Origin of the sequence: Bacillus cereus group sp. RP43 (assembly GCF_040459645.1) — a bacterium.
In the GTDB taxonomy this organism is placed as follows: domain Bacteria; phylum Bacillota; class Bacilli; order Bacillales; family Bacillaceae_G; genus Bacillus_A; species Bacillus_A mycoides_C.
Genome location: NZ_JARVHQ010000002.1, coordinates 346,030 through 403,700 on the forward strand (window position 1 = coordinate 346,030; position 57,671 = coordinate 403,700).

Genomic DNA, 57,671 nt, shown 5'->3' on the forward strand with positions numbered 1-57,671 from the left:
AGTTTTTGATGTAACAATACCTAGCTTTAATTTACTAAGGGATAACTCTTTAATAACGTCCTCTAATTCTTCAAACACCGAAACTTCATGGGAAAAATTTAGTACAGATTTGCACCATTTCGGATGGACAACGTCTATATTTTGTATATCTAATTTTTTTAAGGTTTCTTTTCCAGGAATTCCTAATGCAAATCGTAAATCCTGTAACGCATAATCTTCCTTTAGTTCTTCTTTTAAAACTTTTTGTAAGGATTTTAATATTGCTTTTTCTGTGTCTAAAATTGTGCCATCTACGTCAAAAACAAGAGATGTAATCAAAATAAAGCCTCCCTATTTTTTAATCTTCACTTGTAATTACTACTTCAACACCGTTTTCTTTCAAAGTATTATATAAATCATTAGACATAACTCTATTTGTAATGAATGTGTCTATAGATTCAAGCGTTAAACCCTTATAATTTCGTCGCTGATTCCATTTAGTGTGATCTGCCACTAAAATAACTTGATCAGCATGTTTTATTAATTCACGCTTGAAATAAATATCTTCTTCAAAACCATAGTATATCCCGTCTTCTGTAATACCTGCGGTTCCAATGAACACCTTGTCAAAGTGATAATCTTTGAGTTTTTCAGTGGTCGAAGTCCCCGTAGTATGTCGAGAAACCTTATTTAAAGTTCCTCCCAAAAGGTGAATAGTCGTATCTTCAGATTGAGCTAACATATAAGCAGTATCAATCGAATTCGTCACAATAGTTACGTTCTTTGATTGCAAATGTTGCGCTACAAAGTTGACTGTTGTTGAAACGTCTAAATAAATCATGTCATTGTTTGCAATTATATTTGCAGCTTTCATTCCAATCAATTTTTTCGTTTCTAATTCAGTCTGTGACCGTTTTTGATAAGTATCAATTTTCTTATGAAAAGTAGCTAAAGCCACTCCACCATAGGTTCTAACTATTGCTTTATTTCTTGAAAGTTTTACTATATCTCTTCTTGCAGTATCTCGTGAAATATGAAACATTTCACACATTTGTTTTATATTCATGGTTTTTTGTGTTTCTAAATAATTAAGGACTCGTATCAATCGTTCTTCTTGATTCATAAGTAACCTCCATAAGGATATCTTAAGTTAAAATAAGCTTTTTCACAAGTAAGTTTAAGTTATAAGATGCATGAACACTCCTGTAATTAAGTGGTTTTAAGTGATTTTAGTAAAATCTTATTTTTAACGCCTGCCTTTCGAGTTCGTCTAACTTTTTTAGGAATGTCAATTCCGCTTCTAAAAACGCAATACGTGCTTCCTTTCCCACGGCGTTCTGTATAAAAGCCTTCCTCACCAATCACAGCTAAGTTAAACCCATTCTCTAAAAAGATTTGGATAGGGCCTTTTCCTTGTTGATTTTCTTTTACCGCTCTTACTTTAAAATCTGAACAATAGCTAATCGAACATTCCGACACTTTTAATACATTTTTTTCTAGCTGTTTCATTTGAATTTCGTTAAAAATAATCTTACTCATTCTCCGTACCTCATTTCTATCGTTGGTTCCGGTTTTTTGATAAGAAAAAATCGAAATACATATAGATTTTGGTTCATAAACAACTATCTGGTCTCACTATATCATTTCGGGGGAATTGTATGTTTAGATACATCTAAACTGGTTCCCTGTACGTTAAGGAATTAGTTTGTATATTTGAGGAGATGTACGAGACAGGTGTAAATTTAGGGGAATCCAATATTTCCTATTCAAATATGATAGAATGGAAATATATCCAAAACGGAGGAACAACAAATGAACTCAAACACACAACAGTTTATTTATGATATCCAGCAAAGAAAGAAAAATTATATAGAAAATGTATTAAAGGCAATACAACACCCTAAAAAAGAGCAATCTGAACAAGTCATTCAAAATATAGTAGAGAAGATGGATATGATGATCAGTTTAGTTACTACTTACATGACTATTGAATCAGAATCTATGAAAGAATTAAAAGAGCTTCAGGAAGAAATTATTCATGCTCAAGCATATATTCAAAAACGAAAATTTGAAGAAACACAGAGTTGAACTACTCATCACTTAACGTCCTAAGTACGGAAACCTAGCGGTTTCTAATTGATTAGGATATCTACCGGCACTTCTGTACTTTGTAAAGCAGAAACTAATGCTTTACCTTGATCTTCGAATGATGCAGTATTTCCATCTGTGATAAATGCTGGTGGATAATCTTTTGTAACATATTTAAAAATAGAAGCTATCTCTACTTCAGGTAATTTTTCAAAGTCTTTCTCCCCTAAGTAAGCCCAACCAAAGATACGCATAAAATCTTGTACTTCTTTAGTTGTTTTCCATCTTAGCTAAAGCTGGCACATTATATGGACCACAAAATAGCAACACACCTACTATTGTAGAAGGATCTACAATAACGCTAATTTTGGTTAATTTCGCATATTCGGGAGAGATTTGAATATTAACGAGTTGACCAGATATTTGTGCTCCAGCAGAATCTCCTGCAAAATAAACGCGATCTAGTTTTAGGTCATATTCCTTTGCATTTTCTTTTATATATTCATAAGCCTCACCTAGTTGGAGTACTGGTGTAGGATATTCTCTTTTAGGAGCAAGAGCATAGTTTATATTCACCAATGTATAACCATAGGCAGCTAACTCTACTGCATCCCCAGTGATATCTGATTTATCACCACCTACAAATCCACCGCCATGTACCCAAAAAATAACAGGAGTTTTTTCTGTATAATCTTTCGGATAAACGATGTCTAATGTGCCATCTGGAAACTTAGATTTATAATTTATATCCTTAACGATTTTTGTTTCTTGTAGGGCTTTTTCATAACCCAGTGACGGAATGAACGTTCCCCCCTTCGAATGCTTTTTTAATTAAAGAAGCATTTAGAACTAGTAAAAGATTCCAATAACTAAATCCCACAAGAACTAATCCAAAAACTATGAGGAAAGATATAAGAATTTTTTCCATGCTCCTCTAGGTTTTTGTTTTTTTATTTTCATAATAAAATCTTCTCCATTTCTTATTTGGTTACTACCTTAATTTAGGCCTAGATTAGAATATGAATTAAATTTGTTTCCCCCTCCTTGACCTGGTGATAATGGTTCACCGTTGAATATATTGTTTATTGGTAGATCAGCTGTTACTCCGGTTCTGGTGCAAAAATAAAGTAAAAGAGAATAAAGCATATATATTCCTAACGGAATCGTATCTTATGCTACAAGTCCAAACAATTGATGGACGAATTCGTTTGTCCAATTCCGGGCCATACTGATGAACCCAACGCATAATCGTGGTATGAGAAATAGATAAGCCCCGTTCCTTCATCATTTCCACCAAATCACGAAAACTGAGATTATACCGTAAGTACCATCTTACCGTTAACAAAATTATATCAGATTGATAATGCTTCCATTTGAACAAATTTTCCTTTTTCATACTGATCACACACCATTTCTAGAGTAGTAATATCAGTATGTTCAAGTTTTATAGATTTTTTGCACCAGAACCCTTACTGCCCACGAATAGCGGGATAAAGTCATGACAAAAATCCGATAATAAAAAAGAGGTGATTTTGATGAGAAAATGGAATGAACAGGCAGCACCGAATAATAATTTGCCATCCAGCACAATTCGGTCATCTGAACTCCTGTTAGAAAAGAAAGCAGACCATGAATTTTCAGAGGAACTTTCTGATGGTGGAGAAAGAGATAAAAACATTCAAATACTCAAAAATAGTTCTAAATAGAAAAAACTGATGCAGCGGTGGCGATGAAAAAATCGCCACTATTTTTTTCTTTGTACACCATATTCTCTCGAAAATACGTTTCAAAATTATATGCCCAAATCAAATAGATTATTGTATAGTTTAAATATTAGATCGCCTAAGAAGAACTATGCAGCAGTTAGTGATGTTCCTCAATCACTTTCGAGAAAAAGATATTAACTTTGTTTCATTACTTATTATAAGGGGGGGATTAGACATGGCACAACAAAGCCTGAAGCGTGAGCTGCAACCACGCCACATTAGACTTATGGCGATAGGCGGGATGATTGGGACAGGAATTTTCAAAGGAAGTGCAGATACGATTTCAGCTGCAGGACCTGGTATCGTTTTTTCTTATTTATTTGCAGGGTTTCTCCTTCTCATTGTTATGAGCGCAATAGCCGAAATGGCTATTGCTTATCCGGGTTTAAATATTCAAGGGATGATTCAAAAAGCTTTCGGTTCTCGTTTCGCCTTTGTTGTTGGTTGGCTCTACTGGATCGACTGGATTTTAGTTATTATTGTTGAAGTTTTGGCAGGGGGTAGCTTTTTACAATACTGGATTCCATCCGCTCCCTTATGGCTGCTTAGTTTAGCATGTACGGTGCTTCTTCTATTTATCAACTTGATTAGCGTCAAACTTTACGGTGAAATAGAGTTTTGGCTTGCAAGTGTCAAAATTATTACTCTGGTTTTATTTATTTTGCTTGGTTTTGCTTTATTATTTGGCTTCATTCCAAATCATGAAGCAGCGTATTTCACAAACTATACAAGTCACGGCGGATTCTTTCCAAAAGGATGGGGAAGTATTGTCACAGCACTCTTAATAGTTGTCTTTTCTTTTGGAGGCTCAGAATTAATCGGATTAACTGTAACAGAAACGAAAAACGTGGAACAGACGCTTCCTAAAGTAGTAAAAGGGGTCATGTTCCGAGTAGTTTTATTTTACACATTACCTATTCTCATCATCACTGGACTTATCCCTTGGGACGAAGTAGGAAAGCAAGGCAGTCCTTTCGTGCAGGTTTTCTCTGCAACCGGATTACAAGGTGTAGCACATATTATGAACTTCATTTTATTGACCGCTGTGCTGTCCGCTGCTAATTCAGGAATGTATGCTACTTCTCGCATTTTGTACTCTCTGGCACAAAATAACGAGGCTCCGGCTTTATTCTCGCGTCTTACTAAGCGCGGTGTTCCTGTCTGGGGAGTTCTTGTCAGTTGCACTGGTTTATTAATTGGATCTTTTATCGCGTTCCTTACACCAGAGCATGTCTTTGGCTATTTGATGTCTATCCCGGGCTTTACTGTTTTGCTCATTTGGACTAGCATTTGCCTTGCACAATTTAAGTTGCGTAAACAGTATTCTAAAATGCCGTATTTTCGCGTGTGGTTATTTCCTTACAGTACCTTGTTTGCTGCAGCTGCCTTGGCAATTATTTTCATTTTCTTCTTGTTCAATGCAGGCAATATAATTAACTCTATTGTATGCGCAAGTATTCTTATCCTTTTATCCGTCCTATCCATTTTGGTTGGTAGAAAGGAATCGAAATAAAAATCTTCAGCTAAAAAGGGGTGCTATCGCACCGTAGTGGGCTTTCCAGTTCGGAAAATCTGTAATTGTTTTTCGAAGTGAACGATATGGCATCCCTTCTTGCATTTGGGATGTATAAAGTTTACTCCAATAATATAAAAAATTGGTGGTTCTGAGCAAAAACGATTGCAAGTAACATCGTTTTTGCTCCAGAACCTTTATTTTCATCTACTCCTTTTCTGGCCAAATTTTCGCGTTTGGTTCTAATAACCACTTGTGGTCTTCCTCCATGATACGATCATTCCATGGATGATTCTCAAGATGTCGAATCATCCAACAAAAATACATTGCATATCCAGGCGCAGTTGCTTGCGGGTGGTCTAGCTCACCTGGAATCGTAATAAAGCTATTATGTACGACGCGATAAGCATCCTCACCAACCATTGCACACCCAAATCCCTGTGGCTTGTTAAATCGATAATAATATACCTCCGGTTGATCATGTTGATGCGGTGGATAACTGGACCATCGACCTGGATAAGAAATAACTTCTCCTACTACCATATTAGAGTATGCCGCATTGTTATAGTCAAAAATTGTACGAATAACACGCTGCGCCGTTCCCTCCCATACCCCTTCTCCAGCTACAACACTTTGGCAATCATTTGGAGTATACAACTTGGATGCAAATTCTTCTTCATTATCCGTTTTTTGAACAAGTACTTCACTGTCTGAAAGAGCAGTAATTGTAACCTTTACATTTTTCGCCACATGCAAACACCAAGGGTTTTCTTCAAAAACAGACTCTCTTTGAATAACTTCTACATTTCCTTCCCACTCTAAACGTATTGTCCCTTCTAATAAAAGAACTGCTGTTTCATTCTTATTATCTAATAACAGCTCTTCTTTTCCATTAGACATCTTATATATGCCTATATCCATTAACATATCACTGCATTGACCGTTCATTTCTGTTAATACATTATACCCTTCTTTTAATTCACCTAATTTTCCTAACATGACTTCTCCCCCTTTTTATTTAATGACTACTATATAATTTTCGAGCTTTGTCAGTTAACTAAATTACGAGTTTCCTCTATCTATTAATGAAGAAAACTTTTCTGGTTATGCTCTGTTTTCACTTCCGAATATTCGCATATGATTTTTAACGTTTTCGTATGCAGCCTCAATTACATCCTGATGATACGTAAAGTAATCTGAATAAGGAGTATTTAGGGCAGCAGTGTTAACCGCAGCAATTACATTCTGAAACGTGGCTGTTGCTACATTAATTTTACGAACACCATGTTGAATACATTGCTTGAAATCCTCTGGACTAATGCCAGAACCACCATGTAATACTAGTGGAATACGAACTACCTCATTAATTTCTTGTAGGCGGTCTAATCGTAAATCAGGATCTCCATTGTACATACCATGCGCATTTCCAATCGCAACAGCTAGCGCATCTACGTCTGTTTCTTCTGCAAATCGTTTTGCTTCTTTAGTGCTTGTCAGCAACATTTCAATATCTTCTGAGCCGTCCTCACTACCACCTACTCTGCCAATCTCAGCTTCTACTGTCGCTCCGTACTGTTTCGCAAGCGCTACAATTTCTATTGTCTTTTGGATATTCTCCTCTAACGGATAGTGAGAGCCATCAAACATAACCGAACTAAAACCAATTTCTAATGTCTCTTTAATCTTTTCAAACGTCATCCCGTGATCAAAGTGAACTGCTACTGGGACGGTCGCTTTTTTCGCCGCAGCTACCATCAAAGGACCTATCAGATGAATTGGCGAATGATTCAAACGAACTTCCGCAATTTGTAGAATAAGCGGAGAACGCAACTCTTCTGCTGCTTTAATAGCTCCCATTACCATTTCCATATTAGCGACACTGAAAGCTCCGATCCCATAATTCTCTTGATTTGCCTTTATTAAAATATCTTTCATTTGAACTAATGGCATTACACATTCACCTTTTTCAATATTATTTATTACATGAATAAACAAACGTCTCGTCTTTTTACTCCTTATGCAATCTCACACTGGGGAAACTAAAGACCTGCTTTCTCTTGTATAAATCTCCGGGCTTTTAATGCGTATTCAAAAGGATTCGCTAAAGCCGGGTCTTGCTCTGCTTCTACCACAAACCAACCCTTATAATCAGAGTTTGCAAGGATAGTAAACACTTCATCAAATACAATTACGCCATCTCCTGGAACTGTAAATGCCCCATTCTTCACTGCCTGTAAGAAGCTTAAATCGTTATCCTTTACAGCATCTACTACTTCTTGGCGAATATCTTTTAAATGTACGTGTTTAATACGAGGTAAATATTTTTTCAAAATATAAAGCGGCTCTTCTCCTGAAAAAACAAGATGACCTGTATCAAAAAGCAGGGATACAAGCTCTGGATCCGTCATTTCCATTAACTTTTCAATTTCTGCTGTTGTTTGAACGCCCGTACCCATATGATGATGGTATACAATATGTAGACCCTTTTCCTGAGCTAATTTACCGAGGTGATGTAACCCATCCGCAAGCTTATCCCACTCTTCCTCTGTAAAAACAGGCTTGTTTTGAAATAGCGGTACATCCATTAAACCTTGAATACTATGCCCTTGCTCTGATACAACGATGACTTTTGCACCCATATCATGCAAGAAATCTCTATGTTTAATAAATGCTTGTACCGTCTCTTCAAGCGGCTTCGTTGTCAAGAACGCACTAAACCATGCGCTAGCAATCTCCAGGTTTCGTAATTCCAAAGATTTTTTCAATACAACTGTATTTCTCGGATATTTATTACCTACTTCACTTCCATTAAATCCAGCTAGTGCCATCTCACTAATACATTGTTCAAACGTATTTTCTGCTCCTAACTCCGGCATATCATCATTTGTCCATGCAATTGGTGCAATTCCAAGCTTAATCTTATTTTCTTTAAACATCCCCTTGTCTCTCCTCTTCGCAAAATGTTATAGAATTTCGCCAACTTCTCTTATCTGTTCGTTAAAAAGAGAGCTTTCTATAAATATGTATATAGATAAAATGCTCCCTTTGTGCCCTAACCTAATAAGACCTTGCCTTTTGCAAGTTACTTACTTTACTCTCATACGCAGCTTGTACACTTTGACTATTAGATACTTCTGCAACACCTACATGCCACCATGAATCGTATCCATTTGTCATTGTTTTTGGTAATACTTTAATATCAATCAATGTAGAAACTGTTTGTTTTTTTGCATCTTTAAGTGCTTCCTGTAGTTGTTCTATCGATGTAACACGATACGTTTTTACGCCATATCCAGCCGCGCTAGCTGCAAAATCAATTTTCATAATAGCACCGTTTAACATACTAGTTTCTTGGTTCCGGTAGCGAAACTCTGTTCCAAGGCTCCTCATTCCGTTACCCATTTGTAAGTTATTAATACAACCAAATCCGGAGTTATCAAACAATAAAACGTTAATTTTTTTGTTTTCTTGAAGACTTGTTACGAGCTCAGAATGAAGCATTTGGTAACTGCCATCCCCTACCATTGCATATACTTCTTTCGATGGTTCAGCTAGCTTTGCACCAAGTGCACCTGCAACTTCATAGCCCATGCAAGAGTATCCATACTCCATGTGATATGTATTTGGTTTTCTTATTGCCCACATTCTTTGTAAATCACCTGGAAGACTTCCTGCCGCACCAACAATAATTGCATCTTCATCAAGTAATGTATTTATTTGTCCAATGACTGCAGTCTGTGTTAATTGTGTACCAAGTGCGTCTACATACTCATTTAAATTCTCATCGAAATGACCTTCGACTTCTGGCGTGAAATCCTGACCTGAAAATCGAATATTATGTAGACGTGCTAATTCTGTTTTCCAAGCCTCTTTTGCATCATCAATTTCTGATGTATAACTAGATTGATAATCAATTGTTTGTAGTTCATCTATTAGAGCAAGAAGCGCTTCTTTTGCATCTGCTATCATCTTCAACGCATCGAGCTTGTTCGCATGGAATTCTGAAATGTTAATATTTAAAAACTCAACCTCTTCATTCTGAAACAATTGCTTAGATGCCGTTGTAAAATCAGTAAATCTCGTCCCGATTCCAATAACAAGATCCGCTTCCTTTGCAATTGTATTAGCTGCTAAATTTCCAGTTACTCCGATGCCGCCAAGATTATATGGATGGCTGCTTTCAATCGCACTTTTCCCAGCTTGCGTTTCTCCAAATGGAATGCGGAATGCTTCAACAAACTGTTTCAGTTCCTCTGCTGCCTCTGCGTACCTTACACCACCACCACAAATCATAATTGGCTTTTTCTTTTTCTTAATCATTTCCACCGCATCCGCTAAACTGGCTTTTGTAGGTAGACGACGTTCAATACGATGAACACGCTTTTGGAAGAAGTAACTTGGAAAATCCCACGCTTCCCCTTGGACATCTTGTGGTAAACAAATTGTTACAGCTCCTGTATCTGCTGGATTCGTTAAAACACGCATGGCTTGAATCATAGCTGTCATCAATTGTTCAGGACGGTTCACCCGGTCCCAATACTTACTTACCGCACGAAAAGCATCATTCGTAGAAATAGATAAGTCATGTGTTTGTTCAATTTGTTGAAGAACAGGATCAGGTTGCCTCGTTGCAAATACATCACCTGGAAGTAGTAAAACGGGAATATTATTTGCAGAAGCAGTTGCAGCAGAGGTAATCATATTTGCTGATCCAGGACCAACAGAAGAAGTACATGCCATAATTTGTTTTCTATGTTTTTGTTTTGCAAAGGCCATCGCAGCATTTGCCATCCCTTGTTCATTTCTCCCTTGATATACTTCTAATTCCCCTGCATCTTCTTCTAAAGCTTGACCTAGGCCTACTACATTTCCATGACCAAAAATCGTAAAGATTCCCTTAATAAATTTTTGTTGTTCTCCATCAAACTCTACGTATTGCTGATTCAAAAATTTCACCAAAGCTTGTGCCGTCGTCATTCTAACAGTTTGCATATTGTTTGCTCCTTTCTATCTCTATCATTCATTCTGCATATGAAAAAGGAGTATTAGGAATTTGATAGACTCCTAATACTTCCTTCTTATGTTTTACTACTTTCGTTACTTTCGCTTACGAACAACTAGAGAGATTCTACTTCTCTCTTAATGATTACTTTTCCCAGCGAGATGTAAGCATTTTCTTTCTAGTATAAAACTCAACGCCGTCCGTACCATTCGCATGAAGATCACCATAGAAAGAATCTTTCCAGCCAGAGAACGGGAAGAATGCCATTGGTGCTGGTACCCCAACATTGACACCTAACATACCTGATTCAATTGTTTCACGGAATTGACGTACACCTGCTCCGCTATCTGTATAAATACAAGCTCCATTTGCAAAGCGAGACTCATTCGCAATTTCAATTGCTTCATCTAATGATTTCACACGAACAATGGATAAAACAGGAGCAAAAATCTCATCTTGCCAGATTTTCATTTCTTTTGTAACATGGTCAAAAATTGTTGGGCCAACGAAGTAACCAGCTCCTTTTACAGCTGTATCTTCGCGTCCATCACGAACTAATGTAGCGCCCTGTTCTACACCTGAATCGATGTAACCAATTGTGCGCTCTTTATGGTTATCACGAATAACTGGTCCTAAAAATACATCTTTGTCAAGACCATTTCCGATCACAATTTTGTTTGCTTCTTCTACTAGTCTTTCAACTAATTGATCTGCAATTTCTTCTTCTACTGTAACAACAGAAGCAGCCATACAACGCTCACCAGCTGAACCGAACGCAGCACTAATAATTTGCTTTGTTGCTAGTTCAAGATTCGCATCATTTAATACAATGGAATGGTTTTTCGCACCCGCTAATGCTTGAACACGTTTTAAGTTTTCTGTTCCTTTTTTGTAAACGTATTCTGCGACAGGTTGAGAACCTACAAATGAAATTGCCTTCACTAATTTATGTTCCAGAAGACCGTTTACTACATCGTGAGCGCCATTTACGATATTTAATACACCTTTTGGTAAGCCTGCTTCTTCAGCTAATTCTGCTAATCTTGCTGCTAGAAGAGGTGTACGCTCTGAAGGTTTTAACACAAATGTATTACCGCAAGCAATCGCAAGTGGGAACATCCAGCATGGAACCATCATTGGGAAATTAAAAGGTGTAATCCCGCCTATAACACCAATTGGGTAACGATACATACCAGACTCAATACCTGTCGCAATATCAGGAAGCTGTTTTCCCATCATTAATGTAGGTGCACCTGCAGCAAATTCCACGCACTCAATACCACGAAGAACTTCACCGTAGGCTTCGTTATAGCTTTTTCCATTTTCAATCGTAATAAGTTTCGCTAACTCTTCCCAGTTCTCTACTAGTAATTGTTGATATTTAAATAGAATACGAGCACGTTTTGGCACAGCTGTTTTGGACCAAGATTTGAACGCTTCATTTGCTGCTAGTACGGCTAGTTCAACATCTACTTTTGTTGAAAGCGGTACTTGAGCGATTACTTCCCCCGTTGCAGGATTATATACGGCTTCGATCTTCGTTGAAGAGGATTCTACCCATTCGCCGCCAATGTAGTTTTTTACAATTTGTGCTGTTTGTACTATCATATTCATTCTCTCCCTTTTATGTAATGTAGAAGCGTACATAAAATACGCTCTTACTTGATTACTCATTTATGATGTTTCTATACAATTTCCTCAGCCGTTTCCATGAATGCAGAAATCTCTGTCCTTGTTGGCATTGCATCCGAACAGCTATGTTTAGAAATAACGATAGAAGCAGAAGCGCCACCTAATCGCATCGCTTGAGGAATCTCAAGCCCTTGCATTAGGCCATAAATAAACGCAGAAGCATACGAGTCACCAGCGCCAAACGTCTTTAATACCTTTGTTTTAAAGATACCGCCTCGGTGTGATTGACCGTCTCTCGTATAAGCGATTGAACCATCCCCGCCGTGCTTAATTACGACGATTTTCGCATGATGAGAAAACCATCTTTCAGCCGTAACTTGGTCATTAGTTTGTTCATAGTTTAATAGTTTTTCCATCATATCGAACTCTTCACGCGTTCCAATAATGACATCAGATTTTTCAGCCGCTAGATTGTAATACACAGCCGTTTCAGCTTCTGACTGCCATGTATACGGGCGGTAATCAACATCAAAAAATACGACTACATCATGCTTACGCGCATATTCTAGCGCTAAAAATACCGCCTCGCGAGAAGGACTTTTCGCTAAAGCTGTTCCTGAAATTAAGAGAGCTTTTGATTGTTTAATATAGTCCTCAGAAACTTCTGTTGGATCAAGATTTAAATCTGCGACATTGTCGCGGTACATTAAAATACTGCAATCTTCAGGGCTTTTAATTTCTGTGAAAGCTAAACCTGTCACTGCACCAGTGCAATCAATACATATCTGATCCGTATTAATATTGTTATCCTTTAAGTATCCTGTAATAAAGCGGCCCATTTGATCATCGGACACTTTACCGATAAATCCTGTTTGTAAGCCAAGACGCGCCGCACCAATCGCAATATTCGCAGGAGATCCCCCCACATACTTAGTAAATGTTCTTGTTTCTTCCATAGGACGTTGTGTTTCATTGGCATTTAAATCAACGCATAAACGTCCAACTGCAATTAGATCTAATGGACAATCTTCTTTAAAAATAAGTGGATTCATTGTTACTACCTCCCGTGCTTTATGTAAAGGTAAATGATATGGTTCAGAAATTTTTATAACCATACGATTCACTGCTCTTTAAATTTCTAGAAGTAAGCGCTCTCTTTATTGATTTAATGCAGGCTGTTTATGTTCAATTTGAACAGGTTTTCCTGTTAGTAAAGATTCCTTCGCAGCTTTCGCAATTCGTTCTGCTTGTAGCCCATCATTACCACTGCAAATAACAGCTTGTCCTTCTATAATTGACTTTGTAAATTGTGTTACTTCTTCAATGTAAGCCTGTGTATAGCGCTCTAAGAAGAAATAAAGCGGCTTATCTTTTACAACACCTTCTGTTTTTGACACTTGCACAGTTGTTGGGCAACAATTATCAGCAGCGACCGCTCCTTTTTCACCAAACACCTCAAGACGCTGGTCATATCCATAAACAGCTTGGCGGCTATTATCAATTACCCCTAAAGCTCCATTCGCAAATTTCAATGTGACAATTGCTGTATCAACATCATTTACTTCCTGAATGGATGGATCAATTAATGTTGTACCATATGCAAATACTTCAACAACTTCACTATTCATCACATACCTAGCCATATCAAAATCATGAATCATCATATCCATAAACAATCCACCTGAAGAACGAACATATTCTATACTTGGCGGTTGTGGATCTCTAGACGTAATTTTTAAAATATGTGGGTGTCCCACTTCTCCTTGTTGAATAAGATCATAGACTTTTCTGAAGTTAGGATCGAAACGGCGGTTAAAACCTACTTGAAGAGATACTCCTTGTTCTTTTACTACTTCTAATGCATCTAATGTTTCTTCTACCGAGAAACTAACTGGCTTTTCGCAGAAAATATGTTTTTTCGCAAGAGCCGCTTCTTTAATAATTTGCGCATGTGTATTTGTTGGTGAACATATAAAGACAGCATCAATTTCTGGATCTGCTAATAAATCCTGATAGTTAGTTGTCAGAGTGGAAATCCCTTTATCCTCAGCCCACTTTTCTAAATGACTAATCACTACATCTGAAACCGCTTTAATTTTTACTTGTGGCATAAGCTGCAAATTATCAACATGCAGTTTCCCAATTCGTCCAGCACCAATAATCCCAATCGTTACAACATTCATATGATTTCTCCCTCTTTATTTAAATTTAAGAAACAAAATGGAAGTCTATAAGGTTTAGCACATCAAATTTAGTTAAGCGCTTTCCCTATTTTTCTTCATTATACACACTTGATTCTAAATTGAAAACATTTTTATTTTTTTGAATACTTTTCTTTTCATCCGAATTTCAAATTTCATAAGTAAACGTACTACATCCATATACAAAGTAATAATTAGAAACAAATAATCAAAAATCTACAAATATATTCTTTTAAAATACTGATATAACAAAGAAAATTGAACTTTATATATAATAATATCCTATTCTTACGTTATTTATTTCTATTCATGCTCACGATTATTTTAGTGTCCAATACGTAAATAGATTGCACCCTATGAAAGAAAGTTGTAAATTGTCAAAAAATTTCATTGACGACCTCATAATGTAAGCGTATACTTTTTTTATCAAAAAGAATTAAGCGCTTAACCAAAAAAATATCGGTGGTGGGAGAATGAACGCAATTGGTTCAAACAAAACATTTATGGACAAGATTGGTATCCCTTCTAATTTAACTTGGGGATACATAGGGATTATTGTTTTTATGATTGGGGATGGTTTAGAACAAGGATGGTTATCCCCTTATCTCGTTGAGAATGGCTTAACGCTAGAACACGCTGCTTTTCTGTTTACTATTTACGGAATTACTGTATCTGCTTCTTCCTGGTTTTCGGGGGTATTTGTACAAATGTGGGGACCAAGAAAAGTAATGACGTTTGGTTTAATATCATTCATTTTAGGTTCCATTGGATTCATCGGTATAGGAATTCAACATATGAATTATCCCGTAATATTACTTTGCTACGCTCTACGAGGATTTGGTTATCCCTTATTTGCTTATTCTTTCCTAGTTTGGGTAACTTACAGTACTCCTCAGCAAATGCTTTCAAGAGCAGTCGGATGGTTCTGGTTCGTATTCCAGCTTGGCTTAAGTGTTATAGGGGCCTTTTATTCTAGCTATATGGTTCCTAAAATCGGGGAAATCGCTACTTTATGGAGTGCTTTAATTTTTGTTGTCGTCGGGGGACTATTCTCAATTGTTGTAAATAAGGACAAATTTAAGGCACAACCCGTAAGCGCTAACAAATCAAGTGAATTACTAAAAGGCATAACCATCGCATTTGAAAATCCCAAAGTTGGTATAGGTGGTATTGTTAAAATTATAAACTCGGCCGCTCAGTTTGGATTTGTTGTTTTCCTGCCTACCTATATGATGAAATATAATTTTACGATGACTGAATGGCTTCAAATTTGGGGTACTCTCTTCTTTGTAAATATGGTGTTTAATATTATTTTTGGTATTGTTGGAGACAAGTTTGGCTGGGTAAATACGATTAAATGGTTCGGAGGAGTGGGTTGCGGAATTGTAACCCTTGCACTCTATTATGTACCACAAATGGTAGGACATAATTATTGGGCTATATTATTTGTTGCATGTTGCTACGGAGCAACACTTGCCGGTTATGTACCTCTTACAGCTTTAGTACCATCTTTAGCTCCTGAAAATAAAGGAGCTGCAATGTCTGTCTTAAATTTAGGTTCAGGATTATCAGCATTCGTTGGTCCATTAGTAGTAACAGCTTTCATCGGTCCATTAGGTGTTGGCGGCGTAATGTGGATCTTTGCTGGTTTGTACTTCTTTGGTGCATTTTTAACTCATTTCCTTACTATTCCAAAGGAAAATGAGATGAAGCAGGATTTAAATACTAAAAGCGGTGAGCAATTCTCAATATAAATTTCAATAAAAAAGAAGGTCATCATAACTGCACATAGTTACGATGACCTTCTTTTTTGTTATATTCAAGTAAGCTACAAAAATTATCATGTAATGTCCTTTACTGAGGATCGCTCTACTAATTGAGGAATAATTGTAATCTTTTGCTTAGCATGCGCCTTCATTTCCATCGTTTTTAAGAGTTGTTCAAACGTACAGTCTGCCATTTGTTTAATTGGCTGTTCAATCGTTGTTAACCCTGGATCTGCAATCTCAGCGTAGATTGTATTATCAAATCCGATAATTGATAAATCTTCCGGAATCGAAAGTCCTTGTTTTCTTGCTTCATTCATAAGGCATATCGCAATTAAATCTGTACAAGCAAAAACCGCAGTAGGCCTATTAGGCAAACTAAGTAATTCTTTACTTGCACGTTTGCTATCTTCCACTGTCGAATAGCAACTAATGATAGCATCATCATCTAACGAAACCCCTGAATCCGTAAGAGCTTGTTTAAAACCATTCAGCCTCCCTAAGCTACTTTTTCTATCCTTCTCCATCATAATCATTAAAGATGTATGGCCTTTCTGCATCAGATAATTCCCAGCTAAATAGCCTCCCCTCATATCATCAGTTGTCACAACATGAGTCGTGATGGACGGATGATCTACAGTGAATAAAACAAGCGGCAAATCTCGATTCACGATTTTTTTAACTAGTTTATAATCATTTAGCTCCGTTGCAATAATAATGCCATCAACTTGCTTTTTAAATAATAAATCAATATATTCGTGCTCACGTTTTGTTTGATGATCTGTACTACATAAAATAAGTGTATACCCTGATTCTCGTGCACTATTTTCAAAAGCTCTTGCTACTTCTGCAAAAAATGGGTTTGAGATATCTGGGACAAGTACCCCAATCGTATATGTTTTTTTACCTGTTAACGCTGCTGCTACACTACTTGGCTGGTAATCTAATTCATCCATTACCTGATTTACTTTGTTTATTGTTTTTTCACTAATACGACCTGTTTGATTAATTACCTTGGATACAGTTGCTATTGATACACCTGCTTTTTCAGCAACATCATAAATTGTTGGTTTCACTTTGATTATCCCTTCTTAATCATCTTTTTCTATATTTTATCATAAATATATTTTGCTTCTTGGTATACAAAAGGAAATCTTTTAAAATTTGTAAGTACTTCTATCTTCAGGCGTAGTTCCTCTCATTTACATAACAACTTGTTCCAAGTGGATATTTTAACTGATAAACATGCCTCTGTATGAAAGGTTTTTACGAGTAGCATGCTTCGATGAAAATAGAAAAAAGGACCATATTCCGTTCCTTTTCTCTATTTATATATTATCAATTCAAAATCCTTTAGCCTACTCTTTCTCGCTTTAGGCTGACGCTTTCTTGTTAGTTTATTAGGCATGGAGCCTTTTTCTCTTATCCTATATTTCTTATCTCTGAACCTGTCTATTTCTACAAATCACATATTCTGGACACATTTATGAATTGGCTTTACAAATAAAAAAGAATAAGAAGATCCATACGTGTAAACACTTAAGAATCTTCTTATTCCTCCATTGACACTCTTTACTATAGTTGTCTTATAACCTTTTATTATATAATCCCCTTTTTCATTAAACTTACATCGCTGTTATCTCCGATGATGACATGATCTAAAAGGCGTATGCCAATAATGTCTCCACATTCTTTTAATCTTCTGGTCACTTCAACATCTTCATGAGATTCTACACTACTGCCGCTGGGATGGTTATGAAAACACAGAATTGAAGTTGCATTGTTTAAGATTTCTGTGCGGAAGGTCTCGCGCGGGTGAACAAGCGATGAATCAACAGTTCCTTCGAACACAATGCTACAGCCAATAATTTCATTCTTTATATTTAAGTTAAATACACCAAAAATTTCACTTGGTCTTGATTCTACATCAAATATAATCTGTGCAAAACGTACAGCATCCGCTGGACAAGTAATTTTCTTTTTCTCAATATCATAAATACGATTACTGTCTTTTACCAACTTTACAGATTGAACCATAATTTTCTTACCCATGCCCTTCTCCTTTCGAAATAAAAAGACGAGACTGCTTCTCTCACCTTTTTTCATCTTCTTTTATATTTTGAATTTCAAAATTCTTACTTCTTTATTACATTTCTTAAAAAGTTAAGACATCCTATCACTCCCTTGTTAGTTCAATACTTGTCCTATTCCTAAAACACAAAAAACCTCCCAGGAATACATTCGTATTACAAATTAGCGTATATGTTTTATACACTTTCTTGTAATGAATCGTAAACCCGAAAGGTTTGTGGTTATTTAGGAATGATTAAAAAGGAAATGTTTTCTTAGGTCTATTATATAACTTAATTAGCATTCTTTCCATTCTAAAATTTCGAACATTAAACTCTTTTTATTTTGAAAGAAAACTCTTGGTTTTAAACTTAAAAACACCCACATTCAATTAAGTGCCTTTGCTAAATCATTTAAATTTTTCTTAAATAATTTCTTTCAATAGATTAATTACAAAATCTATAAGCACTTACGAATTATTATCTTTAATAAATTTATAAATTTTCTCACATAGCTTTATAGCTTCAGAAGATAAATCCTCTATGCTATTAATTTTAGATATTGCCTTCTTACAGAATGATTGCTTTTCGTTTATCGTCCCAGGGCCATAACTATAACTTCCTTTCCTGTTCTTTTTAGGCAATTTGTCCTCTATAAATTCCCCTAAGTATTCGTTTCGATAATTTTCTTCAGTGAATACCTTCTTAAATTCTAAGTCCAATTCCTCTTCTTCAACTTTTTCATAATCAGCAATTACTTTTAATAAAACCTGCTTTGATAATATATTCTCTATCTCTCTACACTCCAAACAATAGAATCGGTCTTTCAACTTTTCACGTAGCTTTTCTTGCCTTGGTAACTTCCCTTCGCTATCTTTATCCGATATTAAAAACAGCCGACTACAAAGTCTATCAACATTTATTGAGCTATAACTAGACTCAACATCTGATCCTTCTTCATCTAAAAAAGACCAATGCGTGATGTTATTACCACTATACTCTACAAAGGAATAATGAAAATCCTCCTTAAATTCCAAGCCTTTGTTCAAAGAGTTAATATATACTTTGAGAAAATGCCTTAAATAATATCTATCTGTAATTCCCTCGACCCATATTGTACAGTTAGAAAGAAAGACCGAAGAATTCCGTACACCGAGTATTTCTAGTACATTATTATCTTCATTACTAACATTCTCAACAATGAATTTTGCCTCCTTCTCTTTTTTTTGTGAATTCTCTAGTTCTTTACTAAATAAATATATGGAAATCCGATCAATATCCAATGTCAAATCCAGAAAGTGATTAGAATGCGTAGTTATAAAATATTGAACGGAACTATTACTTTCATTCGCCATGGCCTCCAACAATTTTCTTTGTAGACCCGGATGTAAAAATAATTCAGGTTCTTCAATAAACATTAATAATTTTTCATCTTTATATTTGAATATCGGGAAGGTCATTATAATAATTGACTGTATACCGTCTCCTACCATATGAATAGGGTACTCTTTCTCTTCCCCTATTTTTACAAATAAAACCTTAGAATCTTTTTTGGGAACAAGGGTTACCCGTTGACCATCAAAAAATGTACTTCCTAAAAACTTTTGAAAATCAGCAATCTTTTCCCTTTCTTCAAAACTACCTAGTAATAGATCCCTCACCTCTTCATATAAATTCAGGCCAGTAAAAATGTCTATTTGTTCTTTCTCTTCAAAATAGTCTTCTTTTGTTCTTTTAAAATATAAATCATCGTTCTTTTCTAATATTCTTAGTCCACGCAGTGTAGGGATATACACTTTTTTAAAAATAAAATTTTCTGGTATTGGATAACCTAATTTCTCTTTAATCTCCTCTGCCAATTTTTTTAACTCATTATTTATACTTGTATAGTCAAATTCATTAACAATTTTCTTATCATCTATGATATAAGAATCTCCAACCTTCTCACTTATAATCCTTCCTTGATTATAAGATTTTATTAAATCATCTATCATATAATAAAATTTAGGAATATGCTCTTGTCCTTCAGTTATATAAGATAAATCTTCAAACTCTTTAGTATCGGAAAGTATATCTTTATAATCAAGAATATCTCTCGAGTTTATAATAACTTCTGCTCTTTGTTTAAATTCATCTTTATAATGCTTAATTTTTTCTAAATCAATATTATTTATTTTAAATAATAAAGGCTTCTCAATAAATAAATTTCTTAACATCTTGCTCTTTCCAGAATTATTTGATCCTACAAAGATATTTATTTTTGATAAATTAGAAATTCCATTACTATCTTCATCAAAACTATAAATGTAATATTTCTTATCATATAAAATGATATCTCTTATATAATCGCTCATAACTGCCTCCAATAGGATATATCACCTGATGTAGAACATCTTTATTATTTATGTAACTCTCATTAATTTAAAGTTACTTCTCCTAATTCTCCATATCAAATTGAGTATTTAAAGAAACATGATTACCCTTTATAATTCCATTTAATTCTCGCACAGTCTCGGAAAATTCATCAATTCTTATCGTGCACATTTCGATAGTTTTTTCAGTATCGATAACTTCCCACACAGGATGAACAGCTTCTACCTCCTGCTTCGGGTACAGCAATATACACCTTTTAACTTCCTTATAAGACGTGACATACGCATACATTTGATAAATGTCACTCTGTACATAACTACTTCTTCCATTATTTGTTGCACCTTTCCACTTTGTATCCATGATTATCATATTATCAATCACAAAATCTGGTTTTAATAAAATATTTTGGCGTCCACTCTTCTTGTTACGTAATAGCCTCTTCTCTGCATGCTGACTGATTATTTTATTATTACCAAAAGCCTCTTGTAGTGCTACTTCAATATATTTTTCAAACAACATATTCATTTGAAATAAGAAAGAGAACGATGACGCTCCTCGTCCTTTACTATAAATCGTTGCCCGCTCAACAATTAGCTTAGCAAATAAAGCAGCTTGACGAAAACGTTCATTCTGTCGGTTAAATGTAATGCTCTTTAATTCCTTTTCTGTGAAATGCACTAAATCCACAGGTTCTAAGTAGCCTAAACAGCGCTCAAGATAAAGTTTTAAAGTATGTATTTTTGTATGCTTTTTTACAATGAGCAATGCACATTTAAATAGCTGGTTTAAAGAGTTATTTTCCGTATATTCATCAAATGCACAATATGCTTTTGTTTTTTGAAATACATTCTTATACATGTGTTTACTAAACTCGAGTTTGCCACGCAGTGTATTTAAATTTTCTTCATGACATTCGTATGTTTTATAAGTCCCTTTTCTGAGTTCATTCAGCAAACGGGTAAGAAATGTAGCAAGAAATGCCGTAAGCAGTTCCCCTCTATCTTCACCATTTAGTACTTCCTCATAAAATGAAACCGGCAAAAAGCCTGTAATTGAAAGCATTCCTAGCAATTCCTTTCGATCGTCATTAGATGTGAGTTTTATTTTGGGAATAATTTCGTACCTCACATCAGAACATTGGATCACGCCAACATAATTAATAAAGCGAAGTCGTTTATACTTTTGATCAATCACCTGTTCATTTGGATATTTTTCTTCAATATACCGTATAAGCTCACCAAATTGTTCTGCTGTAACGTCGTTTTCAGTAATCCAGTCATATGCCTCACGCACTATAATTGTCTTATTCATAAATCGCTATTAGCTCTTGCGCTGTTAATTTTCGTTTTACTCGGTACAGTGCAGGAATATAAATAGATGGCTTTTGTTTAAACAGTTCATTTACATTAACTTCTTCTTTATAAACAATATATTGATCTTCCTTTGAGCTCCCGATTCCACCCAAAACAAGGCCGATTTTTTCCCAATCATCATAAAAATACTCTTGTAAAAGTGGAATGATTTTCGTTTGAAAAATAGCTATAACTTCATTATCAGTTTTCGCGTTTATAAAATACGCATGCCCAATCATATGATCGCGATCATACAGCACCTCAATCCGCTTATTAATAACAGAAAGCATTTCAGCAAGATCAATTTCATCACCAATCGATTCAAGAAGATCAGTATTTGGCATGATTTCTTCAAACACAAAGCGACGGCGTAACGCTGTATCAAGCAAAGCTATGGAGCGGTCAGCCGTATTCATTGTCCCAATTACATATAGATTGGGAGGTAACGTAAACTTCTCTTTTGAATAAGGTAGTTCAACAATCAATTCATTACTTTGTGTTAAACGCTTATCCTCTTCCAGTAACGTTAACAGCTCACCAAAAATTTTAGAAATATTACCTCGGTTCATTTCATCAATAATTACAACATGTTTTTTCACATTCGAATAATCAAAGGAACCGTTTTCCAGCAATACCTTTTGAATAATTGTCTTTTTCGATTCTCCCTCAACTTCAATTTTTTCTTCGCCTTCTACTGTATCTTCCATTTTTTCTAATATCCAATTTAGTACAGACCAATATCTCGTCTGATTACACCCGCCAATCGCCTCACGAACAAACATAATATTATTCTTCCAATCAATATCATGCTCCTGAACATAGCGATACAAACTTAGTAAACGATTCTTTGAAACTATTGAACTAGTTTTTACATCCTCACTCGTTACAACGATATTATTTTGCTCTGAAATGTATGAAATGAAATTTGTCGTTCCTGTTTTTGATTCGAATTGAATATTATTCTTCAAACCATTATCAACCAGATAATCATAAAGTTGCTCAAAACGAACTTCATTAGAAAAGTCCTGATTAGTGCTTTGAATTCCTTCATACATCGCTTCAAGGGCTGCTTTTTTCAAAATACCATCTGTTGGCACAAAGTTCCCTTTCCCATCAGATTTCAACCCTTCTATAAAATCTTCATATCCATAGGACTGATGGAACGTTACGAGATGAATTTGTCCTGCCTTAGTTAAACGTGAAAACTCTTGTTGTAATGCTTCTCGTCTATCTGCTTTCAGTTCCTCATATGTTCTTTTATCGATTAATTCAAGAGCACGTTCAACAATTTGATATGTTTTCCCAGTTCCAGGTGGACCGAAAAACACATGGTTTCTTGGATCTGTATCTAATACTCCACTAAATTCTTGAGGCGTATTGCTTGTTTCCTTCCCCTGCATAAATACTAAGTTAATGACATTTTTATTTTTCACTTCATTTAATGTACTACGATATCCTCCGTAACCTATGAACTCTCTCTCTTCAGTATTAATCCACTCAACAGGAAGTAGATGTCCGTACTCTTCAGAGAATTCATAACTATCAATAGTATCTTTGGTAATTTTTCCAACAGCACTAACTCGTAACACCGATCTTGTCTTCCCATCAATCTTACGAGTAAATGATGTTTTTAAAGCAACAAGGTCTCCTTCTTTCATTTTTAAAAATTGCTTTAATGCTTTTTGTCCAGCTGATGTTTCTTCTTTCTCATCAATGATATCCTCAATATTTTCTTCTTCTAAAAGAGGTGATAAATCCTCATGTAAAAATCCTATCGCTATGCAATTGTTCTTAAGCAAGTAATCTTGGATGGAGCGATCTTTTCCATATGTATGTCCAGCTAGCCAATAGTTTGTATTCTTATCTAGCGATTTATCCCGTTCGGAAAATGTATCCCAGATAAATCTTGAAATTTTTTCATTAGACCAATCAAAAAAAACATTTTCTTTCTTAATAGCATGTAACACTTCATGATTCAACTCAATTGCATTCTGAGGGGTAAGCAATTCATCTTTTATATGTAATTCCTTTCCAAGCTCAATCAAAATTGGTGGTGAATAAATATTAAAAAACTTCTCTGGAACATAAATATTTAAAATTTTTAGCAGCACCATATTATAAATTGATAAATTCAATTTAAGAATTTCAGAAATGCGGCCTTCCTTTGCAAGTCGAATTGCTTCACAAATCCCTTCATTTAAGACTCTAAATTCCTCTTGTAACTGTTCATCTTTTAATACCACTTTTTGTTTACCGTAACTTTTACAGTACTCACCATTTTTAGCAAGATAAATACCGAATTTAGCAGAATTGGCTCCGCCAATACCGCCTAAAATATTTTTTCGCTCGAGCCAGTAATTGAAACAATCTTTCGTTTTAGTATTGGCATATTCTTCTATGGTTAGATTTCTTAAGGATTCTAATGGAAAACGTTTTACGAATTCTTTGCGCCCTGATTCTTTTTCAGCAAGCAATGAAATATCGGGTTCAAATTGAGTAGCTTTTTGGGTCACGATTTGAAGCTTCATTTTGGAAGTTACCCCCATTTAATTTTATAGATTAATTATAGAATATGAGGAGAAAAGAAGGAAGTAATTGGGTGCAGATTATAAAATTGAAAAGAAGTTATATTGAACTCATTGTCAATTGAATGTTTGGGATTAATTTTTGGTTTTTTAACGCAATTTAACTAATGGTATAAACCATTCATTTTTTCTACCTATAAAGAGATGACGCATTATAAAAGTTTAATGAAGATATATTTAAATGTTAAAATACCTTCTGCATATTCAAAAAATCTTAAAAATCCTATAAAATAAATATATAGCTTGAAACATTATCCAAAAAATAAAAAGGAAGTGATTATGTATGAGAAGTACGATTTGAGCATGAGACTTTTATTGGTAATACCCACACATTTACGAGTTCTTCGAGCCTTTGTCTTTTAGAAGATGGAAAAACTGAGTTCCAAATGTGATTTTCTAAAAAGAGTGGAACGACATGGGCATACATATCCATTCTCATTCCTTTTCACTTATTGATTGTTTTAACTACATATACTTTAATATGTCTTACAGCTGTATGAGCATCATTACTATCATAGGACGCGTCTCCGATAACAAAATCGTAGTACATTCTTTATTACAAAGGGGAATTTGTATAACTTGTACCACAAAAATCGCGTAAATTTCCCTTCAGCATTTTGTAAATCATACAAGCTACTTCGAAAAGTAGTATCGTCAAAAACGGTAACACGCTCAAAAGGAATTATTAATACAACTAACTTATTAACAACATAATATACAAAACTTAAAATGGATTTATTGACAGGTTCATAAATTCTTAAATAACTAGAGGTGAAAGTATGGAAAGAAAACGTTCAGCTGAGTCAACTATTGCGGGTTATTTATATCAATTCGATAAAACCATCATAGAATTACTTAGTCAAGAAAGTGATGATTCCTTAATCGGTGTGGAAGGTATCGAAGACATTGATGTTGAGGATTTAAATAATATTAATAATGTATCTATTCAAGTTAAATATTATGCCAAATCTATATATAAGACGTCAGAAATAAAAGAACCTATCCAAGAAATGTTTAACCACTTCAAAAATGATTTAAAAAATGATCGTATAACACGGGAATATTATTTATATGCACATTTTAAAGAGGGTACTGAAAAGCTAAAACTTAATGAGAATAGAAATCTTATTAATCAAGATGACGTAGATGTCTTAGATTTTTTGAAGGAACATATACTTACTACAAAAGATAAGCACGGAGTTATAAAGACACAACTTTATATCGACGAAGATTTTGGTATAACTGACGAACACTTACAAGCATTTATAAAAGCATTAAAAATAGATTTAGATGCAAAGGATATAAATGATCAATACAATGAAGTATTAACTTTATTACAGCAAAATATAGATAATTGTAAAGATACAGGGGATGCTGAGAATTACTATTACAATAATGCTCTTAAAGTTATATTTAATAAAGCCATTCAAACTTGCGAAATTGGGGAAAGTTTAGAAAATGAATACAAAGAGGTAAAAAATAAAATTTCAACATTACAACAAAGTATAAAATATAGACAGCAACGAATAAAACTTAAACAAGGAGATTTTTCAAAATACACAGATGAAATAGAAAGTTATAAAGTAGAATTGCATGCTTTACACGAAAACCTATTAAGTGAAAACTACTTGAGACGAGCTCAAGAAAAGCATAATGAAAAACGAAGAATTACCAAGAAAGAATTTATTGATGGAATCGATAGAAAACTTATATTATTTAATAAATGGTTCGCTTGGCATAGAGGTAAAAATAATTATTACGATTATATAACTGATCAGCTAAAGACTGCTAAAGCATTGAGTAAAACAAAAAATAAATATCTTTATATCGGAAAAGAATATTTTTCTAGCGAAGAAAGCTCAATTACGTTTAGCGATTTAATTTTTAACATCATAGAAGATTCCTTTGCTTTAAATGAAGCACTTAATAAACATAAAGTATGGACAGTTATACTAGATTTAAGGAATGATGAAATCACTAGGTTAAAGAGTGATCTTATTAAAAGAAACATTAAATTTAATGACGCTCATGAAAGTTGGAACATATTTGACATTAATACATTTAACCAAGAACCACTCGTATATAGTAATCAAAATAGTGTTATAGTACAAGCTGATTATCAAATAAAACTTATCTCATCGAGAAACTTTATAAACAATGTAAATGACATTAATGGGATTGATGTTATTATTAGTTTTGGCAAGAATGATTACCATGATTCCATTTGTAAAATTGATAATGCTTCTATATTTGTTATAGAAGATACAAAGGATATAAAAGGATTAAACGATATAAGTAAAATTTTTACCACAAAAAACAAAAGTAATAAGTTCTTTCGAATTCTTTCTGTTTCTCCAAATTGTATACAAGTAGAAGTAACAGATGCCGATAAGTTTAAAAATTCAAACGAAAAATTTTCTATAGGTAGTTATGTGAAAATTACAGATGAATTTGATGAATCTGTAATCGGTATTTTAAAGAATTATAAAATTAAAGATATGAATGAATACTTAGAAGGAATAAATATAAAGAAGAAAAAGCCTTCATTTATACTGGACATCCATCCTATTGGTTATATTAAAAAAGGAGAATTTTATAGAGGTAGTAATAACATTACAATTCCTCCTAACCATGTAGAAATTGTTGATAGCGAATTATTAAAGAATATTTTTCAACACGATATCAAAGAGAAAGAATTTTGTTTTAGTTCACTTCCTCAAGCTCTTTCATTAAATAGTAAATCTATTGATGTGGTATTGGATGGAGATAAATTTTTTAATAAACACTTGGCGGTAATAGGTTCTACTGGTAGCGGGAAATCTTGTACAGTAGCAAAAATTTTACATGAAGGTAGGAAACCTTTTACAGGTGAACAAAAAGAAGGCTTACTAAATAATTCACATATCATCATTTTTGATATTCATGGGGAATATGAACACTCATTCAATGATAAATGTAGGGTACTGACAGTAGAGGATATGAAACTTCCTTATTGGCTAATGAACTCTCAAGAACTTGAGGCTTTCTTTTTAGATGTAGAAGGTTCAGACCACAACCAAAGAAATATTTTTAAAAGAGCTGTTATATTAAACAAAAAATTCCATAATAAAGATGACGATGGAAACTTTAAAGACGAAATCACATATGATACGCCCGTGTACTTTAGTATTGAAGAAGTGCTTCAATATATAAAAAACTATAATATCTCAAAAGAAGCGAATGGTAATATAATCTTTAAATTAGGAACTGTAACAATTCATGATAATGAAGAAAACCGAAATAACGGAACCTTATTCCAAACACTTGAGGAAGCTGATAAAGCCACTGGCGTAACCAAATCGAAATTAAATGGTAATTTCACTGGATTCATCAATCGATTAGAGACCAAATTACATGATGATAGATTAAAATTTTTATTGAATAAAGGTAATGAATATAAATGTAGTTTATCTGATATTATTAGACAATTCATTGGATATGATTATCAAGAAGCCGGTGTAATTAAAGAAAAGAAAAATGTTGTAATTATTGACTTAAGCGGTATGCCCTTTGAAGTAATTAACAATATTGTTTCTTTAATTAGTCGATTAATCTTCAATTTTGCATTTCATAGAAAGAAAATAAAAAAAAGCGAAGATGTGAAAATACCGTTCCTATTGGTTTACGAGGAGGCTCATAATTATATTCCTAGAAGTACAGAAGCAAAATACAAATCTGTGAAGGAATCTGTCGAAAGAATTGCTAAAGAAGGTAGAAAGTATGGTGTATCAGCAATGATTGTAAGCCAACGTCCTTCAGAAATATCAGAAACCATATTCTCACAATGTAATAGCTTTGTAGTGATGAGAGTAACAAACCCTAGTGATCAAGAGTATATTAAAAAATTATTACCTGATGATGTAAGCTCTTTGACTGATAGTTTATCCTCCTTTAAACAGCGGGAGGCTCTTGTTATCGGAGAGGCTATACCTATGCCAGCAGTTGTTGAAATTCATAAATTAGAAAGTAATCAACTACCCAAATCCAACGATGTACAATTCATTCAACAATGGAGAAAAGATTGGGATCCTTTTGATGAATTCGACGAAATAATTAATTCCTTGGAAGGACAATAAAACTTTTTCTATGATGAGTTTATTACCACTATTAATAACTATTTAAGTAGATATTCACCCTCTAATCGTAACTGCATTAATCTTTTAATTTATATGGACAATAAAAGAGAGGCTATAATTACTTATAAGTAATTATAGCCTCTCTTTTCCAATACTTAATGTGGATATTAGTTAGAAATTCTTCTGATGATTATAACAGTAAATACGGCCACTAAATCTTTCACTATTTTTTTCACAGAATGCAATAACATTTGAAGGAACCTTATTACCACATTAATTACATACTTTACTATTTTGTATTTTCATCTCCTGTTGATGATTGTAACAATAGTAATTTCCTCCAAACAAACTTTATATTATGGTGAAATCGTTTTATTTATTAAATACCCTCATCACGTCGTACTACTTCTTCCTTGCTAATTCAGCACCTTCTCGCTTCATTTCTTTTAATACATCAACGTACACGTGAATCGTAATAGCCACTTCTTTCTCAACATCTGTAGAATGTTTAGTATAAAATGTTCTTATTCCTTGTTTATTAATCTTTGGATATAAATTTTCTGTTTCTCCATGTTCAATTACTGCATAAATACCATCTTGCCGAGAAATTACTAGTTCTTTATACTCATTCCAAATTAAATCAGGCTTTTCACTAAAACCCCAATTAATAATTAAGTGGAAGTTACAATTTCCTACATCATACCCAAAGATTTTCTGAGTATGAGTTTTTATGCTCGCAGTATCTTTTCCTCTTAATATTAGAGCTTCCCCCATTAATAAGTCTTTATTTTGATGAGAGCGAATAACTATATCCCTTTCTCCTATTCCCCCTCTATCTCCCATCTCTTTACGTGTGTAACCCCCTCTGCTTTGAGTGTGAGTAATCCAACCAAAGGTATCTACTAAATTGGAATCCATAAGTGATTTAAACAAATCTGTATATCTATCTTCTTCAGCAGCTTTATTCTCAGATGGCGTAACAATTGGTGATAAATTCTCAATTGTCTTCAAAGTATCAAATACCTTTCCTACCAGGAAACTCCATACAGTTTCTTCCTCATTATCAGTATACAGTTTGACTTGTTCTTCTGGTCTTCGCGTTTTAAGCTTGTTAATGCTACTAGCCCTCAGCTCTACACTCTGCTTTAACAAGCTAATTTGCTCCTTATACTCACTTACTTTTCCCTCATTTTGTTTTCTACCAACAATTATTCCTTTAGTCATTGCAATATTTGTACTTTTAAGATCCAATTCTAGAGCCCGATTAATATATAATTCAGCTAACGTTAAATTTTCCTTTTCTAAGAAACTTAATGCCATTAATTCATATATAGTAGCGCATGCAAAAAAACCACCAAAACCTATATAGTTTTTTTCACCCGTTCTTTGCTCACGAGCCATTTCTACTAAAGTATCCCAACTATATTGGAATTCTAAAAACTTTTCTGCTGATTTTATTACTTCATCATGCTGATTTAACTTAGAATATACTATTGCTAAACCGAGATAGGTGTATTCTAGAAAATCATCATTTGGTCTACTATATTCATCTATATCAAAATGCTCAATGGCTAGATTAAAGTAATATGCGCTATTTATAAGACTATTGTCTGCTTGATATACCTCTCCTAATATACGATAAGTTTCCGCATGATCCTCATTTATTTTTAAAGACTTTAATAAACACTCCTTAGCAGCCTCTAAGTTATCCGAATGAAAATATACCTTCCCTAGCAGTAACAACACTTCACTATAAGCATCCCTACCCTCTGAATCTTCTAACAATTTTCTCGCTTTTTCATATTCTCCTGAGAAGTAATATGCTTCCGCTAGATCATATACTCCTTGAATATCCAGTGAATTCATGGACTCTAGTAATATAATTTTTTTCTTATGAAAAAAATTATGTGCATAGGAATCCCTAAAACCATTAAAAACATATTTACCATTGTACTCATAATTCATAATTCCTCCAGGCCCTTTTAAGTCAACCTTTTGATTTCTTATTAATCCCTCACATTTTAGGCATGATTCACTAATATAATAAAATTTCATTTCATCTTTTCCTACATTTACAAAATTGCTCCAGTTACCTCTAATTTTTTTCAACTGAAAGTCATTGCAACAGCTTTCACAAACAGCACCCCCTGTTATGCTACATTGGAATTCTTTATTTTTTTCCTCACAAATGCCACAATTACACAAATCGGTTCCCTCTTTTCCGTTATCTTTACTCTCTGTTTATATATTATCTACTTTACTATGTAAAACCAAAACTTCTTTTTAAGCAACGCTCTAATTTCTATTAAATCTTCTTTCTATATAAAATTTGCATGTGAAAAAGACCTAACCATTACTTTGGATAAATCCTTTTGTACATGTATATTTATTTTAAAATAAAGTTTACAGTAGATAAACTACCTCTTGCCTCTCAATTCACTTATCAAATTTATTACGTGTTTCCTCGCTTAACCTTTTCCTTTTACCTGTTAACAACTTCGAAAGATTAGAAGGTGATATCTCTATTCCCTTTGCAATATCTCTTAAACTACATTTATTTTCCTCTTTATAATGAAGGATCTTCTGCTGATACCAATTAATATCCTTATTTATCTGTTGCTGATTCAATTGAGGTGGTTGAAATTCTTCTGTCTCCATATCCTGTGATTCTACTGCTGGCTCTTTTACCAATGTTCCCATCAATTTATTTTTAGGGGCTATTTTTTCTTTTGTAAAAGCACTTGTTGTAACGATACTAACTCATCAGTAGGTGTAACCGTTACTTTAAGTTTAAGGTTTAACCAATAATTCTCAAGCCAGTTACGCCCAGAACACTTAAAAGAAATTTTATTTATGATATTTCTGTTCTCTTTATTTTTATAACATACCAGTACTTGTTAAAATGTTGTAAAAATTAATTTCTTATCTCTTAATTTAGTAATCTGCTCATCTCTTGATTAGGTCTTTATTGATTTGTTTCTTGATAGTCCTTAATATCTTGTTTAATCGTTCTTGAAATTTTTTCGATTTCCTTAGGGTTATTCATCTGCTCTAGATAATCTAGTTTTAATTTTGTTAAAGCAGATTTTCTTTTATCTTCAATTAACCTCTCAACTTCTCTTTTATACTTATCAGTAATCTTTAATTTTATATCTTCTAATGTTACTTCGCTATTTTTCAATTCATGATAAACATCTTTTCGAATATTTCTGTAAAAATCCCTTAATTTCTTTACCATTCCATTTTCATTAAAACGCATTTTAATTTTAAATAGGGATTTGATGTTATTAATAAATATGGTGAGCGTTACAGTATTAAAGCAACGATCATCAATCAAACAAGTGTATTCAATTGATTAAATGACAATGGTTCAACTTTGCCATAAAAGTAATTGTTTGAATATATTATTATTGTAATATTAGATGACGATATGTCTTCAAAAGTTATATATGAACTCAATTGGGATGATTTCTTGTCACTTAAAAAATGGCACAATGGGAAACGTTCTTGGTATTTAAGTATTACTAACGCAATTGAAACGTAAGGCGAAAATATTGTATAGCATTGATAAAGCAGTATAAAACAATTGCCAACACGAATCGAATTAACGGAACATGACTGTTACAAGTCAAAGGTACTTGATAAATTATGAAGACATGAAAAATAGAACGTTTGTTCACATTCTTTCACGTCTTTCCATAATATTATTATATTGTGTTTATTTTCAATGTAAGGAAAGAAATCAAAAAATAACGCTCATCAATCAATTAAGATAATGAGCGTTATTTAATAAAATTGATATTTTATTATTTATCTTTACTTACATACAACTCAAATAAATGTTCTACTCTTTCAATGTCATTTTTAAACTTCTTTTTATAAGCATTCTCTACTGCTTTATCTAATTGCTGATGTGCTTTTAATAAATCCGGCGGCATTGTTAATGGGTGGTATAAATCAGATAAAGTGCTATCCTCATATCTCAAGCGAATATCAAGTATTGATTGAGCACTTTTTTCTATTGCTTTTAGTTGTTTTGCATTCGGTTCTGGAAAAACAAAATTATTGTAAACTATTGTATTTGAGTAATTATAGTCACTTTTTAATCTCCCAGCAACAGTCCTCATCCATGCCATATGCATAGCAGATGTAATTACTCCAAATAAGTATAAATTCGCATCACTTAAGATAAACACCCTATCACTTGTAATAGTTGGGGGGCAAGCAAAAGCAATAGGAATATACCTTCTATTTTCTGAACTTACACGAGGAATTATTAAAAACGGCGCAGTAGGTATTCTAGGCTCTCCAAATAGCATAGGTGTTTCGGCTGATTTGTTTGTCGCAGCCTTTTTACTCTCCAATCGGATTCTACGCACATTTTTGATTCTCTCCATAACTAAAGGCATTTTTTTAAGCTCTTTAGGTGGACAATTTGCGAGATATAAACAAAAACGTTTTTTTCCTTTAATTAATTCCTCTGCGCCAATCCAAGGACGAAAATACGCTTCTGATAAAGGCTCTTTTTGAATAAATTCTTTCATACTATCTTCATCAAAAAGATAATTACCTCCGTCAACTGCTTTTGTGCCAAACAACATTTTTGGCACATCAGAAATTGGTTTTCTTCTAACCTCAATAAAATTCACAGGCGCTTCAATTAAATATTGATTAATCATCTTCACCTTTTTTACAACCGGATCTCCTTTAATATCAGGATATTCATAGACAATTTTATCCGAAATTTTAAAATTACTAAAGCCAATTATTACACAATAAACTGCTGCTCTTCCACGAGCTTCATTTGACCATTTAAATGTCTGATGAGCAAAGAATATCTCTATTCCTTTCTTTGCGAAAAGGTACTTCCATAATATAATAGCTTGTTCTCCTTGCACTATTGAATTTGTTGAAACAAGCCCTACTTTAATTGAAGTATCCTGAATATACTCAGCCGCTTTAACAAACCAACATGCTACAGAATCAAGCTGACCAGTTTTACCTAGATCTTTTGTAACTTTGGAAAAGTCCTCTTTTTGCTTATCGTTTCTTAACCACGCTCCTATAAAAGGAGGATTTCCTAAAATATAATTTAGCTCTGTATTTCTAATAATATTATGCCAATCCAATTCTAGAGCATTGCCATTAACGATATTTGCTTTTTTATTTAATGGAAGTCTCACAAAGTATTGACCAAATTCATAACTAGCTTTCATGTTCATTTGGTGATCCATAAGCCAAAGAGCTACCTGAGCAATTTGAGCAGGAAATTCATCAATCTCAATTCCATAAAATTGGTCTACATTTACCTTTAGTAAAAATTCTAAATGTAAAGACATCTGTCCCTTAGTTAGTTCTCTCAATAATTCCATTTCTAACAGTCTAATTTCACGATATGCAATTATTAAGAAATTCCCACAACCACATGCTGGGTCCAGAAATTTCAAACTAGCCAACTTCTCATGAAATAATTCTAATTTTCTTCTATTTCCTTTCGTTGCTTCAAATTCCGATCTTAATTCAGCTAGAAATAACGGTTGTATTACTTTTAAAATGTTCTGTTCATTTGTATAATGCGCTCCTAACTCCCTACGTTCTTCAGGCTTCATTACACTTTGAAACATCGAACCGAAAATGGCTGGGGAAATTTTCCCCCAATCAAGTGTACAGCACTCCAAGAATAAATATCTCATTTCTGCATTAAACGCGGCAGAAGACAACCTTTCAGCAAAAAGCTTTCCATTTACATAAGGAAATTGATTGAGTGAGTCACTAATCGCTTTTAATCTATTCTCTTTCGGTTTATTTAAGATATCAAAAATGGCATCAAGGTGGATACCTAAATCACTTCCATCCTCTTTTGTATTTTGTTCTATGTAATCACGGAAGATATTCTTCTCAAATATCCCTGTGTCATCAGCAAACAAACAAAAAAGAAGGCGTACAAGATAAACTTCTAATTCATGTCCCGTGTAGCCAATTTCTTTTAGCTTATCGTGTAGTTCCCCCATTTTCTCCGCTGCCTCAATGTTTACAGGGTCTTGCTCTTTGTACTCTTGTTTTTGATAACCCGCTATAAAACCGAATAATTCTATATTTTGATGTAACTGTTCTAACGTAAAAGAGCGTTTTTCATCTGTTTCCAAGTCGTATAAAGCAAATCTTTCAAAATCAGATACCAATATGTATTTAGGTAGCTCTGATTCTTTCAAACCAGGAAAATAGTCCTTCGCCTGCTTGTATGCCCTTTCTAAATCCCTTCCTCGAGATTTATGCTCTACTAATAGGACACCTTTCCATAATAAATCAATAAAACCATTACTCCCATCTAAAGTTTTTACCTTTTGCTCAAATGTAGCAACACGCCTCCGAGATATACCAAAAACATTAAAAAAGCCATCCCAGAAAGATTTTGCCTCTGCATTTTCGCTTTTTTCATCTTTCCATTCATTAGCAAAGCTAATTGCTCTTGCTCGTATTTCATTCCAACTTAACATTGCCAAAATATACTTCCCCCGTTCACTTTCTTCTATGTAATTTAATTAATAGTTAAATTTTACTACAAAATCTACATTTATGCTCCAAACTTCTCTATGTTGCTGTTAATATGAAAATTAATATAAACACTCCATTGTTTGAAATTAATATCCAAACCGATTTAGTTTCTATTCACTACCATTCAATTATCCATCTAGGAGGAATCAATAATGATAGATACTAACAAATATTTAAAAAATTTAATTTTAAACTTTTAGCAGCATGATGAAAATACGATAAAACTCACTGTACAAAATCCACATAAAAGAAAAATCAGCGATTATTTCCAGTATAAAGCACACAGATAAGCATGGTGAAAATATGGTACGAACCCAAAATAACCTTTTTACCGAATTTTTAAAAATGCTAGTAGCAAATAATAAATGGAATGACAATTTTATGAAAAAAGAAAAAAATAGGAAAAATAAATCTTCAAAAATTGAAAGTATAAGTTCTGATACCCCATGTGTATTTATCTATATAACTATCAATCTAGTCAATGGCATGCAATACATTGGTAAACACACTAAGTTTGGAGATAATTACCTTGGAAGTGGGACTTTCCTTAAAAAAGCCATTAAAGAATTTGGAGAAGAAAATTTCGAGAGAGAGATTCTCGCTTATGGATATTCAACTGAACATTTGAACGATCTAGAAAAATCCTATATAAAAATCTTCAATGCTGTAGAAGACCCTCAGTTTTATAATATAGCTCCTGGTGGCGATTGGTACTATTCACAAAAAAATATTAAATAAACTCTCCAGATACCAAATATATTTATATATTTTTAAAATTTTTTTATCAAAATAGGTGTAACATATACAATTACCGTTACACCTATCCCCTATCATCAATTTCTTTCAATAAATCTAATATTGGGCTTTTCTCCTGTTGTTGTGCTCCATTCATAGTTTTTAATTTGTCTTCTTCGATTCTTAACTTAGCTAATTCATTGGCTAAACGTAATTTTTCTCTATAAGTTAAACAATTTACCATTGTGATTAAAAGTATTCATAACTATTCCTCCTTCATTGTATAAAACTTTTATTTCACTCTATTCAAAGAGCCATTATTCATATTAAAATCTGAGTCTTATTATGAATAATTTAAATCACTTTTATTTAGCTTTGCTGCTTCTTTCAATTAAATTAAGAATTATTTTCTCTTGTAACTCTATTTTTTTAACATCATCATTTATGCTATTAGTTAGTTCGATTGCCACCATTGTATCTTGTGTTTTTTCTAGTTTTTCGTAAAAAAAGTTTAATTGTTCTAAGCTCTTTTTATAAACATGAAAATACATTCCGCCAATTACCTCAAGTAGAACTGATAAAAGGGGTTATCGTTATAAAAAACATAAACCTCCTTATTCAAATGGACGATATTTTTTTCTTAATACTGCCAATTCTTTTCCTAATTGTTCTGCATCGGACTTCAAGAAAAAACGCATATTTTTTGTCCGTTTCAATGGAATAATCCGTCCATTTTTAACTAATACCTTCAATCTAGAACGATTCATATTCATTACTTCCATTGCTTCTGAAGTTTTTGAAATAAAACTCATTATATATAATCATATCTAATTAACCTTAATCCATATATAGTCATCCTCATATTTAACATTTAATTTTAATCGAATCCCCTTCATATAAACCTCTAATTGTTTTATAAGCTCCTCATCATCAGGGGTATCATATCTATCTACATCTAAATATAACTTAAATATATTTCCCTTTGTTAACTCAAACTCCCATTTTAGAAAGTTATTTAGCATATTTTCCTTATTCATATAATTGTTTGCTTCCATATAATCTAGTAATTCATATAAATTATAGTATACTAAGCTACTTGGTCTAAGACCTTCACATCTTGGGCAATATTCTCTATATCTGTCTTGTAATTGCATAATCATTTCTGTTCCACATTGATTACAGTTACACATATAACAACCTCCTCTACTAGATAACCCAATTTCTCTCCCTTATTTCCTGTCCTTGAAATTACAAATTATACTATTTTGTTTAACAAATATTTTTCTTATGGAACTGAAAGTATAATTTATTCTCCAGGTGAATTTCTATCTTGTTTTTTGGTTTTAATCCGAATATCAATACCTTTTTTGAGGTTTAGGTTAGTATATAATTATCAAAATTCTAAGGAGTTATATATATGGTTAATATAAAAATAATAGCTGAGGTTTTGAGGATAGGGTTACAAATTGGTTTATTTTCAAAAACTGAAGTAATCGAGTGGGCTGATCATACAATTGAAACATTTGATAGTCCTTCTATTGCTTTATCTAAATCAGGTGCCTCCACAAATGCTTCATAAGATTTAGTTTCAGTAAATTCAACGCGATATCTTTTCAAATCCATTCCTCCTGAATAAAATTTAATAATTCGCAAATACTATACACAGGCGATAAGCCAGAACTCATTTAACTGTCCCTGTAGTTCTTCTCTTCTCTGTATTAAGCAGTTAGCTTTTGCTAGCTGCTCTTTTTCTGCAATTGGTTACATTTACCTGATGTTTCCAACGTAATATTACGTTAAAATATAAAAGAATAAAATATATTGAGCTGTTATACCATTACCCTAGGAAACTAGGGTTTTTATTTCTACAAAATGAAATTTTTATTGAGTTTCTTCATTCTGAATAATATTTTCAAGCCCGTTTATACTAAAACGGTAACCTTAAGTTACAGATTATGAAACATTGCTTGTAGGGCCTAATTTTTTTTGTACAACAAGTGGTTAGCTGATTAAGCTGGCTACTTTGTTGTGCCAAGTGATTTTTTCTCAACATCTAACATATAGAAATCAAATCCCATTTTTGGTAATATATATGTAATCTCTATATGCTTAGCTTTATTAACTTCGCTTAAAGTAAAATTTTCATTTTTTCATTCAACCAAGTTCATAACATATTCTTTTCCTCCGATAAAATAATGATTAGGTGCCCCACGCGCATTTTATCCACTGGAAATAACACCTTTTACGTACTTAACTATTAGAAACTTCATTTCTGCTACTTTTGCAATAGCAATTTTGTTCACTTTTTCGATACATTTATGAAACATTCATATGTTATCTTCAGCATGTTCAATCCTTTTTATAAAACCGTGTGAGTTATACCAAAACAAGAATCCCTAGAGCCCTAACTCTAGGGACTCTTGTTTTTAAATAAGGATTTTGTTTAATTACTTCTAGATTCCACTTGACCATTTTCTTCAGTGACAGGCTCAATAGATCCAAGTAAGGAATACAATATTAAAAATTTACTCATAAAAATCTGATTACAATTTTTATGATTCTTTCTTTTTCATGAGACATTCACCTACCTTACTAAGAGTGCATATAAAAATGTGCTCTTTTTATTAACCATTTCTATTACTTCGAATACATTATTATCAAACCAAGAAATATATAGGTTTCTCTGGACCAGTTACCTTGCATTCCTTGTACACAGAATCCGTTTATAACAAACGGGTTCTTTTATTTATTCAAAATAGTTGCGATAGGTAAGACTTTGAAGTTATCTCCATCTTTTCCCCCGCTTAACACTGTACGTGCGACTTTCATCGCATACAGCGCCCCATCTTATTCTTCTATACTAAAGCAACTAGATTACAAACAATGTTTTACTCACCTACGTATTAATTCCCCTTTCTTACGAAAGGTCACATTATCTTACTCGATCCTATGAGTTACATCTAATTGATTTAGTTTTCAAAGAACAAGACTAGGGACTATCCCTCCACATTTATTACATGCTTCTTCGGTACTATGTCCCCACCTTCACAAGAATGAAGCAATTTCGGTTCGTTAGAACCTTATATGCACCTGTCTGCTAGTAGGCGTTGATGACAGTTTCTTGCTTACCACGTTCCAATTGACTTAGCTATACATATATCCTTAGGTGCTTGCTTTAAGCCTGTTATCTTTACACCCTCATCGTTAGATGTTCCGAATTTCATATCATTTACTCTTACTTTTCGGTAGATAACGTCGTCATTGACGACATACACATTTCTAATGTATTAAGCGTTTAGAGCCGTACATTCGCAAGTTCGCCAGTCCATTTAGACATTCTCACCATAGATATTTTGTAGCATCCCGACCTATCCATCACCATATGATTTTTCACTTAGGTTTTATTCAGCCGACTTCACCTAGCTTCATACAATTTGTGACTACTATCACGCCATATAGGAGTATCAGATAAGTAGTTTCAGCTCAACCTGACGGCTTTCATTCCTACTTTCAGTCAATCAGTTGTTGTTATCAAATTGATACCCCTCCTATTTCGTGTTTGCACACTTATGAGGAAAGGTGGCTGCACTTCATTAGCACATTGGTTCTTTTACCAAATTGGATTATTTAAAGAAGCCATTAAATACAACTCATTTATTCATAACTATGAATACGATATTTATAAGAATTCAGTTCCATACTTCATACAAGTGGCTACTGAATTACAATTAAAAGAAAAGCACACTTATAAACTTGTAAGAAACCCCTATAAAAGAGCAGTAAGTTCATTTCTCTCACTAATCCCCCCACCACATATCAAACATCCAGAGTGGCAGCCAATTAGACAATTTTTATATCATGATGAAAACTGTAATAAAAAAATCTCCTTTAAACTTTTCTTATATTACTTAAAAGCACATATGAAAAATTTAGATGCTGTGAATCCGCACTATGCGCAACAATATGTTCAAGATGAAGAAGAATTTGTTACCAACTATATTTACCTTGAAAATTTCTCTTCTGAAATTTCAAATTTAGAAAATATATATGGTCTAAAGAAGTCCCCTTTAGATGTATTAACTAAGTCATGGCATCATCAAAGTAAAAGCACCATCTTTAAAGGGGACTTCGCAGATGTTGACATTACAGATCCTTCATTTCCAAGACTCCCAACATATGATAGTTTTTATGACTCCGAAACTATTCAATTAGTTGAAGACATTTTTAACAAAGATTTCACCATATACAAATACCCCCTAAATCCACTTTAAAATATAGGCATTTTTCTAATCACAGATTCATATTTATTACAGAGAAACTTAAGCCACCTACTTAAGTTTCCTCATAACACTCCTGAAAATTGAAGTCGGGCACTATTCTAATAGTGCTCTTTTTCAATAAAATTCAAATTTGATTAATATCCATTATCCTGTCTCTCGAAGTTTTCCGCATTCTTCTCCTTATACGAATCAATTACATCCTCATAAGTAAATCCATACAAATAGCAAATACGAAAGAAGATGCCAAACGCTCTTCTCAAATGCCCCATCGTTGTAGTTAAATCTCTGTACTGACACCATGCCCTTTTTGCAGTCAACACATCTTGCATATACCATTCGAACAGCATATTTACATTGCTTGTATCTTTCCTCATAATTGATTGCATACTGAACGATGGAATGAGTTCATGTCTCCATGTACATTTATCTAGCTCAGATTATTTTGTTAAGTTTCGATATGCAATATTACATATTCTGTATGTCAGATTTACAAACATGTAATAATTGGTTTATAAAAATATTTAAAATTAATATCGAAAGGAGAATACTAAATGTCTTTCTTTTCTTGGTCTCCTCTTATTTTCTTAATAGTTGTTGCAATCATCATTTCTATTAAAAAGGCTACGAAACAATAACTTTATATAGTTACAACAATTTATTATTAGGAGGTGTAGTTATGTCATTTGCAGCATGGAGTGCAATTTTTATGACTTTAATCGGAGCAATGTCCGGGGCAATCTTTGGTACAATTTCCTCTAGAAATAAAAGCAAAAATACCAACTAAAAAACCTAATAATAAAAATTAATATCTATTTTAGTGAAAGCTGATACGATCTTAATATTTCAGCTGTCATTTTCTATTCAAATAACTATTTTGTAGTAATTCTTTATAAATCGCTCTTAAACTTATATAATCTTCATATAAAAATATAATATAAGTTTAATTATAGTGGGAGCTTCGTATGCTACAAGGAATTAATCATATTTGTTTTTCTGTTTCAAACTTGGAAAAATCTATTGAATTCTATCAAAAAATACTTCAAGCAAAATTATTAGTAACAGGTAGAAAATTAGCGTATTTTGATTTAAATGGATTATGGATTGCTTTAAATGTTGAAGAAGATATACCAAGAAATGAAATTAAGCAATCTTATACACATATAGCTTTTACTGTAACAAATGAAAAATTAGATCATTTAAAAGAAATATTAATTCAAAATGAAGTTAATATTTTACATGGTCGAGAAAGAGACGAGAGAGACCAAAGATCTCTTTACTTTACAGACCCGGATGGCCATAAGTTTGAATTCCACACTGGTACTTTGCAAAACCGCTTAGAGTACTATAAAGAGAATAAAAAACATATGACATTTTACAAATAACGATTTTGTTATAATTTATGAACATATTTTAGACCTAAAAATCCTACCGAATATTTTCAGGATAAATTTACCGGGTGAGTTAACAGAAATTTCGTGTTATTCTAAACGTGTTGAATAACCCAATACATTCAACAATGCTCCTGATTGCATACTTAGTATGCATCACCTATACAGATACCTTAGCTAATACGTCCCCCTAATCGTCGTTATTGCTAAGGTATCTTTTTATACGCCCTGTGTGCAGGGCTTTTTTATTTCAGTGATGATGCCCTTTTTGCAGTCAACACATCTTGCATGTACCATTCGAACAGCATATTTACATTGCTCGTATCTTTTCTCATAATTGATTGCATACTGAACGATGGAATAAGTTCATGTCTCCATGTACATTTATCTAATTCAATTACAATGTTCATGAAAAAATGGAGACCATCAATTAACTCTTCTAATAGTCCATTCTTAGGAACTCCAAATCCTGTGCTCCACATCTTAAACGCTCGAGTTTCATTCCATGCTTCACTGATCTCCACCAGTAATGCACGAAGCAACATATCCATTTTGTCATGTCCTTTATATCCAATTCGTTTATCCAGTTCTTTTTGCATTTCAAATAGTTCCGTAATATCAAAGTTTTGTTTCTTCTCTTCAGATGTAATTGTGTGTAACTGAATCATTATAAGTTCACTCCAAGTTTGTATTTTAGTAAGAAAATTGTCACACTGATTAAAAGCCAGCTGACTAAAATGATTACCATTTCCTTTTTAAAGCTCACTCTTCTCCCTCCAACAATTCCACTAACTCCTCAAACGAGCATTCGAACAAATCTCGAAGCCTGTCCTTAGATTTATAAATACCTCTATCAATCAGTTGGTCTATGATGTGCTGATGCAAAATTACCCCACCATGTCCTCGACACAAAATTGTAGTTCCATACTTTTTGCAGGAAAGTAACTTACTGGAGCATCTTTTTCATTTATTGCTATACAGCCTAAAACACCCTCAAATTTATTATCTTCAGTCTGAACATAAACGAATGTAAAGAATGGAAATGCACACGGTATAGCTGTCTATGGCACTTCTTCTCATGCACAAAATAATTTAAATCATATTGTCTTAGATAATAACGAAGTAGCAAATTTGAAATTAGGACTAAGTGAAGCAATTGCTGTGAATGGGAATGTAGATTCTTTTGAAGTTACCAATAACAAAGTACATGATAACAACAACATCGGAAGTGTTCTTATTGGACATGAAGGAGTATCTCCAGTAGCTACTTTAGATCAAGCACGGAATGGAATTGTTCGTAACAATATCGCTCATCACAATTCATCCATCAATAACACTAGTTATAATGAATATTCAGCTGATGGTATTTACGTAGATGGTGGGAAGGAAATTATCATTGAGCAAAATCGGAGCTATGAAAACGACTTCGGCATTGAAGTAGCTAGCGAACATGCTGGAAAAAGTGCAAGTCAAATTACTGTTAGAGACAATACAATATCCAATAATATCATGAGTGGCATTGCAATTGGTGGATATGACATTCAGCAAGGATATGCCGAAAATAACACAATTACAAATAATATTATTTATAAAAATGACACAAAAGATCAAGAGAGTGACCAAATCGAATTAAATTACGATATCCGGAACAATGTAATTACCAATAACCAAATTTATGCAAGTAATAGCCGTATTTTTATTAGCAATAATTTTAATAAAAACAAAGGAAACAAACTTGATTACAATCAATACTATGGTGAATTCGATCAAAGTAATGGTTTGTGGCAATGGAAAAGAAAAATGTATAAAAGCTTTTCCTCTTATCAAGCAAGTATGAATCAAGAAGGAAATGAACAACATAGTGAATTTAGCAAATTATCCCCTTCATTCAAACTAATTTTAAATTAGAACAAATCTACTAAAATATCTTTATCTTAACTCCCTTCCCCTCCCCTATAAAGCAAGGACGAATTAAAAGTGGTAGTTTTAATTGAAACTACCACTTTTCCATACTCATAAAAACTTTATATTCACTCCACATATACATAGACGTCATCCATAACTATTTAGCATGCCACAGCTGATTTTTCTTAATATTAAGTATTTACATTTCCCCTTCCTTACCTCATAATTTTAATCGGGAAAGGGAGGAAGAAAATGGTTCAAATAAAAGTAACGCCCGAAGAATTAGAGCAAGTTGCAAAACGGGCTAATGATACAAAACATGCGCTAGAATCCATACATAATAATTTATGCAATCAGATTGATTACATGTGTTTCCAATGGACTGGTGTATCGAATCAAAACTTCGTTCAAATGTTCAACGACGCAAGACCATCTGCGTTCACAGCTATTAATGCACTTGTACATGTTGAAGAAGAATTAAAGAGAATTGCTGAGAAATTCCGCGTTACGGATAATCAAGATGTAACGACTCAAAAAGAAACTACATCTAGTAAAGCACCTGAAAAATCTTTCCTAGGAAAAGTTTGGGATGGTATAGTAGATGGTGCGGGAGATGCTGTTGGAGATACAATTGACGGTATAAAGGCATTAGGTGACTGGGAAACTTGGAAAGGCATGGGCTACACTGTCACCCATTTAGATGAAGCTTTGCCAGCTATGTGGAATGCCTTATCAGATTCTTTTAATAAAGATGTGATAAATGGAGATGCAGAAACCCGTGCAAGATGGGGATCGTATGCATTAACACAAATTGGATTAGGTCTTCTTGGAGATAAAGGGGTCAGTAAAGCTACAAAACTAGCGCAAGGTGCTAAATTCTCTCAAGGTATCTCAAAAGCTGGACAATTATTTAATAAAGGTGATAATTTGGCTTTCGCAGGTAGTAGTAGTGGTATCAACTCAGCATTTGACAGTGCTATATTTAGACAAGCTAAGGAGGAACTATCAACCTATCAGTTTGCTAAAGGTGATAGGTCCAAACCTGTCACAAGTGTAGGTGAAGCACAAGTAAAACGTTATTTAGAGAATACTGGCGGAACAGTGGCTGAGGTCCAACCAAAATATACACGGAACCAAATCGAACATCTAACTGAAAATAACTTTAATAATCAAATAGATTCTGTTTTGCGAGATGTAGATATGCCACGTGAAAAGTTTGATGAGTTAAAAACAAAGATGTATCATGAACTTAGTCCAGAAGAAGTGGTGACCATGAAACAGATTAGAGACAGTGTTCCAGCACCAACTTCTACTACCATGATGCAAAAGGCGATTCCATTAGAAGATATTAAACATTATTTAACCAATCCGAATTGGAATATGGTTCGTGGATGCGTTGCGAAGTTTGAAGATGTGGCAGACATTCAATCATCACGTGATTTATATCATTCGTTACGATTGGATTATCATAAAACTAAATTTACTACAGAAAGTGACTTTGGTGTTATTCGCTTTAAATCAAATGACGTGGAAAATCTATATATACCGTATGGCGAAAACTTTGGTGACGCAGTTAACAAAAAACCTAGTGAATATCTTAATCATCCTCAAACAGGAAATGGATTTATTATGGCAGAAAACGGAAAAGTCATCCCCGAATATGAGTCAACGTACGGAAAAGGCTTGCAACCAAATCACGGGGATGAGATCTATGAAATAGTACGTGGTAAAGAACGATTAGTGGGAGTATATGATGGACGTAATGAAAAATTCGTTCCAGCTACTGCTAAAAATTAAAGAGAGGAAATCAAAAAGATGAGACAAAATAAGTACGCAATTTATGCTGAAAAAGAATATAAAATAGTGAAAATTGATAATCACCTAGAGCTAATTTCTACAGATGAACAAGATTTAAAAAATGGTTTTGTACCATATGACCGAGACCCAAATCTTTTTATTAAGGTAGTTGAAAAAAAAGATTTAGAAACAGCCTATAATGTTACTCCTTTTGCTGTATATAAAGGAATTGAGTTTGTATTAATAGGTTTAAACGAAGAAAAAAGAACTGTGGATATATATGGAATTGATCCAAAAGTGGCTCGTCAGCTAGGGATGTCTACAGCTGGTCGTGGTGAATTTTCAAAAACTGTACCACTAGATGATATTGAGTTAATTGAAAAAGTAGAACCTATCTGGGGATTTACACTAGATAAGGACAATTAATTACAACAAATAAAAGCAGAACCTTATGAGCACAAAGGCTCTGCTTTTTAATTCTCACCGCACATAGACATAGGCTTTATTCATAGTTACATAGTATGCTTCGCCTTTGCTATTGTGCACTTTGTATTGTGGGGAACCATCCATACTCACTTTCGTACCAATAGCAAATCCTAAGCCAATATCTACAGTACCAGCAACATCTTTATCCTGCCAAAAAGGAAAAGCATAGAAACGTAATTCGTCAACTTTAGATACAACAAGTTTTCCAACAATATAGGCAGGGATTGCAACCAAATGACGGGGATGAGATCTATGAAATAGTACGTGGTAAAGAACGATTAGTGGAAGTATATAATGGACGTAATGAAAATTCGTTCCAGCTACTGCTAAAAATTAAAGAGAAGAAATCAAAAAGATGAGACAAAATAAGTACGCAATTTATGCTGAAAAAGAATATAAAATAGTACAAATAGATAACCGCCTACAACTAATTTCTACAGATGAACAAGATTTTAAAAATGGTTTTGTACCATATGACCGAGGCCCAAATCTTTTTATTAAGGTAGTTGAAAAAACGATTTGGAAACAGCCTATAATGTTAATCCTTTTGCTGTATATAAACGAATCGAGTTTGTATTAATAGGATTAAACGAAGAAAGAAGAACTGCAGATATATATGGCATTGATCCAAAAGTGGCTCGTGAGCTAGGGATGTCTAGCATACAAAAATAATATTCCAGTTGAGCTATTAGAATTTTATAAGCCTTGCTAAAGGAAATAAGACATTTTGATTATTGACTTAAATGCTGAACGAGAAAAAAGAAAACGCCCCTTCATTAAACAAAAAAATGAAAAAGTACCTATTGTTGAAAAAATCTATAAAGTTGATGGTGAATTGAAGTTTTTGTTTATAAATTAATTCTAGTTAAAACAAAAAGGGATGTCCTAGTACCATATTTAGGACATCCCTTCATTTTATTCTTCTTATACATAATTTATCTAAATTTCTAGAACCTATACAACTCCAACATTAAACAATAATCCAATATATTTTCTACCTAAAACATAGTATTATCATTAGCTGTCTCACTTGGAATCTCTTGAATTACATCCCAGTGCTCGACAACCTTTCCATCTTTTACACGAAATATATCCACTATAGCAACTCCCTTATCTTGGGTATTAGTACGAGAATGTACATGAAGAGCAACTGTATCTCCTTCAGCTACTACACGTTTTATCTCTGCAGAGGAATTAGGATTTTTAACAAAGTCCTCCTTAAAGAAATCCATGAAGGCTTTTCGTCCATCATCAACAAAAGGATTATGTTGCTTATAATCTTCGCTTACATATTTAGGGATAATATCGATATTATGTTTGTTAAAAACTTCATTATAGAAATCAACTACCATCTTTTTATTCTTTTCATTTTCTGTGGCTTCTTTTGATACTGAGGCAACATTCTCACTCTTTATTGAGTTAGCTTTGTTATTACCGGTGGAAGCTTGAAATATCAAAGTCGACACAATTCCTAAAATAAACACAGAAATAATTATTACTATTAAATTTTTCTCTAATTTCATATATATCTACCTCTTCTAATCATATAAATTATCTTCCATAACACGCTTGAGAAGTAGAAACCTTCCCAAAAATGTAATGTAAGGGTAATGTCAGGAAAATTCTTTTATCCTAAAACTACTCCTTATACAAGATATGTTAGAAACGATTAACTCTAACTCAATACCTCATTAACAGTTGCACTGTCCACAATTTGAATAAACTTCTTAACCTTATCGTTCTCATCAAACTCATAAAGATGACAAAAATCTGCTATAAATGTTTTCCCTGTTGCCTTATATGTCCCACTGTATTTTCCATAAACGATAACAGTATTATTATTAAATGCATAAATTTCATCTTTTGCACTATAGTTATCCCATTCCGTTCCAAGACGTTCATGTACGTTTTTCACTACTTCATCTGGCCCTATATAAGTACCTGCATATGGAAATCCAGCAGCTTCTGTCCAAGATACATTTTCACTTAAATACGCTTTGAAAGCATCTAATTTCCCTTCGCCTGTTAACACATACGTTTCATGTAATAGTTTTTGATATTTATTCATATCATTACCCCCAAGGCATTTCTTTTGTTACAACTTTTGCACTTAATTCTAATACCCCTTTATTTGCATAGTCTGGATATGCTGCTTCAAGTTTCGCTACAAAATCTTTTGAAGTTTTACTTTCTTCAGAAGCTTGAATTGCAGTTCTTAGATAATCCATTGTCGCAGTAAGTGCTTGATTATTTAAGGATTTTTCGATTGATCCATGGCTCGGTACAATTATGTCGGCATTTAATACTTGTAATACTTTCAAGTTTTCAATCCATGCCTCCATAGCCGCTTTTGAGCTAGTATCCGCTAAGAATACATGTATTTCGTTAAATACATCAATACCACCAATTAATAATTTTAGCTCTTTATTAAATAAGCTAGTTCTGTAATGGTCTAAGCCTACTAGTTCAAATGTTAACCCCTGAAAATCAATCGTTTTTTCTTTAAATACTTGGGGTAATACCACATTGCTTGGTGCGTTTTCTCCAAGTACGTTTTTCCAAACTTTTAATTTTCCTAAGACAGAATGAACAATATGTTCAACTGTAGACTCTGTAGCATACGCTATGGCTTCTGGGTAAGCAGCTTTAATACTCTCTAATCCAAAGTAGTAGTCTGGATCTCCATGAATAATAAAAATTTTATCTAGAGATAAGTCGTTTTTTTTCAGATACTCAACAATTTCTTTTGAATCAGATTGAGTAAATTTTGAGCTTATTAAAAATGCATGTCCCGCTTTCTCAACTAAGGTTGCAGTGACCATAAAACTTTTTTCGTCTGAACTAAACACCGTCAATTTCACATCTTTTTGATTTGTATCGATTGTTTTAAACATAGAATGTTATTCTCCTTTTGTTAAAGTTATTAAATAGTTAACATACTTTTATCTTGTTCCGCCAGAAGCTCCCTCTTCAATTTACCTGAAAGTGTGATAGCACCAGCAAATAGGCGAGAGATGAATGTCCGTTGGCTTAAACTAACATGTTTGCTACTATAGTCTATAGAAAAATTAAAATTGGACTCTTTTTAAAAATAAGTTGAAACTACGACTGTTATAAAAAGGTTTAAGTCCATCCACTTCTAGCCTTTTTTAAAACGTTAAATGCTATATACTTTAACTTAAAATTTTTTAATATAAATTTTTAAAACGTGCTTCGATTTTATCTGGCGTCATTACCCCGCCTCCAATAGGGATAATTTGATTATCCCTCTGTAAAAGCAATGAAGGATAACTATTAACACCAAGCTGTCGAACTTTATTGAAATCGTTTTGGACATCTATTATTGTTTCTTGAGCGTTTAAACGTTCTAGTACTTGTTCAGGGTCTAAACCATGCTCAATTGCAATCTTACGATATGTTTCAGGGTCACTCAGACTTTGTCCCTCATAATAAAACGCTTTTTGCATAGCCGAAGTGAATTCTAATAAACGGTCTGGCGCTAATGAGCGTAAAGCTGAAAAACCAATTGCAGCATCTTTCGAATTCATTTTAAAAGTCCCTTCTTCCACCAATTTTTGATATGAAGGACCAAATTCTGCACCTGTAAGTTGATTAATTCTTTTATTTCCCTCTTCTATATATGAGAAGTTTTTCATTGGTAAATTATCTAAAAATAACCCTCCACATATAACCGTTAACGGCACTTCAGTGTTTTTTTTGTAAAATCCTTTAATACTTTCTGAAAAGCCATAGCACCATCCACAATAAGCGTCCCATACGTAAATAAGGTTATCTTGTTTCGTCTCCATTTAAATCTCCTACCTTTATTTTTATTAACCAGTCCAGCTATCACTTAAAATTCTCAGCTAACTTTTTGGTTTATATAAGTACATCTTTTTTATATCTTGTTTTTTTATGAGCTACCTTACTATATTTCCCCAAAACTAACCCTTTCAAAAAAATCAACTAAGATTTTTAACAAAAGATAACGCTACACATTATTGCCCCAAAGCAGAAAATACTATAGTTTGGAATATGCATTACCTTTAATCTTTTAGTGACTTTCTAGACTGAGCGACAATGTGTGGGCCACCTTCCTTAAATAAATATACTAACCGTATTTTTACATAAAGCAGAATTAATTGTAACAACTTTAGTTACAACCTTTATGTAACTATAATAGTTACAACTAAAACAGAAGTCAATTCTTTTTTTAGAATTTAATAACATAAACATAATTATAAGCCCTATCGTAAATAAATAAGTAGACCTTATCTCATTACACTCCTTTCAGATGTACAAAAATTCTATGAGCAATATTTTCTTATTTGCACAGTAATCCTCACAAAAATAAAATTACTATATATAAATATAAAAAAGCCCCCTGCTTTATAACAGGAAACTTTTTTGCATATTATTAACCTACAGACCCAAAATCCCTACAATCTGACGAGCTTTAGCATTATCAATATAATAATGCACCTCTAATCCTCTTCTTTCTGTACGGAGTACGGTTTTTCTCAATTTTGATAAATGCTGTGAAACAGTGGATTGAGGGAGTCTTAATATTTCCGTTAACTGTGTAACATTGCATTTTTTATGATGCATTAATTCATTTACAATTTGTAATCGTACTGGATGCGCCATAACCTTTAATAAATCTACGTTCTCTTCCGAAATTTCTTTTACATTTCGATCATTTTTTAATGCTATCATTTCACAGTCCCCTTTATTATTTATTTCTATTTTCCTATTATCCTTATACATAAGTACTTATAGATGAATACCTTTTATCCTGTTGAGAAAATATATTTCTTATCTGCTTTATAGTTTAAGGAGTTCTTTTAAGTCTAATTCTATTGCATTCATACTAAATAACATTCCCACTAATAAATAACATGTTATATAACTATATAAAAACTCTACCAAGTTACTAAAGGAATCTCCTTTCCCCTATCGAATTATTGTAAAGGGAAAGGAGATGAATGTATGGAAATTCTAGGATTAGATACTCGCGCATTAGCGACTTTAGGTGCACTTGAATACACAAATCGTCGTAATAAATTAGTCGAAGACTCAGACAATAACATATACGAGTGTAAAGAAATGAAAGAAATACTACAATCACTTCCTAAAGAGAAGCAGATTGAGATTCTTGAAAATCAAGCTTATTTTGAAGCAGTGGCAAAGATGATTGAACAAAACAATTTAATTCTTTTAGAACAGATGAAAGCTCTACAACTAATCCAGAAATAATAAACTTATGATTGATTAATCTTACATACGCTCCCATAAATTATCTATCTTTATCTAGCATACTAGCCTCTGTTTTTACAGAGGCTTTTGTTATACTCTTTTTCATCTCTTAAATTTGAAGGGTTTCTTTTACATGTATAAATAAATTTTCTAATAAGCCTGGTGTAGATTCTAATCCCTCCTTCTCACTCTCTTCTGTTACAGCACTTACAAACTCCCACATTACTTGTGGCCTAATGGTTCTACAAATCGTTTTTCACGCATTTCAAATGTTTTTATCTTCATTTTGAACACCGCCCTTATTTAATACTTTTCTTTCCTGCTAATGGTAATACCCGCGTTATTATCGCTTGTCAGTAGATTACAATATTATGTATAATGAAAATATCATTTTTCCAACAAATGTTAATAAATAGATACTATAAGTACATACAAAACGTATCATCAGCAATCGATATATTAACAGATTTATTCAATGTACACTCAGATACATACATGGGAATCAAAACTATGGAATTTTATCATTTTAGCCAAGAAGACTCCTTCCTCAAGGAACGCGAAGTTAGTAGGCGGGAGATGAATTGGCTTCGGACAAGGGATGGCAGGAAGCCATCTTAATTGTTCGACATACATAAACTGTTACTTCACTATCTATCGAATGTACGTTTGTTGTATAATAGAAACATACCGAAATGGAGGTGAAATGAAAGATGATTAATAAAGCATATAAATTTCGTATCTATCCAAATAAAGCACAAGCAACCCTAATCAATAAAACGATTGGCTGTTCTCGTTTTGTATTCAATCATTTCCTATCTCTATGGGATAATGCATACAAAGAAACAGGGAAAGGTTTGACATATGGTACATGCTCTGCCAAACTCCCTGCCATGAAGAAAGAGTTTGTTTGGCTAAAAGAAGTGGATAGTATCGCGATTCAGTCGTCTGTTCGCAACCTTGCGGATGCTTATACACGCCTTTTCAAAAAACAAAATAATGCCCCGCGTTTCAAATCTAAGAAAAACAACGTACAATCTTATACCACAAAACAAACAAATGAAAACATTGCCATTGTAGGAAACAAAATAAAATTGCCAAAACTAGGTCTTGTTCGATTTGCCAAAAGTCGTGAAGTAAAAGGACGTATTTTAAATGCTACAGTTAGACGAAACCCTTCTGGCAGATACTTTGTGTCATTGTTAGTTGAAATAGAAGTGCAAGAACTTCCGAAAACAAACTCTTACATTGGAATGGATGTGGGACTAAAAGATTTCGCCATTTTGTCAGATGGAACAACCTATAAAAATCCGAAGTTTTTTCGATCATTAGAAGAGAAGTTGGCAAAAGCACAGCGTGTTCTTTCTAGAAGAATGAAAGGATCTTCTCGCTGGAATAAACAACGAGTAAAAGTAGCTAGAATTCATGAATACATGACGAATGCTAGAAAAGATTACTTGGACAAAATCTCGACTGAAATCATCAAAAACCACGATGTTATCGGTATAGAGGATTTGCAAGTATCAAATATGTTAAAGAATCATAAGTTAGCAAAAGCAATTAGTGAGGTATCATGGTCTCAGTTTCGAACTATGTTGGAATACAAAGCAAAATGGTACGGCAAACAAGTCATTGTTGTATCGAAAACATTTGCTTCAAGCCAATTATGTTCTTGTTGTGGATATCAAAACAAAGACGTTAAAAATCTAAACCTACGTAAATGGAACTGCCCTTCTTGTCTTACACACCATGATAGGGATATTAACGCAAGTATCAATCTAAAGAATGAAGCGATAAGGCTTCTAACCGCAAGGACTGTGGAGATAGCCTAATAAATTAGAGTTCGATAGAACTCTTTACTTAGGAATCCCCCTCTTCTAAACGAAGTGAAAGTGGGGGTAGTTCAAGTACAGATTGAATTAATACAAGATGGAAGATTGGTAGCAAATGTACTCAAGGAAAAAAGAGTTTTCGATTTGATTAATGTTATAAAACTACTTGAAGTGACATCTACCGAACAAATTGAAAACATATTCAGGGGGAATTTCAAATGAAAACATTTGGTAAAATATTATTAGCAGGAACATTGGCTCTTGGCGGTTTAACAGCAATGAACGTGGAAACACCCAAAGCTCAAGCAGATGGAGCGAGCGAATTTTGCCGATACATTTGTGGTCCTAAAGAAACGTTGAACAATTTCACAATTCAACTTTCAAATACAGAATACAAAATGGGACAAAATATTATCCTACGAGCAACAAATGATAATGCATATGATGTACATTACCAAGCATCTGTAGAAAAACAATACGATACTGGTTGGGATTATTATGACGCTGATTTTCGCTATGGTTCACTATTACCAGCTGGAACAAACGTATATGAAGATTTTGATGCTGAGACTGGCAATGGTGGAGCAATTTCTGAACCAGGAACATATCGCATGAAAATTGAAGTAACGCATGCTGATGGCCACGTTGACACAATGTACACAGCGCCAATTACATTAGTAAATTAAATAAGGAGTTCGCTTCACATCTTATAGTATATAGTTTAATAATGTCATTAAATATTTACATGGACATAATGGATAATGAAAGGAAGGTTTATACCTTCCTTTTTCTTATATTTTAGAATAAATAACGTATCCCTCCTGAATGTTGTATATAAAAAAACAAGGCAACACCTGTCATGATAATTAAAAATACTTGATAATAATCAATCATCTGTAATACCCCCTTCATACAAAAATAAGCTCAACAAAATATTCACTTAATACACATGTAATAAGGTAAAAAATGTAAAATTCAGCTACAATCTCATTCATAATTTTTAAAATTAATTCTCTCCTTCTTTTAAGAATACTTCTAAACTTGATAGATTACGTTATATCGCTACTCTTGTATGCAGAATTACATATCAAACTCTATTGAAAACCATTCTCATTGTAACTATAATGGTTTCAGGGAGTGTTATTTTTATTTCCTTTTCAAATCTCGCAATATATTAAAGGAGGAACTAGTATTATGAAAAAAGTTATTTTATCAGGGGCATTAGGAATTGCAGTACTATCAGGTATGAACTTACCAGGAGCAGAGGCACCAAAAGCGAGTGCAGCAACTACGAATTTAGAAATTCAAGAAGTTACAAAATATTACTCTATGAGTTCTTATGAAGTGTCTCAAAAGGAAACATTTAATCTCAATAAAGGAGAGGAACTTACAGTCTTTGTACAAAATTCTGGGTTCCCAATTTCTTATACGGTCTTTGATGCAGATAACCAAGTAATTGGCACCTACAATGCTAATTCACCATATGGCCGCGTATTCAAAGCACAAAAAGACGGTAATATTTCTGTACAATTTCAAGCGGGTGCAAATTCTTCGTACATGAAAAAGATGAATTTCACAGCTAAATTTGCAGTTTCTAAACTTAACTAACAATCAAAATTTCATTATCCTCTTTCAAAAAATTAAAAAGGTATATCCTTTCAATAGGATATACCTTTAACTTTAGTGAATTTTATATTGACCTGATAATTGCTCTTGCGCCATACGCACTAAACGTTTGGTAATTTCTCCACCTACTGAACCATTCGCTCTTGCTGTTGAATCCGGTCCAAGTGTAACACCAAACTCCTGAGCAATTTCATACTTCATTTGTTCAATTGCACTTGCTGCAGCTCCTACCAAAATCTCGTTTGAATTATTATTTTCGCGAATTTGCATTTCTTACACACCTCCATTGAATTTGGTAATATCATGCTCTATTTCCAGAAAAATATGTAAAAAGATCAAAAAAAAGACGCATTAAGGTGTCTTTTTTCAATATGTTTTTATCAGAGGCAAAATAAAAAGCAAAGCCTTTTGGCTACGCCCTTCACGCGCTTGAAGAAGGAGAATTCTTTCGAGGAATTCGTTAAAACAAAAAGAACTTGTAGGAATCTCTACAAGTTCTTTTTAGTTTCAGGTGAATATACGAGACAAACTATCTTACAGATTCATCATAGAAACTACAGGGGTAATGCTTTGACAAATATATTATATAACAAATATTAACAGCCATAAATTTTAATTTTGAAAATTATGTGAATTAAGAACAAAATTAGCTTTTTTCTTAACTATTATTAATTTCGTTTACTACTAACTTCTTTTTCCTTAAATAAACTGCTCGATCCGATTTTTTTGCAACTTCTTGTGAATGCGTAACTACAATTACACATTTATCCTCTTGATGAGCGAGCTCCTGAAACAACTCAATAATTTCATTTGCTGTTTCTCCATCAAGGTTTCCTGTTGGCTCATCAGCAATCAATAAATCGACATTGCAAGATAGTGCTCGAGCAATTGCTACACGTTGTTGTTGTCCACCACTTAGTTGCAAGACATTTCGTTTCGCTTCTACTTCTGTGAGTCCTACCTTCTCTAATAATTCTAATGCTCTTGCTTTTTTATTTTGTACCTTCACACCTGTAATTTCCATTGCCGTTAGTACATTCTGAAGAGCGGTCATATAGGTAATCAAATTATACGATTGGAAAATTACGGATACATTTTGATTACGGTATCGATCCAAACCAATTTTTCGAATATCCTTGCCATTATATAGTACATAACCGTTTTTAGGTATGTCCAGCCCACAACCTAAGCTAAGAGTTGTGGTTTTGCCAGATCCAGAGGGCCCTAAAATCGTGTAAAAATGCCCTTTTTGAAAAGAAAAATTAACATTATCTAGTATCGTTACTTTTTTCCCGTTACTTTCATAATAATAATCTAAGTTTTTAAATTGTAAAATCGTCTCCATATCGAGCCTCCTTATTCATCTTTTAAAAGAATTTGTTTTGGATTTAAGCGTAGAATAGATAATGCTGGAAGAAGCGTTGCTAATATAGCAATAGCTAGTCCAATTCCCCCCATTTTTCCTACATCTTCTCCCGTTACACTTACATCAATTTTATCAATTGGATCTTCGTTTTGGTTTTGTGGAGTACCACCAGCTCCAACCATCATTACACTACCATTTTGTGAATTGTCTTTTTCTTCGCTTGCTGTAGCAATTTCACTCGAAAGTAAGTTATTCCCTACGAATTGAGAAACTTTAGCTCCTGTTGTTAGGGATAATCCTAACGCTAAAATAGCAATACATACTACTTCTACTACGAACTGCGCCATCAGTTTCCATTTTTTCTCTCCAATGGACAATAAAATCCCCATTTCCTTACGACGTGCTTTAATCGATAACATAATGATTAATCCTAAGATAATCGCACCTGCAATAGATACCATATAGATAATCATTTGAGACGTAGAAGCGATATTTTCGATAGGACCAATCATTTGTTTGTACAATGAATCTTGTGCATCTAACTTAAAATAATTAAAATCAATATCAGATTTTTTTGCTTCTTCTTTAAATGCATCAATGTCTTGTGGATCGTTCAATAAGTACACAACTTGAATACTACTACTCATACCTTCATCTGTTTCTAACTTTTTCAAAGTAGAGTAAGGCATATACAGTTTATTAGCTGGATTCATCATAGGAGGGGGATTTTGACCCATTGGTTGCTCATTCGTTTCGTAAATACCGATAATTTCAACTTCAAGAGTTTCCTTCTTATCCCCTGATTGAACTTTAACTTTATCTCCTACTTTCAAATTGTTTTGTTCCGCTAATCGTTTTTCCATTAAAGCTACATTCTGATCTTGCATCTGTTCTGTAATTGGTTTTCCATCAACGATTTTACTTTTTCCATTTTTAAAACTTTCTTGTAATAAAGTCTTGCGAACTCCTTCTATCATAAGAGAAGAATTCATATCTATTTCTGAACCTGAACCTGATCCTCCCACCATTGCAACGTTACCTTTTCCTTTTCCTTCTCCTTCTGAAGCTCCTACTAATTTAAACCCATCCGCAATTCCGAAATTATTGGTTATATAATTATAGTCTTTTACATGCTTGGACTTCGCTAATTGGTCTGCTTCTTTTGTGTTGAGCTTCGGCGGCTTAGGCATCTCGCCAGTTTCCCTAGCTTGTTGACCTAATTTGTCAAAATCAAGACCTAAAGTAACATCTGCACCTAGTTTTTTTCTTGCTGCATCCGCAGCTTTTTTTGATGCATTTTGGATTGTGAATCCTGCCAGCACTAAATTTGTAACAATCAGGAAGACTGCCATCAAAATTAATGATGTTCCTATTCTTTTTTTCATACTGAGAATTGCGCGTTTTATAAAATTCATTTTTCCTAACCTCCTTGATAGCTGTTATTCTATATACGCTATCTAGAGTTTGTATGGAGTTACTCAGTAGTTTATCTAGAGATATATGGAGTTTATGTGTATTTATTCATTGACCTTAGCAAGAAAAACTGGAACACAAATTAGAATACACAATTGATTTTGAATATTGGTAGAGAGCCAGTCCATTAATGTGGAGTGAGGACGAATGGAATGATCGTACATATAAAACTAGTAAAATAGAAAAAACCACCGAAAGGTGGCTGTTAAGCGGTACGTGTTTGTTCCATTAATTTCACGGTTTTTGTTAGTTTTTCACCATTTCGATAAACGGTTACTTTAATTGTATCCCCCAATTTTTTCTTTTCATATAAATATTTACGGAATTGAACGACATTTTCTATTTTTTGTTCATCCAATGCAATCACAACATCATACTGTTGTAAGCCGCCCTTTTCTGCTGGTGATTGATTTGAGATATTCCCCAACACGGCACCATTTGATATCTCTTTTGGTAATTTTAATTGATTACTTGCAGAATCTGTCATTTTCTCTACATCTAATAACTGTACACCCATCATTGGACGTTTAACTG

47 protein-coding genes and 9 pseudogenes (2 of these 56 only partly in view) are annotated in these 57,671 nt (G+C 33.4%); 18 read left to right on the top strand and 38 right to left on the bottom strand.

Features of this window, described 5'->3' with window-relative positions; translation table 11 throughout:
- The 3 genes and pseudogenes from QCI75_RS28405 to QCI75_RS28415 form a co-directional block, all read right to left on the bottom strand.
- Positions 1-318 carry the 5' portion of an HAD family hydrolase gene (locus QCI75_RS28405; RefSeq protein ID WP_353761857.1) on the bottom strand. Its footprint begins 303 nt before the window's first position, so only the first 318 of its 621 coding nucleotides appear in the window; it begins with the start codon at positions 316-318; its stop codon lies off the left edge, out of view.
- 19 nt (positions 319-337) lie between these two features.
- On the bottom strand, positions 338-1,102 hold the full coding sequence (locus QCI75_RS28410; protein ID WP_353761859.1) for a DeoR/GlpR family DNA-binding transcription regulator: 765 nt from the start codon (positions 1,100-1,102) through the stop codon (positions 338-340).
- 107 nt (positions 1,103-1,209) lie between these two features.
- Positions 1,210-1,518 (bottom strand): annotated as a pseudogene (locus QCI75_RS28415) (IS3-like element ISBsp3 family transposase); the annotation flags it as partial.
- Positions 1,519-1,791: 273 nt separating this feature from the next.
- On the opposite strand from QCI75_RS28415, the gene QCI75_RS28420 reads away from it, so the two are divergent.
- Complete coding sequence (locus QCI75_RS28420) at positions 1,792-2,067, top strand: hypothetical protein (protein ID WP_001087731.1); 276 nt, start codon at positions 1,792-1,794, stop codon at positions 2,065-2,067.
- 53 nt (positions 2,068-2,120) lie between these two features.
- Here QCI75_RS28420 and QCI75_RS28425 read toward each other — a convergent pair.
- Positions 2,121-3,027: pseudogene (locus QCI75_RS28425) on the bottom strand (alpha/beta hydrolase); the annotation flags it as partial.
- A gap of 238 nt (positions 3,028-3,265) precedes the next feature.
- A pseudogene (locus QCI75_RS28430) lies at positions 3,266-3,463 on the bottom strand (IS6 family transposase); the annotation flags it as partial.
- A gap of 139 nt (positions 3,464-3,602) precedes the next feature.
- Here QCI75_RS28430 and QCI75_RS28435 point away from each other — a divergent pair.
- Together QCI75_RS28435 and QCI75_RS28440 are read left to right on the top strand one after the other, a co-directional pair.
- A complete protein-coding gene (locus QCI75_RS28435; protein ID WP_353761862.1) occupies positions 3,603-3,773 on the top strand; it encodes a hypothetical protein in 171 nt (56 codons plus the stop codon).
- Positions 3,774-4,008: 235 nt separating this feature from the next.
- Positions 4,009-5,346 carry an amino acid permease gene (locus QCI75_RS28440; RefSeq protein ID WP_353761863.1) on the top strand — a complete coding sequence of 446 codons (1,338 nt, stop codon included), beginning with the start codon at positions 4,009-4,011 and terminating at the stop codon, positions 5,344-5,346.
- Positions 5,347-5,553: 207 nt separating this feature from the next.
- On the opposite strand, the gene QCI75_RS28445 is transcribed toward QCI75_RS28440, so the two are convergent.
- The 7 genes from QCI75_RS28445 to iolG all read right to left on the bottom strand — a co-directional run bounded on the left by QCI75_RS28445 (position 5,554) and on the right by iolG (position 14,163).
- Positions 5,554-6,345, bottom strand: a complete 792-nt coding sequence (locus QCI75_RS28445; protein ID WP_353761865.1) for a 5-deoxy-glucuronate isomerase — start codon at positions 6,343-6,345, stop codon at positions 5,554-5,556.
- 105 nt (positions 6,346-6,450) lie between these two features.
- Positions 6,451-7,296 (bottom strand): class II fructose-bisphosphate aldolase, encoded by an 846-nt coding sequence (locus tag QCI75_RS28450; RefSeq protein ID WP_353761867.1) that lies wholly within the window; start codon positions 7,294-7,296, stop codon positions 6,451-6,453.
- Between the two features lie 89 nt (positions 7,297-7,385).
- Entirely contained in the window at positions 7,386-8,282 is an 897-nt protein-coding gene (gene iolE, locus QCI75_RS28455; RefSeq protein ID WP_353761869.1) for a myo-inosose-2 dehydratase, read from the bottom strand.
- Positions 8,283-8,403: 121 nt separating this feature from the next.
- Positions 8,404-10,338: a 3D-(3,5/4)-trihydroxycyclohexane-1,2-dione acylhydrolase (decyclizing) gene (iolD, locus tag QCI75_RS28460; RefSeq protein ID WP_353761870.1), complete on the bottom strand. Its 1,935-nt coding sequence runs from the start codon at positions 10,336-10,338 to the stop codon at positions 8,404-8,406.
- Positions 10,339-10,492: 154 nt separating this feature from the next.
- Positions 10,493-11,956: a CoA-acylating methylmalonate-semialdehyde dehydrogenase gene (locus QCI75_RS28465; protein ID WP_353761872.1), complete on the bottom strand. Its 1,464-nt coding sequence runs from the start codon at positions 11,954-11,956 to the stop codon at positions 10,493-10,495.
- Between the two features lie 77 nt (positions 11,957-12,033).
- Positions 12,034-13,032, bottom strand: coding sequence for a 5-dehydro-2-deoxygluconokinase (iolC, locus tag QCI75_RS28470; protein WP_353761874.1), 999 nt, complete (start codon positions 13,030-13,032; stop codon positions 12,034-12,036).
- Positions 13,033-13,137: 105 nt separating this feature from the next.
- The gene (iolG, locus tag QCI75_RS28475) at positions 13,138-14,163 is read right to left on the bottom strand and encodes an inositol 2-dehydrogenase (RefSeq protein ID WP_001103665.1); all 1,026 of its coding nucleotides are present in this window, start codon (positions 14,161-14,163) and stop codon (positions 13,138-13,140) included.
- Between the two features lie 491 nt (positions 14,164-14,654).
- Here iolG and QCI75_RS28480 point away from each other — a divergent pair, with 491 nt between their 5' ends.
- Entirely contained in the window at positions 14,655-15,935 is a 1,281-nt protein-coding gene (locus QCI75_RS28480) for an MFS transporter (protein WP_353761876.1), read from the top strand.
- Positions 15,936-16,021: 86 nt separating this feature from the next.
- Here QCI75_RS28480 and QCI75_RS28485 read toward each other — a convergent pair whose 3' ends face one another.
- The 5 genes from QCI75_RS28485 to QCI75_RS28505 form a co-directional block, all read right to left on the bottom strand.
- Positions 16,022-17,023, bottom strand: a complete 1,002-nt coding sequence (locus QCI75_RS28485; RefSeq protein WP_353761878.1) for a LacI family DNA-binding transcriptional regulator — start codon at positions 17,021-17,023, stop codon at positions 16,022-16,024.
- Positions 17,024-17,546: 523 nt separating this feature from the next.
- A complete protein-coding gene (locus QCI75_RS28490) occupies positions 17,547-17,999 on the bottom strand; it encodes a JAB domain-containing protein (RefSeq protein ID WP_353761880.1) in 453 nt (150 codons plus the stop codon).
- A gap of 487 nt (positions 18,000-18,486) precedes the next feature.
- Complete coding sequence (locus QCI75_RS28495) at positions 18,487-20,370, bottom strand: AAA family ATPase (RefSeq protein WP_353761881.1); 1,884 nt, start codon at positions 20,368-20,370, stop codon at positions 18,487-18,489.
- A gap of 82 nt (positions 20,371-20,452) precedes the next feature.
- Positions 20,453-21,700 carry an McrC family protein gene (locus QCI75_RS28500; protein ID WP_353761882.1) on the bottom strand — a complete coding sequence of 416 codons (1,248 nt, stop codon included), beginning with the start codon at positions 21,698-21,700 and terminating at the stop codon, positions 20,453-20,455.
- On the bottom strand, positions 21,693-24,269 hold the full coding sequence (locus QCI75_RS28505) for an McrB family protein (RefSeq protein WP_353761883.1): 2,577 nt from the start codon (positions 24,267-24,269) through the stop codon (positions 21,693-21,695). The genes QCI75_RS28500 and QCI75_RS28505 overlap by 8 nt, the downstream gene beginning before the upstream one ends.
- A gap of 836 nt (positions 24,270-25,105) precedes the next feature.
- On the opposite strand from QCI75_RS28505, the gene QCI75_RS28510 reads away from it, so the two are divergent.
- Positions 25,106-28,441, top strand: coding sequence for an ATP-binding protein (locus QCI75_RS28510; protein ID WP_353761885.1), 3,336 nt, complete (start codon positions 25,106-25,108; stop codon positions 28,439-28,441).
- A gap of 402 nt (positions 28,442-28,843) precedes the next feature.
- Here QCI75_RS28510 and QCI75_RS28515 read toward each other — a convergent pair whose 3' ends face one another.
- The 4 genes and pseudogenes from QCI75_RS28515 to QCI75_RS28530 form a co-directional block, all read right to left on the bottom strand.
- Positions 28,844-30,550 (bottom strand): tetratricopeptide repeat protein, encoded by a 1,707-nt coding sequence (locus tag QCI75_RS28515; protein ID WP_353761887.1) that lies wholly within the window; start codon positions 30,548-30,550, stop codon positions 28,844-28,846.
- A gap of 327 nt (positions 30,551-30,877) precedes the next feature.
- Positions 30,878-31,278, bottom strand: a pseudogene (locus tag QCI75_RS28520) (helix-turn-helix domain-containing protein); the annotation flags it as partial.
- A gap of 128 nt (positions 31,279-31,406) precedes the next feature.
- Positions 31,407-31,679 (bottom strand): ribosome-recycling factor, encoded by a 273-nt coding sequence (locus QCI75_RS28525; protein WP_353761890.1) that lies wholly within the window; start codon positions 31,677-31,679, stop codon positions 31,407-31,409.
- Between the two features lie 568 nt (positions 31,680-32,247).
- Positions 32,248-34,938, bottom strand: a complete 2,691-nt coding sequence (locus tag QCI75_RS28530; protein WP_353761971.1) for a class I SAM-dependent DNA methyltransferase — start codon at positions 34,936-34,938, stop codon at positions 32,248-32,250.
- 439 nt (positions 34,939-35,377) lie between these two features.
- Here QCI75_RS28530 and QCI75_RS28535 point away from each other — a divergent pair, with 439 nt between their 5' ends.
- Complete coding sequence (locus tag QCI75_RS28535) at positions 35,378-35,734, top strand: GIY-YIG nuclease family protein (protein WP_353761891.1); 357 nt, start codon at positions 35,378-35,380, stop codon at positions 35,732-35,734.
- A gap of 82 nt (positions 35,735-35,816) precedes the next feature.
- Here the strand turns inward: QCI75_RS28535 and QCI75_RS28540 are convergent, their stop codons facing one another.
- The 4 genes from QCI75_RS28540 to QCI75_RS28555 form a co-directional block, all read right to left on the bottom strand.
- Complete coding sequence (locus QCI75_RS28540; protein WP_353761893.1) at positions 35,817-35,975, bottom strand: hypothetical protein; 159 nt, start codon at positions 35,973-35,975, stop codon at positions 35,817-35,819.
- Positions 35,976-36,096: 121 nt separating this feature from the next.
- A complete protein-coding gene (locus tag QCI75_RS28545; RefSeq protein WP_353761895.1) occupies positions 36,097-36,282 on the bottom strand; it encodes a hypothetical protein in 186 nt (61 codons plus the stop codon).
- A gap of 63 nt (positions 36,283-36,345) precedes the next feature.
- Entirely contained in the window at positions 36,346-36,543 is a 198-nt protein-coding gene (locus QCI75_RS28550; protein WP_353761896.1) for a DNA-binding protein, read from the bottom strand.
- Positions 36,544-36,558: 15 nt separating this feature from the next.
- Positions 36,559-36,921 carry a hypothetical protein gene (locus tag QCI75_RS28555; RefSeq protein WP_353761898.1) on the bottom strand — a complete coding sequence of 121 codons (363 nt, stop codon included), beginning with the start codon at positions 36,919-36,921 and terminating at the stop codon, positions 36,559-36,561.
- 2,340 nt (positions 36,922-39,261) lie between these two features.
- Between QCI75_RS28555 and QCI75_RS28560 the strand changes: the two genes are divergently transcribed.
- Positions 39,262-40,002, top strand: coding sequence for a sulfotransferase family 2 domain-containing protein (locus tag QCI75_RS28560; RefSeq protein WP_483299486.1), 741 nt, complete (start codon positions 39,262-39,264; stop codon positions 40,000-40,002).
- A 143-nt stretch (positions 40,003-40,145) separates the two neighbouring features.
- Here QCI75_RS28560 and QCI75_RS28565 read toward each other — a convergent pair.
- A pseudogene (locus QCI75_RS28565) lies at positions 40,146-40,445 on the bottom strand (dUTP diphosphatase); the annotation flags it as partial.
- A 160-nt stretch (positions 40,446-40,605) separates the two neighbouring features.
- Here QCI75_RS28565 and QCI75_RS28570 point away from each other — a divergent pair.
- Both QCI75_RS28570 and fosB read left to right on the top strand, forming a co-directional pair.
- Positions 40,606-40,795, top strand: a pseudogene (locus tag QCI75_RS28570) (hypothetical protein).
- 178 nt (positions 40,796-40,973) lie between these two features.
- Positions 40,974-41,393, top strand: a complete 420-nt coding sequence (fosB, locus tag QCI75_RS28575; protein ID WP_353761900.1) for a FosB/FosD family fosfomycin resistance bacillithiol transferase — start codon at positions 40,974-40,976, stop codon at positions 41,391-41,393.
- A 266-nt stretch (positions 41,394-41,659) separates the two neighbouring features.
- Here the strand turns inward: fosB and QCI75_RS28580 are convergent.
- Both QCI75_RS28580 and fbpA read right to left on the bottom strand, forming a co-directional pair.
- A pseudogene (locus tag QCI75_RS28580) lies at positions 41,660-42,067 on the bottom strand (dUTP diphosphatase); the annotation flags it as partial.
- A 94-nt stretch (positions 42,068-42,161) separates the two neighbouring features.
- Complete coding sequence (gene fbpA, locus QCI75_RS28585) at positions 42,162-42,311, bottom strand: Fur-regulated basic protein FbpA (RefSeq protein WP_353761901.1); 150 nt, start codon at positions 42,309-42,311, stop codon at positions 42,162-42,164.
- A 111-nt stretch (positions 42,312-42,422) separates the two neighbouring features.
- On the opposite strand from fbpA, the pseudogene QCI75_RS28590 reads away from it, so the two are divergent.
- From QCI75_RS28590 to QCI75_RS28600, 3 genes and pseudogenes are all read left to right on the top strand, one after another.
- Positions 42,423-43,307: pseudogene (locus QCI75_RS28590) on the top strand (right-handed parallel beta-helix repeat-containing protein); the annotation flags it as partial.
- Positions 43,308-43,556: 249 nt separating this feature from the next.
- A complete protein-coding gene (locus QCI75_RS28595; protein WP_353761902.1) occupies positions 43,557-45,101 on the top strand; it encodes a WXG100 family type VII secretion target in 1,545 nt (514 codons plus the stop codon).
- Positions 45,102-45,119: 18 nt separating this feature from the next.
- Complete coding sequence (locus QCI75_RS28600) at positions 45,120-45,527, top strand: hypothetical protein (RefSeq protein WP_353761904.1); 408 nt, start codon at positions 45,120-45,122, stop codon at positions 45,525-45,527.
- Between the two features lie 54 nt (positions 45,528-45,581).
- Here the strand turns inward: QCI75_RS28600 and QCI75_RS28605 are convergent.
- Positions 45,582-45,809 (bottom strand): annotated as a pseudogene (locus QCI75_RS28605) (N-acetylmuramoyl-L-alanine amidase); the annotation flags it as partial.
- A gap of 297 nt (positions 45,810-46,106) precedes the next feature.
- Here QCI75_RS28605 and QCI75_RS28610 point away from each other — a divergent pair.
- Both QCI75_RS28610 and QCI75_RS28615 read left to right on the top strand, forming a co-directional pair.
- Positions 46,107-46,259 (top strand): hypothetical protein, encoded by a 153-nt coding sequence (locus QCI75_RS28610; protein WP_353761905.1) that lies wholly within the window; start codon positions 46,107-46,109, stop codon positions 46,257-46,259.
- Between the two features lie 55 nt (positions 46,260-46,314).
- Positions 46,315-46,446: a hypothetical protein gene (locus tag QCI75_RS28615; RefSeq protein ID WP_353761906.1), complete on the top strand. Its 132-nt coding sequence runs from the start codon at positions 46,315-46,317 to the stop codon at positions 46,444-46,446.
- Between the two features lie 139 nt (positions 46,447-46,585).
- Here the strand turns inward: QCI75_RS28615 and QCI75_RS28620 are convergent, their stop codons facing one another.
- The 5 genes from QCI75_RS28620 to QCI75_RS28640 all read right to left on the bottom strand — a co-directional run bounded on the left by QCI75_RS28620 (position 46,586) and on the right by QCI75_RS28640 (position 50,303).
- Positions 46,586-47,110 carry a nuclear transport factor 2 family protein gene (locus QCI75_RS28620; protein WP_353761907.1) on the bottom strand — a complete coding sequence of 175 codons (525 nt, stop codon included), beginning with the start codon at positions 47,108-47,110 and terminating at the stop codon, positions 46,586-46,588.
- Between the two features lie 152 nt (positions 47,111-47,262).
- On the bottom strand, positions 47,263-47,655 hold the full coding sequence (locus QCI75_RS28625) for a nuclear transport factor 2 family protein (RefSeq protein ID WP_353761908.1): 393 nt from the start codon (positions 47,653-47,655) through the stop codon (positions 47,263-47,265).
- Positions 47,656-47,659: 4 nt separating this feature from the next.
- Positions 47,660-48,481 carry an MBL fold metallo-hydrolase gene (locus QCI75_RS28630; protein ID WP_353761909.1) on the bottom strand — a complete coding sequence of 274 codons (822 nt, stop codon included), beginning with the start codon at positions 48,479-48,481 and terminating at the stop codon, positions 47,660-47,662.
- Positions 48,482-48,775: 294 nt separating this feature from the next.
- Positions 48,776-49,396 carry a DsbA family protein gene (locus QCI75_RS28635; protein WP_002150885.1) on the bottom strand — a complete coding sequence of 207 codons (621 nt, stop codon included), beginning with the start codon at positions 49,394-49,396 and terminating at the stop codon, positions 48,776-48,778.
- 613 nt (positions 49,397-50,009) lie between these two features.
- Positions 50,010-50,303, bottom strand: a complete 294-nt coding sequence (locus QCI75_RS28640; protein WP_002144281.1) for an ArsR/SmtB family transcription factor — start codon at positions 50,301-50,303, stop codon at positions 50,010-50,012.
- A 273-nt stretch (positions 50,304-50,576) separates the two neighbouring features.
- On the opposite strand from QCI75_RS28640, the gene QCI75_RS28645 reads away from it, so the two are divergent.
- The 4 genes from QCI75_RS28645 to QCI75_RS28660 all read left to right on the top strand — a co-directional run bounded on the left by QCI75_RS28645 (position 50,577) and on the right by QCI75_RS28660 (position 54,280).
- Positions 50,577-50,843, top strand: coding sequence for a hypothetical protein (locus tag QCI75_RS28645; protein ID WP_113735992.1), 267 nt, complete (start codon positions 50,577-50,579; stop codon positions 50,841-50,843).
- Positions 50,844-51,553: 710 nt separating this feature from the next.
- Entirely contained in the window at positions 51,554-52,672 is a 1,119-nt protein-coding gene (gene tnpB, locus QCI75_RS28650) for an IS200/IS605 family element RNA-guided endonuclease TnpB (protein WP_353761912.1), read from the top strand.
- A 218-nt stretch (positions 52,673-52,890) separates the two neighbouring features.
- Positions 52,891-53,358, top strand: a complete 468-nt coding sequence (locus QCI75_RS28655; RefSeq protein WP_353761914.1) for a hypothetical protein — start codon at positions 52,891-52,893, stop codon at positions 53,356-53,358.
- A 508-nt stretch (positions 53,359-53,866) separates the two neighbouring features.
- A complete protein-coding gene (locus QCI75_RS28660; RefSeq protein WP_353761916.1) occupies positions 53,867-54,280 on the top strand; it encodes a hypothetical protein in 414 nt (137 codons plus the stop codon).
- Between the two features lie 72 nt (positions 54,281-54,352).
- On the opposite strand, the gene QCI75_RS28665 is transcribed toward QCI75_RS28660, so the two are convergent.
- The 4 genes from QCI75_RS28665 to QCI75_RS28680 form a co-directional block, all read right to left on the bottom strand.
- On the bottom strand, positions 54,353-54,568 hold the full coding sequence (locus QCI75_RS28665; protein ID WP_001167057.1) for an alpha/beta-type small acid-soluble spore protein: 216 nt from the start codon (positions 54,566-54,568) through the stop codon (positions 54,353-54,355).
- 388 nt (positions 54,569-54,956) lie between these two features.
- Positions 54,957-55,643, bottom strand: a complete 687-nt coding sequence (locus QCI75_RS28670; RefSeq protein ID WP_002150937.1) for an ABC transporter ATP-binding protein — start codon at positions 55,641-55,643, stop codon at positions 54,957-54,959.
- 11 nt (positions 55,644-55,654) lie between these two features.
- Positions 55,655-57,079, bottom strand: coding sequence for an ABC transporter permease (locus QCI75_RS28675; protein WP_097833394.1), 1,425 nt, complete (start codon positions 57,077-57,079; stop codon positions 55,655-55,657).
- 263 nt (positions 57,080-57,342) lie between these two features.
- A protein-coding gene (locus QCI75_RS28680; protein ID WP_353761972.1) for a S1C family serine protease crosses the window boundary here: on the bottom strand, positions 57,343-57,671 show its final stretch. The gene runs 880 nt beyond the window's last position; the window shows 329 of its 1,209 coding nt (coding positions 881-1,209); the start codon falls outside the window, past its right edge — the gene reads right to left on this strand; the stop codon is at positions 57,343-57,345.

Bases quoted from the DNA above. Each gene is read 5' to 3' on its own strand.
- QCI75_RS28540 (WP_353761893.1), bottom strand. From the start codon at position 35,975: ATGGTAAATTGTTTAACTTATAGAGAAAAATTACGTTTAGCCAATGAA.
- QCI75_RS28410 (WP_353761859.1), bottom strand. From the start codon at position 1,102: ATGAATCAAGAAGAACGATTGATACGAGTCCTTAATTATTTAGAAACA.
- fosB (WP_353761900.1), top strand. From the start codon at position 40,974: ATGCTACAAGGAATTAATCATATTTGTTTTTCTGTTTCAAACTTGGAA.
- QCI75_RS28480 (WP_353761876.1), top strand. From the start codon at position 14,655: ATGAACGCAATTGGTTCAAACAAAACATTTATGGACAAGATTGGTATC.
- QCI75_RS28500 (WP_353761882.1), bottom strand. From the start codon at position 21,700: ATGAATAAGACAATTATAGTGCGTGAGGCATATGACTGGATTACTGAA.
- QCI75_RS28525 (WP_353761890.1), bottom strand. From the start codon at position 31,679: ATGGTAAAGAAATTAAGGGATTTTTACAGAAATATTCGAAAAGATGTT.
- QCI75_RS28635 (WP_002150885.1), bottom strand. From the start codon at position 49,396: ATGGAGACGAAACAAGATAACCTTATTTACGTATGGGACGCTTATTGT.
- QCI75_RS28660 (WP_353761916.1), top strand. From the start codon at position 53,867: ATGAAAAAAGTTATTTTATCAGGGGCATTAGGAATTGCAGTACTATCA.
- QCI75_RS28630 (WP_353761909.1), bottom strand. From the start codon at position 48,481: ATGTTTAAAACAATCGATACAAATCAAAAAGATGTGAAATTGACGGTG.
- QCI75_RS28670 (WP_002150937.1), bottom strand. From the start codon at position 55,643: ATGGAGACGATTTTACAATTTAAAAACTTAGATTATTATTATGAAAGT.
- QCI75_RS28450 (WP_353761867.1), bottom strand. From the start codon at position 7,296: ATGCCATTAGTTCAAATGAAAGATATTTTAATAAAGGCAAATCAAGAG.
- QCI75_RS28645 (WP_113735992.1), top strand. From the start codon at position 50,577: ATGGAAATTCTAGGATTAGATACTCGCGCATTAGCGACTTTAGGTGCA.
- iolE (WP_353761869.1), bottom strand. From the start codon at position 8,282: ATGTTTAAAGAAAATAAGATTAAGCTTGGAATTGCACCAATTGCATGG.
- QCI75_RS28510 (WP_353761885.1), top strand. From the start codon at position 25,106: ATGGAAAGAAAACGTTCAGCTGAGTCAACTATTGCGGGTTATTTATAT.
- QCI75_RS28620 (WP_353761907.1), bottom strand. From the start codon at position 47,110: ATGAAATTAGAGAAAAATTTAATAGTAATAATTATTTCTGTGTTTATT.
- QCI75_RS28535 (WP_353761891.1), top strand. From the start codon at position 35,378: ATGAAAAAAGAAAAAAATAGGAAAAATAAATCTTCAAAAATTGAAAGT.
- QCI75_RS28640 (WP_002144281.1), bottom strand. From the start codon at position 50,303: ATGATAGCATTAAAAAATGATCGAAATGTAAAAGAAATTTCGGAAGAG.
- QCI75_RS28545 (WP_353761895.1), bottom strand. From the start codon at position 36,282: ATGTATTTTCATGTTTATAAAAAGAGCTTAGAACAATTAAACTTTTTT.
- tnpB (WP_353761912.1), top strand. From the start codon at position 51,554: ATGATTAATAAAGCATATAAATTTCGTATCTATCCAAATAAAGCACAA.
- QCI75_RS28435 (WP_353761862.1), top strand. From the start codon at position 3,603: ATGAGAAAATGGAATGAACAGGCAGCACCGAATAATAATTTGCCATCC.
- QCI75_RS28595 (WP_353761902.1), top strand. From the start codon at position 43,557: ATGGTTCAAATAAAAGTAACGCCCGAAGAATTAGAGCAAGTTGCAAAA.
- QCI75_RS28445 (WP_353761865.1), bottom strand. From the start codon at position 6,345: ATGTTAGGAAAATTAGGTGAATTAAAAGAAGGGTATAATGTATTAACA.
- iolG (WP_001103665.1), bottom strand. From the start codon at position 14,163: ATGAATGTTGTAACGATTGGGATTATTGGTGCTGGACGAATTGGGAAA.
- QCI75_RS28550 (WP_353761896.1), bottom strand. From the start codon at position 36,543: ATGAGTTTTATTTCAAAAACTTCAGAAGCAATGGAAGTAATGAATATG.
- iolD (WP_353761870.1), bottom strand. From the start codon at position 10,338: ATGCAAACTGTTAGAATGACGACGGCACAAGCTTTGGTGAAATTTTTG.
- QCI75_RS28665 (WP_001167057.1), bottom strand. From the start codon at position 54,568: ATGCAAATTCGCGAAAATAATAATTCAAACGAGATTTTGGTAGGAGCT.
- QCI75_RS28490 (WP_353761880.1), bottom strand. From the start codon at position 17,999: ATGGGTAAGAAAATTATGGTTCAATCTGTAAAGTTGGTAAAAGACAGT.
- iolC (WP_353761874.1), bottom strand. From the start codon at position 13,032: ATGAATCCACTTATTTTTAAAGAAGATTGTCCATTAGATCTAATTGCA.
- QCI75_RS28625 (WP_353761908.1), bottom strand. From the start codon at position 47,655: ATGAATAAATATCAAAAACTATTACATGAAACGTATGTGTTAACAGGC.
- QCI75_RS28675 (WP_097833394.1), bottom strand. From the start codon at position 57,079: ATGAATTTTATAAAACGCGCAATTCTCAGTATGAAAAAAAGAATAGGA.
- QCI75_RS28655 (WP_353761914.1), top strand. From the start codon at position 52,891: ATGAAAACATTTGGTAAAATATTATTAGCAGGAACATTGGCTCTTGGC.
- QCI75_RS28600 (WP_353761904.1), top strand. From the start codon at position 45,120: ATGAGACAAAATAAGTACGCAATTTATGCTGAAAAAGAATATAAAATA.
- QCI75_RS28505 (WP_353761883.1), bottom strand. From the start codon at position 24,269: ATGAAGCTTCAAATCGTGACCCAAAAAGCTACTCAATTTGAACCCGAT.
- QCI75_RS28495 (WP_353761881.1), bottom strand. From the start codon at position 20,370: ATGAGCGATTATATAAGAGATATCATTTTATATGATAAGAAATATTAC.
- QCI75_RS28440 (WP_353761863.1), top strand. From the start codon at position 4,009: ATGGCACAACAAAGCCTGAAGCGTGAGCTGCAACCACGCCACATTAGA.
- QCI75_RS28420 (WP_001087731.1), top strand. From the start codon at position 1,792: ATGAACTCAAACACACAACAGTTTATTTATGATATCCAGCAAAGAAAG.
- QCI75_RS28555 (WP_353761898.1), bottom strand. From the start codon at position 36,921: ATGTGTAACTGTAATCAATGTGGAACAGAAATGATTATGCAATTACAA.
- QCI75_RS28530 (WP_353761971.1), bottom strand. From the start codon at position 34,938: ATGTTAAGTTGGAATGAAATACGAGCAAGAGCAATTAGCTTTGCTAAT.
- QCI75_RS28465 (WP_353761872.1), bottom strand. From the start codon at position 11,956: ATGATAGTACAAACAGCACAAATTGTAAAAAACTACATTGGCGGCGAA.